This window comes from Methanohalophilus sp. WG1-DM, assembly GCF_004104135.1.
In the GTDB taxonomy this organism is placed as follows: domain Archaea; phylum Halobacteriota; class Methanosarcinia; order Methanosarcinales; family Methanosarcinaceae; genus Methanohalophilus; species Methanohalophilus euhalobius.
Window position 1 is genome coordinate 1 of the sequence record NZ_RRBA01000013.1, and the last position, 45994, is coordinate 45994.

Sequence of the window (45994 nt, forward strand, 5' to 3'; positions counted from 1 at the left end):
CATTTTGAACATCATTACAACATCATTTTCAGGTCGACCACCTTTGTCTGTCCTGTTGATATACATAGATTCCAGTATGGGACGAAATGGTTTCCAGTCGATCAACTTGTCTATTATCATATAGTTTGTCACCACCAGCTATCAAACGGTCATATTCTGTGTTTCAGGGTGAAATTACTGAAAGTACTCATATAACTAAATTTATCTTGATAGAATATAAATATTGTTGTTTAGTTTGGGTGAGGGGAGGAGTTAATCAGAAATCTCTATAGGAATATTAATCAAAATTATACACTCATGGATATCGAATGATAGAAGACTTCCAAGGAAGTGATACAGGCAGTGTTTCCTTAAACTGTAGACTTATTATTTATGAGTTCATTAATGGCCATATCGGCATAATTAATATTTAATAATAACAGATAATTATAAATTCTATTTTTGAGAATGCAATAAATGTTATGCCTGACCACAAGAAAAATTAATGTGAATTGCTTTTGGAAGATTCAACCCCGAGAATACCTGCAATCTCCAATCCTTCACTACCAAGCTCAGAAAGACGGTTGAAAATTTCGCTGCGATCCACGTACTTTTCAGTGCGTGTTCCATCTTCTTGCTCAATCTTGATGGTAATTTCACCTTTCACATATCCCCTTTCACGACACTGGGTTATAATGTCTGAATACTGTTCTGCAACAGCCTTTAAGCAGTCAAATATCTCATTACTGTAAATGGCATTCTCATCACCGGCCATCAAATTGACAAGTTTGCGGGAAGCAATACTGGACCGGGCAAATCCCACAAGATTATTGACAAGTGAATCAATCTCTTCGAGGGTTATTGATTTAAAAAGCGCAGGGTCTGCAGTAATATCAGTATCATCAAAAATCACGGAATACTCATCGCCGTCTGAAATAATTCTCAGCGAATGGTCTGCCTTTTTATTGCTGAAAGAGGCGTCCACGTGCTCCTTGCCATCATACTCAAACGATTTCAGTAAATACTCGGACAGGTCTTCCATTTTGATCTTTTTTTCCTTGGATATTAATCCGGTTCTTGTCCACGTAGGGATAAAAAGGGTATCAATCAGATCTTTTACCGCAACAGAAGACCTGTTATAACCCAATTCAAAGAAAGATTGCATTGACCCAAAAGTTGAGACCTTCTTGCCGGTTAAATGGCCATTTTCAGCTTCCATGGAATAACTTTCATGAGAACCATAAATTCCGCCTTCAAAAAGAGGATTCAACATAGAAAGGACCTGACTGCCGATAGAATTCATGAATTTGTTATAGTCATTTCTTTCCTTTTCGATAGAGAGGTTTACCTGTTCCAAGCCTTCATGTACAGCTCTGTCACAGGCTTCCAGGACTGATTTTTTATATTCATCCAGATAGTGGCCGGCAAAATCAGAATCCAGGGATTTGACACATTCCACAGTTTTATCATTGGAACTATTCAGTTCCTCCAGTGCTTTTTCCAGAGAACCGATATTTTTGTAATAATTTTCATTTTTTTCAATCGCTTCCTTTTCTACAGGAAGAACTTTGGAACAGGCATCCACAAAGTTCTTTAAATCCTCAATGAAATCCCGCTGTACAGGCAGATCAGTAGAATCCTGAAATGTATATTTCATGTTTCCCCCGGTTTAATGCTAAATATCTGCCTGCAAACATTATATATGTTATCGTGGGGATTTACAGGAGAACTTCCCTGACAGGTGCAAGTAACAGGCTCATGTATTTTACAGCACCGTTTTTAAGGTCCATTGGGTGCAGGGTCCCGTCTTCAAAGATTTTTTCAAGTTCCTCGTAACCATTGCATGTAAGATTGCCTCCAAATTTCTCAGGCCTTTCAAACACGACCTCTTCATAACGGGGTAATATATGGTAGCGGAAGAGCTGTAACACAGGATTATCAACTATCTCACCAGCAGGACAGAAAGCTTTTTTCATCTTTTTCTTGATGGTTGCCTCATCATCATCCACAGAAATATAATTGCCTCTGGAAGATGCCATTTTATCACCGTCAAGTCCCAGCAGGATTGGAGTATGGAGACATATCGGTGCCTTGTAACCCATTCCAGGCAGTCCCTCACGGGCAAGCATGTGTATCTTACGCTGGTCGATACCACCTACAGCTACATCAACATCAAGCATAGCAATATCAATAGACTGCATTATCGGATAGACCATCTGGGAAACCCGCGGATCATCCATTGTTCTTCCTACCTCATCCATACTGCGGCGGGCCCTGTTCAGAGAAGTAGTACAGGTGAGTCTGAGTACATTGAGCATATATTCCTCACCCAGCTGGAAATCCGAACCATAAACAAAATTGGTTTTATCAGGGTCAAGCCCCAGTGCAAGAAAGCATCTCCTGTTATAATCAGCAATTTGTTTTACTTCTTCCATAGTACCTTTCTGATTCAGGAAAGCGTGCACATCTGCAAGGAGTACCGTTATATTGAAGCCGGCCTTCTGAAGGTCGATCAATTTGTTTACGGTAAGCACGTGACCCATATGTATCTTACCGCTTGGTTCGTAACCGGTGTAGGCAGAAGGCTCTGCTTTTGCTTCCATCAGTTCATCCAGTTCCTTCTCTGTAACAATTTCCTGAGCATTCCTTTTAACAAGATCTATTCTGTCCATGGAGTCACCGCATAAGATAATTTAACTGATAATAAGGTCAATAATTGTGCAATCTCTATTCAATCCAGAGATATATGTCTTTTGAGGAAATTATCTCCCTCTTCTGTACTGAAAAGAGGCAAATCCCAATCCTGGTAGATACGTGAACGTGTGGAACGTGTCTTTTCCTCCAGAAGAGGATTATACCCTTCTATTGGATATTTCACCCTGTATACAGCCACACCTCGCCTTTGCCATGCAGGTTTCTTTGCCAGATTTGTGCCTCTTTCAAACATCATCTCATGTATGTCCTGTGATTTTTTGCCATGCATGATCGAAGCTGCACTTTTTCTGTCAATACCTTCATCTATAAGAGTGTAATAACCATAAGAACTAACAAAATTGCGCCAGGCTTCCTGTTGTCGCCACTGCATATATTCGGTAAACTGGCCACTGCATACAGGAATCACGCGGCAGTCAAAGGCCACAGGTTCCTCAATTCCTGAAAAAAGGGTAAAAGAGCTGCTCAAAAAAGAAGGTACAACCGAATCAAGTTTCTCCACTCTTCTGTCAAAGGGCAGATCCGTGAATACAATGCTTGCCTCATCAGAAAAAGTGTACGCAAAAACCGGGTTCATGTTGCTTTTTTTGAAAAACAGCTCTATTGAATCGGCCATACAGGTGGCAAAGAAAAGGTCATAGGGTTTTTCAAACCCTTCTTTTTTCAGGGTATGCTGGAAGTTCCTGCCATCTACTCGAAGAATTACCGGAGACACACAACGCAAATCAGCATAGATCTCTCGCTCTTTCATGAGATGATCAGTCTTCTTCTTTCTCTTTATTCCTGAATTTGCTGACAACATCCCTGATAAGAACGATGTCCCCGCTTGTGATTACCCAGCGATAGGGAATTATGACACCCTTTGTAGGAACATCGAAAAAATCACGACTGATGTCAGAAAGAGCAAGACCACTTATTACCCCCTCCTCCACATTCATTACAAGGTCATCAACTTTACCCACATAAGTACCGAGGTTGGTATATACGTTTAACCCAAAGAGTGATGTAATATCTGCGCGCATGTTATCCCCTGTTATAGTTGTATATTGTATAAGAATTTACGTTGGTCATATATATAAATACATTTTCTTAAATGATATATATTCTGGCAAATTTAATTACATGAGCTGAATCCATCATATAAAATATTGGTGACATTAATGCTTACAAGTACTTATATTCATATCCCGGGCATCGGGAAAGAAACCGAGAGGAAGATATGGTCCGGTGGAATTACGACATGGAATGAATTCCTGCAGAATAAAAGCGCAATAAACCTCCCGGGTTCCAAAAAAGATAAAATTGCAATGGAAATTGAAAACTCCATCGAAAAACTTGAGATACGCGATATTCCTTATTTTGCAAAATCGATACCTACATCCGAACACTGGAGAGGATTCCGTAATTTTTCGGACTCTGTAGCCTACGTGGATATTGAAACCACAGGGCTTTCACCTGCATCCTCTGAAATAACTGTCATTGGAGTTTATAACGGTAAAGATGTGAAAAGTTTCGTGCGGGGCATAAATCTGGAAGAAATAGTGCAGGAGATGGAACAATACGATTTCCTGGTAACTTTTAATGGTGCGCGTTTTGACCTTCCTTTCATACAGCGAGAGTTCCCACAGATCACAATGGAACAAATGCATACCGATCTTATGTATCCTTTAAGGAGAATAGGGTTTAAAGGCGGACTCAAAAATATAGAACACATGCTGGGAATTAACCGCTCCGAAGAAACTGAAGGAATGGATGGTTTTGAAGCCGTGCACCTGTGGAAAGAATATGAAAAAGGGAATGAAAAAGCCCTTGACCTGCTTCTTGAGTACAACAGGCAAGATATAGTGAATCTGGAAACTATCCTGGAGATTACATATGACAGGTTTATTGAACATTGCTTTAAGGGGTGTACACCACAGAAATGAGTGAAAATATTGTGCCGGGACATCCGGACATATCGGATTTTCCCCACCTGCCCGGCGTATACCTGATGAAGGATGCAAATGATACCATAATCTACATCGGTAAAGCTAGGGACCTGAAGAAAAGGGTCAGCCAGTACTTTCAGACTGACAAAAACAAGAGCCAAAAAACAAAGGTTCTTGTCAGCAAGATCAGGGATATAGAATACATAGTTACATCCACAGAAGTTGAAGCCCTTATTCTGGAAGCCAACCTTATCAAAAAGAACAGGCCCAGGTACAATATCAGCCTTAAGGACGACAAACGTTATCCCTATGTGAAGGTAACCATCAATTCCAGATACCCGCGCATATACCTGGTCAGACGCAGGTTAATGGACGATGCTGTGTATTTTGGCCCATACACCAGTGTAAAGCCAGTGCGCACCACTCTTGACCTGATATCCCAGATCTTCAAAATCCGCAGGTGTCACGGCAATCCCACACAAAAGAAAAGGCCCTGCCTGAATTATCATATAAATCGCTGCATGGGACCCTGTACAGGAGATGTGGATGCAGAAGAATACAGGGATAATGTGAAGGCGGCAGTAAAGTACCTCCGGGGGGACACCGGTGACCTGCTGGGCAAACTCAAAAAGCAAATGCAGGAATACGCAGAAAAGCAGCGATATGAGGCAGCTTCGGTTATCCGGGACCAGATTGAGGGCTTAAAAGAACTTGCAAAACAGCAAAGGACAACTGCAGGAATCGATGACAGGGATGTAATCGGGTTACATGTGGATGAAAAGGATGTCTACGTGCAGCTCTTCTACGTGAGAAACGGCAGCATGGTGGGACGGGCGGATTTTGAACTGAACCGGGGGAAAAGTACGTCCTCTGAAATTATTGCCGAATTCATCAAACAATACTACCAGGATTCCCCTGTACCTCCCGAAATTGTTGTGCCAGAAATGCCACCGGAGGAAAAAGTAATCCTGAAATGGCTGTCTGAAAAGGCTGGCAGGAAAGTCACCCTGAACATTCCCCGGATAGGGGAAAAGAAAAAACTCCTTGATATGGCGATGAAAAATGCCACAATGGCCCGAGAAAGGGCAAACACGGAGAAGGCAAAAAAAGAGGGAACACTGAAAGGGCTCGAGGCTCTGCAGGAAAAACTGGGAATTGGCACCCTGCCGCGACACATAGAAGGTTTTGACATATCCAACATATCGGGAAGCGATCCGGTAGCTTCGATGGTGGTATTCAAAAACGGTACACCGTCAAAAGCGGATTACAGGCATTATAATATCAAAAGTGTTGAAGGAATTGATGATTTTGCCATGATGGCCGAAGCAGTTGGCAGGCGATATTCCCATAAAAAGGACAAACAAGCCATGCCAGACCTCATACTTATCGACGGGGGAGAGGGACAGGTCAATGCCGCAAACCGGGAATTGCAAAAACTACAGATGAATATACCTATAATCGGCCTTGCCAAGAAATTCGAGCACATAATCTTTCCTGAAAACCATCCACGTAAACTGCTGATTCTGCCAAAAAAATCGCCTGCACTAAAAATACTCATGCAGGTAAGGGACGAAGCACACAGGTTTGCAGTGGCTTCCCACAGGAAAAGAAGATCAGCGAGACTTTCCCATTCCGAGCTGGATGGGATTGAAGGTATCGGGGAGAAGAAAAAGAAAGAACTTCTGCAGCATTTCGGCTCTGTGGAAAAGATCAGACAGGCTGAGGAAAAAGAGGTCGCAGAAATTGAGGGAATCGGAAAGGAACTTGCAAGACGTATTGCCGAAAAGCTCAGGGAACAAAAATGAGCACGACAGTTATATAAAAAATACTGTCCTAATTAACTGCAAGGGTGATTAGATAATGAGTTACACCAAGATGCTTATTTCCGTTGACGGTTCCGGCTATTCGGAACAGGTGCTTGAAGCGGGGATGGAAATTGCAAAGAGTTTGGATAGTAGTATTTACGTAGTTTATGTGGTACATCCCGGTTCATCCCTTCTGTCAAATCCTGATTCCTGGAGTCCTTCTAGCCGGGTGCTGGAGGAGATGGGCAAAGACACATTCCGGAAGGCAATGGCTATTGCAAAAGAGAAGGGTTTGTCCTGCGAGACAAAAATGCTGGAAGGATATCCGTCAGATGAGATCATGGATTTTGCTGAACGAAAGAGTGTTGATATGATCGTCATTGGTTGCAAGGGCCAGCAGAGCACCAAAGAATTCCTGCTTGGCGGTGTTGCGGAGAAGGTGATACGCAATTCCAAAAAACCTGTATATGTAGTCCGTTGAAAATATTCTTAAATACTATGCCAGCGCGGTTAGTCCCAGGTGATGCAGATAACTTTGATAAGTAAAGAGCTCTCACAGACCAGATCAGACCTCTCTGCTGTAGAGGCATATCCTTTTGGAGAACTGGTTGATATAATCAAAGATGTGGGTTTTGAATGCAGCAGGTGTACACGCTGTTGCACCCGCGATTACAATGACCATGTTTTCCTGCTTGAGAATGATGTTGAGAGAATCGAGATGGTTGATTCTTCAAAAATTACACCTGCACCTTATTTTGATTACTGTGATAACAAGGGCAATTTCTATGTACAGGGGTATGCCCTGACCTACAAGGATGACGGGACCTGTGCTTTCCTGGGAGAAGATGACCTGTGTGCCATATACACACAGAGGCCCGCCATATGCAGCATATATCCGTATATGCTCAATCGCGAACCCAACAGCAGGGGCAAACTCCTGTGGAGATATGTAGCAGGCCTGAACGAACACGGTTACTACCACTGTGAAATGACTGAGAAGGACGCCATGCAGATAGCAAAAGATGTGTTAGAATATGAAACCGGATTCCTGCAGCACCGAATAGATTTCCTTACTACCCTGCTCTCCTATTTCAGGGAAAATAAACTCAAACCTTCCCAGAGACAATACGAAAGACAGATGAAAAAATACAATTCAGGAAAAGAAATTGTCGTTAACGTGTACCATTGCGGACAATTTCATACTCACCATCTTGCATATAAAAATTGAGCCCATTTTCCTGTCAATTTCCCATCCAGTGCCAGTTTACCCAGAAGTTTATTTACATCCGGTTCAATCGGTGCAGGAACTATATTTCCATAGGGAGTCGAAGGTAGTGGAGTCAGGTAATGAGCCCGCACCTTGCCACCTTTACTGATTATCCAGTTGATCATATCTAGGGTAATTCGCTGGTCCTCTTCGTTTTCACCGGGAAAACCGAATATGAAATCCACCATCGGCACTATATCTTTGTCCACACAGTGCTCAACGGCATTAAAGATATCTTCACTGCTATGTCCCCTGCGAATTTGCCTGAGTATCCTATCACTGCCTGATTGGCCACCCAGGCTTATGCTTTTGTTTGTGCAGTATTTATCTACCAGTTCCAGGGCATCCTCGGACACGAATTCAGGACGCACTTCCGAAGGAAATGTACCAAAGTAAATGTTCTTTCCCTCAAGTTCTGCAAGGGAGGCAAGTAATTTTTCCACCTTATCCGGCCTTGGATGAATTCCGTCACTCCCGTAGGCAAAAGCATTTGAAGAGGTGAATCTCAGGTCATTGTAGCAGCGTGCATAACGAACAATGGAGTCAATACTTCGATGACGCATTTTGTGACCTAAAAGTCTGGGAGTCTGGCAATATTTGCAATTCCAGGGACATCCCCGGCTGATTTCAATTGGCGATCGGGGCCCATCACAGTCAAAACAGGGATAATCATCAAGGTTTACCGGTTGCCGGGCAGCCGTATACACAATATTACCCTCTTTTTTGTAGGCGATGCCGGCTACTTTTGAAATATCTCCACCCATCTGCAGGGTATCCACAAGTTCTGGCAGGGTTTCTTCTCCCTCCCCTATCACCACATAATCAAAAAACCCAAGAGTTTCTTCCACTGATCCTGATGGATGCGGCCCTCCTGCTATATAGACAGAATCGGTGTTTGAAGAGGATACTTCCCTAAATATGTTTCTTTTTTGTGCGGTGGAAAAGCTGTACACCATTATGCCGTCAACCGGATGCCTGACAAAATCGGCATTTTCAAGCAAGGGATAAAGCGTCGCCAGACTGTATGAGTTCTTTCGATGCCATCGGAGATTTATATCCATTCAATTCACTTCCTTAAACAGTAACTACAGTAAAAGGAACCGGTGTGAAACACAACAGGCCCAACACGAAGGTAACTATTCCCAGTAACATCCTTTTCCCGTCAAGTTCATGGCTGTCTTCCATTGGTCGGGGATGGCCTGCGGTAGCAAAAAGAAACAGTAAAACCGCCCAGAAAAACCAGATTCCGGCATTCTGTCCCATTACAGTGCCTATATATATGGCTACCAATCCGAGTATAACCGGCATTGCTGAAGAAATGTATTTCGCTTTTTCACCAAGCATTGCACGCATGGCATGCCCTCCGTCCAGCTGGCCCGAAGGTAGCAGGTTGAGCAGGGTGACAAACATGCCCACCCAGCCGGCAAAAGCCACAGGGTGAATGGTTTGACCACTGGAACCCATTAGCCATTGCAGGAAGGCAAATAGGGGAGGCATCTGCAGGTCTATCATAAGGGTCCCGGGTGCCTGAGAGAACTCCAGCGGGGGTTGCATCAAACCTATGATCGTTACAATTACTGAGGCCACAAGCCCTACAAGGGGGCCTGAAACTGCCACATCAAACAGGGATTTCCTGTCCGGTATCATTCCTTTGTGTTTGATAACCGCCCCCATTGTTCCGATTATGGAGGGAAAGGGAATAAAATAGGGCAGGGAAGTTTGCATGCCATGCCTGCGAGCTGCGAGATAGTGCCCCATCTCATGTGAACCCAACACACCCATTATAGCGATAGTAAAAGGCAAACCTTCAAAAGCAGAGATCGGATCTGCAATTACATCTGCCCCAAACATGCTTGCACCGGCAAACATGGTTGTAAAAAAAGTGGCTATTGCCAGCACAGCGTTTATCCAGACTCTGTCTTTTCCTTGTTTGAAGGGAACCGCTGCAATTACCTCTTCCCCTAACTTAGATTCGATAGCAAGGTTGTAACCCCTGGAGGCAAACTGCACTGTGAGGGATTCCTGTATGATCTTGCGGCTAACCCGTGACATTCCATAGAAATAGACCGACCCGGCATGGTAGTTCACCTCATATACCCTGAAAAAAGGACTTACCTGAAGATACATCCAGTCAATAAGCTGTTTGACCTGAGGGTCTACTGAAGGTTTCCGTTTTAAACCCATCTTACTCCTTTGTTTCCAGCCAGCCTTCATTTCCGTCTACATTCACGTGCATACCATCCTTCAGCATCTCAAATGGATTACTTTCCAGACCATCAACCAGAGGAATTTCGGATATGATCGCTCCCACAGCTACTATCGGTTCACATTCCAGGTTTACCATTGCAACCGGAGCAACACCATTTTTGAAAAGCTGGTAAATTACATAGGAACCCACTGTTGAGCCTTTCCCATGTGGAAATACCAATACCTTGCCAGCTATATTTTTACCGAAAAGACAATGCTCCGGATCAACAATCTTACCTGTTTGCGGGTCTACGTTGCCCAGAAATGAGATTGGGTCTTCTGAAAGCAATACTTCACCATCAGCACTTCCTTTTGAGATACCCCTGCCTTTAATCCGAATGGGCTCCACCCCCTTTTTCCATGCATTTCTCAATATTGGCAATTGTTGCGGCCACCTTGCACATTCCAGGCAGGTAGGCATAGGCTTTTCCGGAATTTACTGCCATGTGAGAGAACTTATCGGTTGCAGGGGAGACCACCATGCATGTGTCACAGAGGACCTTTGCACCACTTCTCTCGATACTTTCTACTATCTTGGGATTGGATACAGCAACTTCCCTGGAAGTAAATATCCAGACATTGTTGTCCACAACCTTACCTTCAAGCTTTGCAGCAACATCTTCCAGTTCTTCCGGTGAACAGTGAGGACAACCCACAGCAGCGCTGTCACATTCTGTAATCCCATCACCTGATACTGTTTCATATACTTCATCTATCTGGCTTTTTTCAATCGTCAATTGTTCCGCGGGTGGCTCGAAATCTTTCCTGCAGGTTTCAGGAGTTACACCGTCCACATGATAGAGGGCTACTGCGCCGGATGCAGCCATTGCAGCACCCAGTGCTTTGAGCTGATCCCTGTGGGGTGTAGATCGCATCTTGAATAGAGGCACACGTTTACCTGCTGCTTTGCCTGCGATATATCCCAGGACTGCATAATCCGAAGCATCCAGTTCACAATCCACGGATATCATGAGTTCAGGTATCCTGTTCTCATCCAGATGATAGCCATAGTTTGCGGTTTTACCCACAAGAGCTGCACAGAGAGCAGAAGGGCCACCTTCACGATTGGTACGGGCCCCGATAACGGAATTAGCGTAGGATACAGCTGAGGATTCACTCCAGGCAAGATGATCACCGTAGGTTGCCGAGAAACTTTGCAGGTAATACGGCGTGCATGTACACTGGACCCCTATACCCAGATTCCTGTATGCTTCGATGATCTCCTGCTGCTTTTCGGCGAATTCGGCAGATATTCCCATCTCCTGCCATCTTTCAAGATCCATGCCGGCAGGGTTGAGGATGGAAGGCACCTGCACCTTGCCTTCAAGATCGGATATCCATTCCAGACCGGCATCACCCATCGTTTTATAGGAGACACCTGCAATCTGGGCACTTTTAATGGGAATCAGGCGGTCTGCCTCGTAGATATCACCCAGTGCGACCAGGATTTCCATAGCCTTTTGCAGGGTAGGGCCGCTTTCCCCTGCCATCATTCTTTCTTCTTCAGGTGTGAGATACATATAATAAACCTTCAAATATGATCAGTAAATGTTTTTTGGCATCGTTGCTCTTTCGAATTTCTCTTTTTCTGCCAGCACTTTTGTGGCATCAATACCCATTTTAGTAGTTGTACCGTCCAGAGCACCCCGCGGATCAAGAGAGCTTCCCCGGACCCCGGGAATTATCATAACATCTGAATCCGCCTTCACACGTGTTGCCATTGCGAATTCGATGTCGTTACTGTCAAATATATCTATATCCTCATCCACAACAATCACATGTTTGAGACTGGTATGGGCGGCAAACGCTGCCATTATGGCGTTTTTTGCATCCCCCTCTGTCTGCTTTTCAATCTGGACAATGGCATGAAGGTAGCAGCACCCTCCTTCGGTCAGAATTACATTCTTTACTTTTGTAACTTCTCCGACAGCCCCGTAAATACGGGGTTCATAAGGCACACCCATCATCAACAGGTGTTCGGGACCTGCAGGTAATATTCCGTGATATATGGGGTCTTTACGATGCCATATTTTGGTAACCGTTATGACAGGCTCCTGGCGCACAAGATCATAGGTACCCGTGATATCCACAAATGGACCTTCATCTGTCCTTTCTTCGGGATAGATGTAACCTTCCATGACGATTTCGGAATGTGGGGCCTTTACACCATTGTCACATTCAAAAAGTTCCACAGGATTGCCCATCAGGGAAGCCGCATAATTAAATTCCTTGCCTTCCCCGACCCGTGTGGAGGATGCAAAAGCAACCGCAGGATGAGGGCCCAATACTATGGAAACAGGCAATGGATCACCATTGTTCTCCGCCTCCTTTTGCAGAAGATATGTATGTCTTGGAGGCACGAGGCGTGCAGCCAGTTTGTTTCTTCCCACAACCATCAGGCGATGGATCGAGGCATTTGTCACACCATCATATTCAGAAACAACTATTCCTGCCGTAATATAGGGACCGCCGTCTTTCTCAAAATGAGTCATTATAGGAAGAGAATAAAGGTCCACTTCCTCCACACAAACTTCTTGTGTGGGAGAGGAATCCACAATCCTTATTTCACCATCAGGCTGTATCCTGGAAAGACTCTGGATAATGTCTTTTCTATTGACATTGAGCATTGCTCCCAGCTCATCCCTGCTTCCCAATACGTTCATGATCGCCCGGTAACCATTAATATTTTCGAAAAGGACCGGCCCGGCGGTCTTTTTTGCAATCATTGGTGCCTCGTACTCGGCATTCACTTTTTCTTTGATTACGGTAAGCCTGCCGGAAGTACGGATCCTGTCAATAAAATCTCTGAGGGTCATTGGTTATACTATAAAAAGGGATGATAAATACATATTGCCATTAAAAAGTTGTGAGCTCCCCTCAGATAATTGTGGGAAACAGGATAATGGAAAGGAGGTTGACAGGAGCCCACAGATATTCGGCAATTGAGAGAATGATACGACATTATAAATACCATATATTTTGCATCACGTGTGTAATCCAGATAGCTAACAATATCAGTACTCAAATCCCTCTGCTTCATTGATATTTTTGAGGACTTGTGCAATCAATAGCTGCACTTCCTCTGAATGGGATTCGGATAATTTCCCGCCTTCAATCTTGAGCAGTTCTCCTATATCATCTATCATGCTATGTATCATGGTTAGGATTTCTTCCTGGTCTATCAGACCTGCATAATATGCATAAAAAAAAGTTGTCCCACTGCGCCTGATTTTTTTCTTGAAGGCTGAATGAGCATTGGATACTTCCTGCCTGGAATACGGACTTTCTGCAAACGGCACAATATCCGGCAGGTTTTCACCTATCCAGGTCATTTCCGAATGGTTGGATACATTTTTGAAATCTGCACAGAGACGAGCAATCATCCATTCACGCGCGGTCAGATGAGTTGTAGATTTAAGGTACCTGTTGACTTCAGAGTATGTCTTGTTTTCCATTTTCTTGAATTTTTCATACCTATTCATGCTGATACCTTCTGTGTATTGCAACCACTATAATACTCATTGCTGTAATGTTTTAATAGTTTTTCCATAAGAAAATGGAACAAGGTAAAAATATCCCCCTCTGCACACAGGTATCCATGCATGAAATCAAAAAATTAGAGAAAACGTCTACAGGGAAGGCCTGTATCCCGTGAATTCAGGGAAATATTTCATCCAGTTTATTCCTTCCCGCAATGACATCATCCAGAGAAAAGACTTCAAGATTGAATATTCCATCAAATCCCGACAATTCTTCAAGTACGGTATAATCAATACAACCCGCACCCGGGCCAAGGTGTGCATCTCCGAAATAATCACCCGTGCACTTTCCGTGATTATCATGAACGTGTACATGGACAACATGTTCTGCAAAGAGTCGTGCAAAATGCCTGAGCAGACCATAATCTCCCCTACAGGTCAGGTTGGCATGACCAACATCAAAAGTGATACCAAGAGAGGGGGAATCAACTTCAAGCACTGCCCTTACAACTTCCTCTGCACCACAGCAGAGATTATCAGGAGCTGTATTTTCCTTATTTTCAAGTCCCAGTACCACACCTCTGTCGGAAGCAAAGGCTGCCAGTTCTTTCAGGTTTGCAATCATTTTGTTGAAAGATTTTTCATAATCTGGCCCCTGGATACCGGGATGGATGACAACAGCATGGGAACCAATCTCTGCAGCAAGATCAATGGACTCTTCCATGAGTCTGAAATCCTGTTTATCCATGGCTGCCGTATCAACCACAAGATCAGAAGGATAGGTTGGTACATCGGCAAAATAAGGAGCATGGATCGATGTCTCCAGATCACAGGTGGACAAATCATCAAGTATTGAAGAGAGCCGCTCCCTGTCCAGTGTATTCCCATTATATACACCAAGCTTGGGAATATAGAGTTCAACAGAATCAACATACTCATCGAGTTCGGGCAGCGGGGCTGCAAAGGAAGATGCACCAATCATATAGAATACTGTTCTGCAAGTGATAAATAGTCTTTTTGGTAAGGCAAAGAGGTACTGTTCAGTTAAAGCATCATTCCCATTGATACGGCGTATATGAATTTAGATTTTGATGATTTCTGATGTAATTATGGTAAGTGATAAACATATTGATCCAATTGTTGATATGCTGAACAAATCCCTCTTTATGTGGGAAATATAATCGATTTCAGGAGACAAATCCGAAAGGTTTATGAATTATATTAAATAATCCAAACCCACCTTAGATGAGTCTATGTTATAATTCATAACATACAGAACAAACCCCAAAAAGTTGTTCTACAACAATACATGGATTTATTATAATTAATTAAAAGGAGGATAAAATATATGGAACCACTCATAGGAATGGGTGTGTTGGCACTAATGGGTGCAGCGGCAACTATCGCCGGTGCATCGGAAGATCTGGAATCCGATGTCGGTTCACAGAGTAACCCGAACTCCCAGGTACAGCTGGCACCCCAGATGATGTATCCACACAGGATTTTCAACAAAGCCATTTCAGGTGAACCCCCCTCCAATGCCTTACTGGCAGCGGTCGGAGGTGCATCCGCATCGGTGCTTATGAGCGCCTACAGTATGTCAGTGGTCTTTGCCATCGCAGTTGGAGCTCTCATTGCAGCCGGTATACACGGCACTTACGCAACAACTGCATATTTGGGAAGGAGCGCAAGTCAGAAAAGATTCAGACAACCCATATATCTTGACATGGTCCGTTCACACGTACCTGTTATGATGGGATTTGCCTACATTACCACATTTTGTATCCTTGTTGTGTCATATCTCATGACATCTGTCCTGGCACATCCTTTCCCGCTTACCCTGCTTGCATTCATATGGGGTATCACAGTGGGAGCAATCGGATCTTCTACAGGGGATGTACACTATGGTGCAGAGCGTGAATTCCAGAATGTGGAATTCGGATCCGGGCTTAATGCCGCAAACTCCGGTAATATCGTGAGAAAAGCAGAGTGCGGACTGAGAAACGGTATCGATAATTCCTGGTTCTGCGCCAAATTCGGTGGACCTGTAACAGGACTGGCTTTTGGTATGACCGTATTCCTCAGTGGCTGGATTACTACAATATTTGACCCTTCAATGGGTGCCAATATTGGCTGGCTGGCAATTATCGCCGGACTGGCAATCATACTTATTTTGATCTTAGGAAACCGCAGACTGGAAGTTTTCGCACGTAACCAGTACGGTCCGTACAAAGAAGATGAAGAGGTGACTGCATGATAGATATTGCAGGAGTACTGGCAGCCAATTTCCTATACGTGATCCTCATCACACTTGGAGGAGTGCTCGTATCCGGAAGTGTCCACTTCGTACCTGTGGGTGGTGCCCCCGCGGCAATGGCCCAGGCTACCGGAATTGGAACAGGTACAGTACAGCTGGCTGCAGGTGCGGGTCTTACAGGACTTGTAACAGCAGGCGCAATGCTTAACCTGACAGACAGTATCGCCCTGATCCTTGCAGCCGGTATGGTCGGTGCAATGATTATGATCGGCGTAACTATGATAATCGGGAACCTTGTATACATTTACGGTGTCGGTGTCCCCCCGGCTTCAGCAAAGGTAGACTATGACCCAATCACAAAGGACAGGCAGGATATCTATGTATCACAGGGTACCGAAGGACACGGTCTTCCAACTGTATCATTTGTAAGTGGTATTATTGGAGGAGGTCTGGGTGGTATCGGCGGTGCGCTTGTCTATTATTCCCTGATGAGTATTGCAAACGGTATGGCCTCTGCAGACTTTATAGGCCTTGCAGCTATCTTTGCAGTGGGAATTTTCTTCGTCAACGCTGTGATTCCATCTTACAACATAGGCGGTACAATCGAAGGATTCCATGACCCTAAGTTTAAGAAGTGGCCAAAAGCAGTAGTAACATCTTTAATTGTCACATTTATGTGTGCAATTGTAAGTGTAATTACAATAGGAGGTCTGTAAAATGTCTGCAGGAGGAAGTGGCGGAGGTGCCTCAGAGGCAATTCCCCAGAATAAACTTATCGCTTTCGGAGCAGCAGGCGGACTTATTGCAATTTATTTGAGCTATTTCATGGTACAGTTTGCAGGACCTGCCTTCTCATTCATAGGCGCCCTCGGTGCAATTTGTGCCATCGTATGGGGCTCAGCTGCAGTACGCAGAGTTGCCAGTTATGGACTTGGTACAGGTGTACCTTCCATCGGTATGCTCGCTCTGGGTATGGGAGTGGTGGCAACAATGTTTGGCCTAGCAATCGGAGGTATTGCCGGACCCATAGTTGCATTTGTAACCGCAATGGTTATCGGCCTGGTAATCGGTGCCCTTGCCAACAGAATAATCGGAATGGGCATTCCAATCATGGAACAATCCATGACAGAAATCGCAGGTGCCGGTACGCTGGCCATTGTAGGCCTCAGTACCGCCATGACAGGCACTTTCATGTTTGATGTGGTTCTGACAGAGGTAATCGCTACAGGTTACATCGCATTGATTTTCATCGCTGGAGGTATGGCAATTCTTCATCCGTTCAATGCAAACCTCGGGCCCGATGAAAAACAGGACAGGACCCTTTCCACTGCATTCGAGAAAGGTGCTATTGCAATGATAATGGCCGGTATCGTCTCTGCAGTTTCAGCCGGTGCATCCGCTGCCCCCACAATCGTCATCGGACTGGCCATATGGTATGTTTCGTTCAGCCAGTACAGGAACTATGTTGTCAGGGATGCATATGATGTGGTTGGAACAGGTCTCCTGCCAAAGGAAGAGGAGGAATCGGAATGAGCATGGTACATGTTGCACCTGAAGTACATTTAGTACTGGATCCAATGTCATCCCTGCTTGCAGCAGAACGGGATGATGTGATTCAATATTCCATGGATCCAATAGTTGAAAGAATAGATGATCTTGACAAGATTGCAGATGACCTTGTGAATTCCCTCGCCCCGGACAGGCCACTTCTAAGTTCCTTCCCGGGAAGAGAAAATACCTCATACAGTGCCGGTATCTACAGCAACCTGTTCTATGGCGTCATTGTAGGACTGGTATTCTCAGGAATTCTGGCAATTGTAATCTACATGCTTAGCATGACCGGAGGATTGTAAAATGGCAGAAAAGAGAGAACCAGCACCCGGATGGCCAATCCTCAAGGGAGAATACGAGGTAGGAGATCCGGAAAACTGTGTTGCAGTAATTACCCTGGGTTCACACCTGGAGGGAGGACCCATGCTGGATGCAGGAGCTTCTATTGTTGGCCCCTGTAAAACAGAGAATCTGGGTCTGGAAAAAGTTGTATCCCATATTATTGCAAACCCCAATATCAGGTATCTGGTCGTAACCGGGTCTGAAGTAAAGGGACACATAACCGGTGATGCATTCATAATGCTGCACAAAAACGGTGTCAGTGATAACAGGATCGTGAATGCCAGTGGTGCTATTCCATATGTGGAGAACCTGACCGAAGAAGCTATACAGAGGTATCAGGAACAGGTCGAATGTATCGATCTTATTGGTACTGAAGACATGGGAACTATCACCGGTAAGATAAAGGAACTTGCAGCCAAAGATCCTGGTGCTTTTGATGCAGATCCCCTTGTGGTAGAAGTCGGCGGTGAAGAAGAAGAGGAAGAAGAAGTCGGTGGCCTAAAACCAATGGCATCAGAGTTCTCTGTAATTCGTGGCAGGATACTTGATATCGAAAGGGAAATGGCCAGGATCGGAGAGTTCAATAAATTCCATGCCGGTGTTCACGCAGGCAAGATTGAAGGAATAATGATCGGACTTACCATTACATTGTCCCTGCTTGGCCTGATATTATTCGGGAGGTGAATGATATGGCGGAAGAAGAATATGGAAAAGGCGTGCCAATGGTCATTGAACCAAAAATGGGCGCTATTGATCGAGTGGTCGAAGATATCCGTTACAGGGCCCAGCTGATTTCCAGGAACCAAAAACTTGATTCCGGTGTATCAGCCGCAGGAATAGTCGGTTTCACAATCGGATTTCTTTTTGCACTGATAATGGTAATCATACTACCACTATTGGTATGGCAGGTGATTTAAGATGGCTGACGAACAAGCGAATAACAATATTCCAGCCGTAGTGGTGGACTCGGAGGATTTTGATGAAATACTCAAGAAACTCAATGATATAGACGAGAAAATCGAGTTTGCCAACAGTGAAATCACACAGAAGATAGGCAAGAAAGTAGGAAGGGATATAGGAATACTCTATGGAGCAGTTGCAGGCATATTGATGTTCTTGCTCTATATCTCGATATCACCGATACTTTTCTAAAATAGAGGTAATAACATGTTCAAATTTGATAAGAAGCAGGAAGTATTCGAGGTCGGAAATGTCAAGTTCGGCGGACAACCCGGCCAATACCCAACCATCCTGGTCGGGTCAATGTTCTACAATAGGCACAACATTGTCACTGACGAAGATACAGGAGAATTCGACAGACCAGCAGCAGAAAAACTCTGGGACAACATGCTCGAGATGGCAGAAACTACAGGAAACCCCTGTGCCAACCAGATAGTGGGTGAAACCCCGGAAGCCATCAAAAAGTACATAGACTGGTTTGTTGAGTACGATGAAAAGACTCCGTTCCTGATAGATTCTTCAGCAGGGGACGTCCGTGCTGCAGCAGCTGATTATGTTACAGAGATAGGTGTTGCTGACAGGGCAATCTACAACTCCATCAACGCAAGTATCCACGAAGAAGAGATAGAAGCGGTCAAGAGAAGTGACATTGAAGCATCCATTGTACTTGCATTCAATGCAGTTGACCCCACCCTTAAGGGTAAGATCGAAGTACTCGAAAAGGGTGCATCCGGTCAGACACAGGGTATGCTTGATATCGCCAAAGACTGTGGAATCACAAAACCTCTTGTCGATGTTGCAGCAACTCCCCTTGGTGCCGGTGCCGGTTCATCCATCCGTGCAGTAATTGCTGTAAAGGGCCACTTTGGCCTGCCTGTAGGTGGAGGTTACCACAACATGGCATCCGCATGGGACTGGATGAAGACATACAAGAAACAGTTCGAGACCAAGGAGCAGCGTAAGGCAATCTACATGCCTACAGACATCGGTACAAACCTCGTGCCACAGATCCTCGGGTCCAACTTCCAGCTCTTCGGTCCAATCGAGAACACAAACACCGTGTTCCCGGCAACCGCAATGACCGATATCATCCTTGCAGAAAATGCCAAGGAACTGGGTCTTGAGATCGAAGACGAAAACCACCCAATCAACAAACTGGTCTGATATTTCAGATCGGTTTTACTTTTTCTTTTCTTTTTTAGCACATAAATCTTCTATTACACAAGCCACACAATCCGGATACAGAGGTTTGCACACCGTTTTGCCAAACTGGACAAACAATTCGTTAACTTCTCTCCAGTAAGACAGAGGAATCTGTTTTTGTAACTCAATTTCAGTCTGTTCTGGGGTTGTGGTTTCCACAAGACCGAGCCTGTTTGAGATCCTGTGTACATGAGTATCCACTGCGATTGCTTTTTCCAAAAAAGCATAGGACAGAACACAGTTTGCAGTCTTTCTTCCAACCCCTGGTAATTTGAGTAACTCATCCATGGTAGCAGGGACCTGTGAATCATATTCATCTATAAGTATCTGAGAAATCTCTTTTATCCTGCCGGCTTTCACCCTGTAAAAACCCACATCCCTGATAAGGGTTTCAATACTTTCTATATCTGCTTCCACCATCTGGACTGGAGTGGAATAGTGCTCAAAAAGTCTCCTGGAAGCAATTTCTGTAACTTCATCCCTGGTGCGCTGGGAAAGAACAGTTGATATCAATATGTAGAAAGGATCCCTTTCAGTGGAAAAGTATTCATGGGGATAGAGGGGTTTCAATCTGTCGAATATTTCTTCTGTGTCCATGGATAACCCAATGTTATGCAAAATAATAAGGTTTACCTGATGGAGAATCAGAACCAACAGATACAGGAACACGAACAAGATCACGATTTCCAACTACAAGGAAACAACCGAGGATGTTGTGATAGTGGAACGCCTCTATGGAGACTGGGAAATCACTGAATCATCCCATCCCTACACAAAGCAGGATGCAAACACCATCGAGTTCAAGGTGGAAGTACCTGCCAAGGGAGATGTGGAAGTTACCTATACATCCCTCTACAATTACTGAGCCCAGGGCGCTCAGTCTTTTTTATTTACCAAGTAAATTACAGAAATCCGAACAATCCATTTCATTGAGATCTATACCGACAGCCTCTGCAGAATAGCCCAGTGAGAGGGCCAGTAACTGGGAGTAGTGAATTACGGGGATGCCAAATTCCCTGCCTTTGCCTGCAAGGGATACCTGGCCCGCATCAAACTGCATGTGACAGAAAGGACATGCTTCCACGATGCAATCTACACCTGCCTCTTCAATCTTGCCCAGTTTGTGTTCGGTGATTGCAAGGGCCGTTTCACCCAGGGCTGACCTGACACCGCCACCGGCACCGCAACATTCCATCTTATCGGGATAATCCACACTTGTGCAGCCCAGTGCTTCCACCAGTTCATCAAAAACAGAAGGGCGCTCAACACTGTCAGTAGCCCTGCTTGATGAAGGTTTGAGCATATGACAACCGTAATGAACGGCCACTTTCAGATCCAGGGGCCTGACAATTTTTTCTTTTATTTTTTGCACACCGATTTCAGAATACAGGAATTCGATGATATGGCGTACATCAATGGTACCGTCAAAATGGCGACCTATTTGTGACAGATGGCTGTTGGTCTGCTCTTTCAGGAGAGAGTTGTTTTTCAGTTTGAGATTGGCATCCGCCAGGGACCCATAACAACCGTTACAGATTGTCAGGACATCCCTCTCATCCGTCTCCGACAATGTGATGTTCCTGGAAGCCAGGGCCAGCCAGGTGGGCTCATCGAACGAGCGGAATACACCGGGTGCCGGACAACAGGATGCGCCTTCCAGCTCTTTCCAGTCGATACCCAGATATTCAAGGCAAATCCCTGTGGCTTTTTCGATTCCAGGATAGCGGTTGGGCACAAGACAGCCCAGGAACAGGGATATTTTCATTGCTCCTCACCTCCTGTAATTTCCCCGAAATCACAACTTGCAAGCAGGCGCTTTACGTCTTTCAGGGCATCGGGATGGCTATGGACCGTGGAAGGCAGGGAGTTCAGGCCCAATTGCATGCGTTTTTCTCTGTGAGTGTCATCAATAGGTACAGCATGGCCATGTTCCTGAAGCAGATTGGCCACATGCTTGTGTCGCTCCAGAATCAGTCCTTCATGAGCAGCAATACTTCGCACAGCGAGTATGGCATCCACAATTGCAATACCCCTGGGACACCTCTCCTGACAGTTGTAGCACGTCGTACACATCCAGAGGGTCTCATCGGAAATGGCTGTATGGTCTTTCCCGATTTTGCGCACAAGCCGCCTGACATTCAGACTGGCCTGCCTGCCGGAGGGGCAACTACCACTGCATACGCCACACTGCATACATTTCAGGACATTGAAATCCTCTATAACCTCCTCAATTGAGGGCGTACCTGCCATGATTATATTCACCTACCTGCAAGTAGATTTTCATTTGTTATAAAGATGAGGCATTTCGTTGTGGAAGTTTGTGGGACCGGATTATTTCTGAGGTGCAGCATGGCAGGATTTTTTTCTTTGAGTGCCTGGATGTATCGGGGTGATGTGCTATCTATCATCTCAGGGTTGAGTACCTGTCCGACTTTTCCAATCCGGTCATATTTTTTGACCCTTGAACCCTTTTCCGGAATGGTCATGCCCATTTCCCCGTATTTGTAATATTTCCCGGAATTTCCCCGTACTATTAGATGGTAGGTTTCATTCCAGTACTCTATCATTGAGGAAGAGGTCATTATTTCAATTTCTACAACTTCCCCTTCCTCTATGGCAAAAACCGGGGTTCCTTTTTCTGCATAAAGGTCAATGCCACAGTGGTGGCGGTCTTTTCTGTCTTCCCAGAAACAACCCGATTCACCATCAGCAGGTATATGTACCGGTACTTGAAGGGCGCAGTTTTTTTCATTCCCTGTTTCCATAACCTCCTCCTCCTGGAGTTTTAATTATGAATACATCTCCTTCTTCCACTTCCATTTCATCAGCTGCTGAAAGTTCAATAGTTTGCCCACTTTTCTTTTTTAAGATGTTTTCGCCGGTGCTTGCAGTTTCTCCGCCTGCCATTCCCTTTGGCGGGTATTTCCTGTGGCTTGAAAGAATTGCTGCCTTCATTTTTTTGAGAAAACGTATCCTTCTGATCACGCCATTGCCTCCCTGAAATTTTCCCGCTCCTCCACTACCCCTTCGAATACTGAATTCTTCTATTCTGACAGGAAAACGTAATTCCATTATTTCGGGGTCTGTAATCAGAGAATTAGTCATGTGTGTCTGAACCGCATCTTCTCCATCAAAACCATTGCCTGCTCCTGCCCCTCCGCAGATGGTCTCATAATACTGGAATCTGTCATTGCCGAACGTGAAATTATTCATTGTTCCCTGGGACGGTGCAAGTATACCGAGGGCTCCGTAAAGGCAATCCACGATGTATTGGGAAGTTTCGACATTGCCGGCCACAACAGCTGCAGGATATGAAGGATTAAGCATCGAATTATCGGGAATGATTATCGTAATAGGCCTGAGACAGCCCGAATTAAGCGGAATATCATCCTGCACAAGTGTCCGGAATACATAAAGTACCGCAGCTTTGCAGACTGCAGACGGTGCATTGAAATTGCTTTTTGTTTGAGGTGAAGTGTTTGTAAAATCGATGGTTGCTTTTGTGTTATCCCTGTCAATTCTTAACCTTACTGCAATTTTACTGTCATCATCCAGTGTGTACTCGAAATCTCCATCTTCTAAAATATCAATCACTTTTTCCACTGCCCTTTCGGCATTATCCTGTACATGTTGCATGTATGCAGTAATGGTTTTCAGGGAATAGGTATCAACAAGTTTGCGGAGTTCTTCTATTCCTTTCTGGTTGGCAGCAATCTGTGCTTTGAGATCTGCGATGTTCTGGTCGGGGTTTCGAGGGGGATATGTTGCCTGATTGAAAAGTTCCACAAATTCTTCTTCCCGAAATTTTCCTTGCTCTGTAAGTTTGAATTCTTCAATAAGAACTCCTTCTTCCTCGATCCTCTTGCTTAATGGTGGCATGGAACCTGGAGTAATCCCGCCGATATCCGCATGGTGGCCTCTGGATGCTACATAAAATTGTGGTTTTCCGTTGCTAATAAGCGGGGAAACTGCGGTTATATCGGGCAGATGGGTCCCTCCATGATAGGGGGAATTGAGAATGTAGGTATCACCTTCGCTGAAATCATTCTCATGATTGCGGATTACCTCTTTTACTGCGTCTTCCATGGAGCCCAGGTGTACCGGGATGTGGGGCGCATTTGCAACAAGGTTACCGCTGCCATCAAAGATTGCACAGGAAAAATCCAGTCTCTCCTTAATATTTACCGAATGGGCTGCATTGCGCAACCTGTATCCCATCTGCTCGGCTACTGACATGAAACGGTTATTGAATATCTCAAGCATGACAGGATTGACTTCAGTACCAATATCCGGTCTGGACTTTGTCATCTTTTTTTCCAGTAGCAAATGATTGTGTTCTGTTACGCAAGCCTGCCATTTACGTTCCAGTACAATGGTAGTTGTATCTTCCATGATCAGGGCAGGACCGGTGATCCGATTGCCGGGTTTGAGAACATCCCTTGTGAACAAAGGTATCCGGTGCCATCTCCCTTCCATGTAAACTTCCTTTGAAGATGCAGGTTTCGGGTTTTTATCTGTTAATAAATGGGTGGTTTCTGCAGGTATCTGGTTCTTCCCAATAATTTCCACATAAACAGAATCTACTACCAGTTTTCTATTTTCGCTTACAAAACCAAAACGTTCTATGTGCAGGTTGTGAAACATTTTTGTCATTTCGTCTATAGGGCCATATGGCACATCAAAAGTTGTTTCAGTACCTTCATATTTCAGGCGGACCCTTTCCACGGTTTCGATGTCAATATTCCTGTCACCTGTGGCAAGCATGCGTTCCATTCCTTTTTCAGAAAGGTTCTTTGTAACACCTGTCAGTTCCTTTTCAATCCCTTCTTCAAGATACTTTTCCAGAGCCTTCTCCTCGATTACCCGTCTGTCTGCAAGTCCCATTCCGTAGGCTGACAGTACTCCTGCAAAGGGATGAATCAGTATTTTTTCAATTCCCAGAGAATCAGCTACAAGACCCGCATGTTGGGCTCCTGCACCTCCGAAACAACAGAGAATGTAATCTTCAAGATTATACCCTCTTTTCACCGAAATATGTTTGATGGCATTAGCCATATTTTCCACTGCCACCTTCAGGAAACCTTCGGCAACTTCTTCCGGATTCATGCTTTTGCCGGTTTGCAACTTTATTTCTTCTGCAAGTTCACAAAATTTTTCCACAACAATTTCCCTGTCAAGGGATAAATCCGCATTTTCACCGAAAATGCGGGGAAAATTCTGTGGGCTGATCTTGCCCAGCATTACGTTACAGTCAGTAACGGTAAGTGGCCCTCCTTTCCTGTAACAGGCGGGTCCGGGGTCGGCTCCCGCAGAATCAGGTCCTGCCTGGAACCTGCCATCTTCAAAATGCAGGATTGATCCACCGCCTGCAGCAACAGTATGTATGTTCAGCATTGGAGTGTGCAGATGTGTTCCTGAGATAGTTGATTCAAGGGTTCGTTCCATTTCTCCCCTGTAATGGGCTACATCGGTGGATGTACCTCCCATATCAAAACTGATTACCCGATCAAACCCTGCCATCCTGCAGACTTCTGCTGATCCTACGATACCGCCGGCAGGTCCAGAAAGAATACTGTCTTTGCCCCTGAAACTGTTTCCGTCGACAAGTCCGCCGCTGGATTGCATGAAAAAAAGATCAGTCGAGTTTTTCTGATCATTGAGTTTGTTGCGTACCAGGTTTACATAATGTTCCAGCACCGGGGACAGGTATGCATCCACAACTGTTGTTTCTGCCCGGGCAACCAGCTTGCTTAACGGGCTTGTGCGATGGGATAGGGATATATTGGTATATCCTGCATTATGTGCAATCTTTTCGATTTGCTCTTCGTGAGCAGGATAGCGAAATGAATGCATAAGGGCAACTGCGACAGAGCGGTAACCTTTATGGTAATATTCCATAAGTTTTTCTTTGATGTCCTCACAGTTCAGAGGAGTTACTATTGTTCCGTCAGAGCTGTATCTTTGCCTGACTTCAATAACTTCCTCATAGAGGACTTCGGGTTTTTTTATATCAAGTGCAAATATAGAGGGGCGGTTCTGGTATCCTATTTTCAGGATATCCCTGAACCTTTCCGTTATTACAAGTACTGTAGGCTCTCCCCTGCGCTCAAGCAGTGCATTTGTTCCTACAGTGGTTCCCATACGGATAGATGCAATTTTTTCTGCAGGAAGGGTTTCATCTTTTCCGAGATTCAGGATTTGTCGAATTCCTTCTATAGCAGCATCTTCGTATTGTTCGGGATTGTCGGACAGGAGTTTGTGTGTCAGGAGTTTCCCGTCCGGTTTCAGGGCCACGATATCGGTGAATGTGCCACCTCTGTCGATCCAGAAGTCCCAGGAGTTTGAATTATTTTGCATGTTTTCACAGCGATTATCCTGCAAAATTATTTATATCTGGCTTATAATATTATATCAATGCCATTTTAGGAATTTGATTTACAATTATTTCATTACATAAATTCCATTCAGGCTCTTGATTTTATTATGGTCCCCCTGACAATAGCGGGAAACCTGTTTATATGGTTGTTAATCGCTGCATTTCTATATATATTTAAAGGTAAATCCTATGCAGTCTATTACTTGTCACTTTTGTTCATAATATGGCTGCTTGTTTATTGGATTAAATCATTATTCATGGTCCCCAGGCCAGAAACCGGACGTATCCTTGTGGATGCAGCCGGTTATTCTTTTCCCAGCAGTCACACAGCACTGGCTTTTGGAACTGCCAGTTTTTTGCATCCAGTTTCAGGCAAATCAAGTTATTTATTCTGGATATTTGCCATAATGATGGGTATCAGCCGGATAGTGGTGGGTGTACATTATCCTTCGGATGTTATAGCAGGTGCAATAGCAGGTATTATTCTGGGTTATGCAGGTTTGCTTTTGTATCCTGCATTTGTAAGAAAAGTAAAAAGGTTTAGAATTGATTAAGCCGGGTTTGCCTGCACTGGCATTTTTCCCCGGGAATTTCCAGTGGATATACTTCTGTCAGACATCCCATACATAGATCTTCTTTGTCAAGACCTATGGCTCTGACCAGTCCGTCGATACTTAGATAGCCCAGGGAATCTGCGTTTATGGTATTACAAATATTTTCTACTTTGTTGTTGGCCGCAATTAATTCCTCACGGGTAGCCATATCAATACCCATATAACAGGGGGCAATTATAGCTGGGCTCCCAATTCTGGCGTGTACTTCTCTGGCACCGGAGTCTTTTATCATATTGATGATTCTTCGGGAAGTAGTTCCCCTTACAACACTGTCATCGATGAGTATTACCCTTTTGTCCTCTATGTTTTCTGCAATAGTGTTCATCTTGAGCCTGACGGCTGTTTCCCTCATTTCCTGGCCCGGAAGAATGAAGGTCCTGCCAATATAACGATTTTTCATCAAGCCTTCCTGATACTGGATGCCTGATTCCCTGGTATACCCGACAGCAGAAGTTATGCCCGAGTCAGGCACAGGGGAAATAATGTCTGCTTCTACAGGATGTTCTTTTGCAAGTTCCCTGCCAATACGTTCCCTTACTTTGTAGACGAGCTGCCCATCAATTACAGAATCAGGTCTTGCAAAATAAATATATTCAAAAACACAATGTGCCGCATGTGTGGTATTGTATACCTGATGGCTTTCCACTTGACCATCTTTTAATACAATGACTTCGCCGGGTTTTACATCCCGGATAAGTTTGCCGTTTAATGTATCAATGGCCACACTTTCGGATGCAACTACCAGCCCAAGGTCAGTTTTTCCTATGCAGAGAGGTTTGATTCCAAGGGGGTCCCTGGCGGCTACCAGGAGGTTATCGATCATTATGGCCAGGGAATATGACCCCTTAAGCCTTTTCATTACATTCTTGATAGATTCTACAGGTCCATGCTTTAGCAGTTCCTTGACAAGAAGGTGGGCAACAACTTCGGTGTCAGAATCGGTAATGAAAATCCTGCCTTCTGATTCCAGTTCGTCCCGCAGGTCGCTGCCGTTTATCAGGTTGCCATTATGAGCAATAGCTACAGTACCACTTTTGTAATTCACAATTAGGGGCTGGCAATTTTCTATGCGTGACTGGCCCGTTGTGGAATAGCGGACATGACCGATTCCCACATGGCCTACAAGTTTAACAATGTCTTCCATTGTATAAACTTCCGGGACAAGACCCATCCCTTTCAGCGAATGGGTTGAACCACCATTGTAAACAGTAATGCCGGTGGATTCCTGGCCCCTGTGCTGTAGTGCATAGAGAGAATAGTAAATCTGAAGTGCGGCGGTTTTTGATTGGGATTTTGTATCATCCAGTAAAATCCCTACAACACCGCATTCTTCCTTCATTTGCACCTCAGCAAAAGAATAAGAGTAATCAGTATTTGCACTTGCGCTGCCACTTGTAACTTCTCATACGTGAAGTCTTACCAAATCCGCATGATGTGCACTGTTTGGTATGGATGTTAAGAGATACGCTACCACAACGTCTGCATTTAGCATGTGTACGTTTCTGTCTTTTTCCTCTTGAGGGAGTACCTTTTGACATTATTTATCACCTTGTAATATGGATAGTAGTAATCAGTATTTTGAAGGGTACCATTGATTGCCCTGATTATTCTTATAGGTTACGGAGATACATATACAACATTATCGCCACGGACAACAACGCTGCCAATCTTGCGGACTATTTCTCCTTCCTTGATTTCTTCAGCTTCATCCAGTACCAGATTCATGTGAACGTCATATCCCTGAAGTGTTCCACGAAATTCTCTTGCACCTTTCAATCTTACGATTACGGCTGTGTTTAATGCGTTGTTCAGTATATCCAGAGGTCTGTTTCCCATATTGAATTGCCCCGTAGGTATAAATATTTAAATCTAAGTTACCCATACGAATTTAATTGGGTGTTTGCATGCAATAATGTAAATCTCTCATGGTGCAAATACTATATATAAAGGTATCGCAGATATTCTGCATCAGTCAAAGAAATTATCATCAGGTGGAATTATATGAGCAATACAAAGGTAGCCCTTACGATAGCAGGTTCGGATTCCGGCGGCGGTGCCGGTATAGAAGCAGACATTCGTACCTTTTCGGCACTGGGAATGCATCCCACATGCGCCGTTACATGCATCACCTCCCAGAACACAATGGGACTGCAGGATTCAACGGAGGTGCCTCTATCCCACATATCCTCTCAGATTTATGCGGTATGTACGGATATGGATGTAAAGTGGGCAAAAACAGGAATGCTTTCTTCTCCTGAAATTATCGATGCGGTTGCATCTGAGGTAAAGAAGCATCGTCTTAAACTGGTTGTGGATCCTGTAATGGCTGCCGAGGCCGGAGGCACCTTGCTTGCTGAATCTGCGCTTAATACCCTGAAAGAAACATTGTTGCCTCTGGCTTTTGTTGTAACTCCCAACATATATGAGGCAAAAGCCCTGTCAGGAGTTACGATAAACACCTGGGAAGACGGGCAGAAAGCAGCTCGCAGGATAGCAAAACACGGTGTGGATAATGTAATAATCACAGGAGGCCATTTTGATGCTTCGGATCTTGTCTACGAATCCCACAATGACACATTTACAACAATATCAAGTCGATTTGTTGAAGGGGGAACTCATGGTTCCGGGTGTACCTATTCGGCGGCTTTGCTTGTTTATCTCTCAAATGAATTGAGAGTGCCCGAGGCTGCAAGGTGTGCCAAAAGATTTGTAGAAAATGCCATTTCCAGAAGTACCGATGTTGGAATGGGTGTATCCCCGGTAGATCCGCTTGCTTTTCTGCGTAATTCAGCTGCAAAATACCATACTTTTGTGAATACTACCGAGGCCCTGGATCTCTTGCTTTCGGAAAAGGCTTTTTCAAAACTCATCCCCGAGGTAGGGTGCAATATTGCCATGGCAACTCCCGAGGCGGAAACAATATCCGACGTAGCCGGCGTACACGGTCGTATAACCCGTTCAAAAGGCAGGCCTGTGGCATCAGGGTGTGTTGGGTTTGGTGCCAGTAAACATGTTGGAAGAGTGGTACTTGCTGCTATACATTCCAATCCTGAAATCAGGGCATGCCTGAATGTTAAGTACAGTAAGGAGATACTTGCTGCCTGCAGCCAGATGGGCTTTGGCATTGCTTCCTTTGAACGCAAGGACGAGCCTTCCGATGTGAGTACAATGGATTGGGGCACGGCTTATGCAATAGAAAAATATGGTAAGGTTCCTGAAATCATATATGATGAAGGCGATGTCGGAAAAGAACCCATGATAAGACTGCTTGGCAAGAATGCTACAGATGTGGTGGAGATGGCCCTGCGAATAGTCGAACGAATTAACTGATCGGTTTTGGGTATAGGTATAAGTAAGTACAGATTTATACCTAATATTTGTTATTTCCAGTATTAATGGAGGAATATTGTATCGCAGTAGGGGCCGATGATTTTTATTTGACGATAATCATAGTTATATTGACATTGCTGGTGATCCTGCTGCTCCAGTATCTTTTCAAAAAATCTTTGGTTTTCAAAGGTGACCCTTTCATAAGGAATCTTTTCTTTACCCTTATAACATTCCTGGGTATGATGCTGGTTATATTTTCCCTGCCGATATCCAGTGATTCAAAACAGATCATTGTAAGTGCGATAGGTATTATTGTTGGTGCTACGGTAGCTCTTTCTTCTACCACTTTTGTTTCAAATGGAATGTCCGGTATAATGGTTCGGCTCATCAAGCCATTCAATGTGGGTGATTATATAAGAAGCGGTGAAATCTTTGGCAGAGTGACGGACAAAACCATACTCTACACACGAATTCAGTCAGAAGATCGTGACCTGATCACCGTGCCAAACCTGAAAATAATGTCCAACCCCCTGACTACCATACGCTCGTCGGGAACTATAATCTCTACTAACGTTTCACTGGGTTATGATATATGCCGGCAGGATATTGAAACAGCCCTTCTCAAGGCGGCTGATGAGGCAGGCCTGGAAGATCCTTTCGTACATGTTCTTGAGCTGGGGGATTTCTCCGTCACCTACAAGGTGGGAGGTCTGCTGAAAGAGACTAAAGCCTTGCTAACTGATCGTTCTAATTTTAAGAAGGAAGTGCTGGACTCCCTTCATAGAATGGATATTGAAATTGTATCTCCTACATTCATGAACCAGAGAGTCATGAATAATGGCAAACGATTCATTCCTCCTCTACCGGAAAAAAAGGAGAATGAGGAGGAATTCCGTCCAGATAGGGACTATATTCCTGAAGTATCCACCGAAGAAATTATTTTTGATAAGGCTATAGAAGCTGAAATGCTGGAAAAGGCCAGAAAAACGCTGGAATATTTTGATAATAAAAAGGCAAAAGTGGAAAAACAAATTTCCTGCCTTCCCGAAGAATCTGCCGAAATCCAGCAGAATAATTGGTCTTCTATAAAGGATCGCTTGGGCAACATAGAGCAGATTGTTGAGGCACTGGAAAAAGCCCCGGAACCGGGAGAAATGGAATCATCGCCCGAAGGCCTGCTTCACTCCAAGGTGCTTGAACACCTCAGTTCCATCATGGACAGCATTCTTGAGGATTATAACCAAATGGTGAAAATAATGGAATCCGAGTCCTGTGAGATTGAGGACAAAAAATCTTACGGTTTATCAGAAAGTAAAGAATCTGTCAGTGAAAATGATGTTAATTAAATAACTTATTTAGGATCACTTTTAAATACCAGATTGCTATAGTGACCGGATATGGACGTTGTATCATTCTTTATCTACTCCTTTGTTAGCATCTTCATTATAGTGAGTCCGATCGGAGTAGTCGTAACGTTCATCTCTCTAACAAGCAGCATGACGCAGGAAGAAAAAAACAGTATAGCAACCCGTGCCACCCTTCTTTCCTGTGCGATATGCATTTTCTTTGCCGTTACCGGTCACGGCATCCTCAATGTTTTCGGGATTAGTGTAGATTCCCTGAGGGTGGCTGGTGGAATATTGCTGTTCAAGGTAGCCTTTGATATGCTGCTCTCAAAAGTATCCGGGGAAAGTGTAACTGAAGAGGAAATTCATGAATCCCTCAGCCGTGATGATGTCTGGATATTTCCCATTGCCCTTCCATTGATGACGGGGCCTGCAACAATCACAACCGTAGTCGTGCTTTCAGGTACCTCCCCTTTAATTTCCTATAAACTAGTGGTATTGCTGGCAATTCTGCTGACATTTGGCATATGCTTTGTGACTCTATATTATTCCCGCCGTCTCTATAAATTAATAGGATACACCGGAGCACATGTTATCACCAGACTGCTCGGGCTTTTCCTTGCAGCTCTTGCGGTGGATTTTGTAACTCATGGTGTGTGGAATATATACAGTAACCTTGCAGGAATTACCTGACCGACATTACATCACAGCTGGCATTATGGATCACTCTTTCTGCTACACGTCCCAGCCGGAATGTCCCGTCAGAACCCATGCCCAATGTGCCCATTACAATCAGGTCTACGTTCTTATCGGAGGCAAAATCAAGGACCTCATTTGCAGGTTTGCCTTCGATATGTACTTTTTCGACATCTACGCCCTTATTTTTCCCGAGTTCTTCTACGTAGGAAAGAATATTTTCTGCTTTTTCCTCGAGATGTTTCTTGCGCTCTATTCTCCAGTTCTCGTCGGCAATCTTTGCAAATTCGCGCCACTGGGCCGGAGATATGTGTTCTGGAAGTGAGACCTGCATTGCTGTTTTCCAATCCCTGTGTATTGCTTCCCTGGTCATGCCTACAGGATTCATTTCCATTACATAAAGTGCATATACCTTTGAACCAAACGCATTTGCTAGTTCTATCCCCGATTGCACGGCTTTTCGGGCATTTTCAGAACCGTCGGTAGTTATCAATATAGTGTTATAGACCATTGGTATTCCCCCATAGAAACAAGGGGAGTACTCCAATAAATAGCTAATTCAGCGCAATATTACGGCCATTACATCGCTGACTTCAATAACATCCACTGTCCTGCCTGCAGACGTCACTTCTTTTATTATTTCCACACTTTCAGGTTCCAGACTTATTTTTTCTCCATCAACTTCAATATCAATGGATCCGGATTCCTTCATCTGTGCAACCCGGGATGCATCCATGCTTTTCAGGGTAGTGATGATACTGCCAGCCTGTTTGCGGAATTTTGGTCCGATAATGCCCATGTTGGGTTTCACATCCACAGGCACATGTTCAAATTCGGGTTTTCCTTCTATAACTTCCACCGCGGAATTTGTAGCTCCCTCAAGATCGGTAACATCATCCATTACAGAATATATCTCGATCTTCTTGAGAGGAGCATTCAGAGCCATCCCTGAATCGGATTTATACCTGCGGATACTGCTTGCGAGGTCTTTTATTATTTCACCCTGCTTCTCAGAAGTTTCATCGATCATTTCCCTGTGTGCAGAGGGCCATTTTGTTTGGTGGACGCTGCCTGTAGAAATATGGGAATAAACTTCCTCTGCAAAGAAAGGCGCAAAGGGTGCAAGCATGCGGGTCAGAGTTTCCAGAGTTGTGTGGAGGGTGTAACGAGCTGCTCTCTTTGAAGTTTCATCCTCTCCATATAGTCTGGCTTTAACAAGTTCGATATAGTTGTCTGCAAGGGTTTCCCAGGCAAATCCGCGTATGGATTTGCAGGCTTCGTCGAACTGATAGTTATCCATATTTTTGGTTACTGAAATTATCAGCCTGTTGAGTTTGCTGAGCAGCCAACGATCCACTGTGCCCAGGCTGGATGTGGCAACTTCAGGGATGTCGGGTAACACTTCTTCCAGATGGGACATTGAAAAGCGGAAGATACTCCACATTTTGTTAAAGTATCTGGACCCTGATACCACGTCTTTCCATCTAAACATTACATCAGAACCAGTAGAACCTCCGATTGCAGCCCACTGGCGGAACGCATCCGCACTGTACTGGTCAACGACCTCTTCCGGAGAAATGATGTTGCCCCGGGATTTGCTCATCTTGTGTCCGTCTTCTCCGAGTACCATTCCATTTATCATGATAGAATCCCATGGCTTGGAATCCTGAAGGGCTTTGGAGCGCAGTATGCTGTAAAATGCCCACGTGCGGATAATATCGTGACCCTGGGGTCGCAGCTGTGCAGGTGATCTCATTTCATGATCTGTAAGCCAGCCTGTAACATGCAGGGCTGTCAGGGATGAGTCCATCCAGGTATCCAGTACATCTTCTTCACCTTCAAAATCAGTCGAACCACATTCACAGGATATTGGAGGTTTTGTCTGTGTGGGATCAAGAGGCAACCAGTCCTCTTCTGCAATCAGGGATTTTCCACATTTTTTGCAGTACCACACAGGTATGGGGGTGGCAAAAATACGCTGTCTGGATATACACCAATCCCATTCCATGGTGTTTGTCCAGTTCTCCAGACGTATCTTCATGTAGTCGGGAATCCAGTTGATCTCATTTGCAGTCTCAAGGATTTTATCATTTTCAATTTTGACAAACCATTGCCTTTCAGAAAGGATTTCTATCGGTGTGTTGCAACGCCAGCACATTCCCACATTCTGATCAAGGCTGTCCTGATCGTACAGGTAACCCTGCTCTTTGAGATCCCTAATGATTGCATCCTTGCATTCTGAAGATTTCATTCCTTCATATTTGCCGGCAATACCTGTCATAAAGCCATTCCGGTCAATAGCCTTACGCAGAGGTAGGTTGTGCTCGATCCACCAGCGTACATCCTGTTTGTCACCGAAGGTGCATATCATTACCACACCTGTACCGAATTCCGGATCGACCTCTTTGTCAGCGATTACAGGCACTTCATGGTCAAATAAAGGTACTTTTACATTTTCACCAATGTTTTCTTTATACCTTTCATCATCGGGATTGATTGCCACAGCCACACAGGCAGCCAACAATTCAGGTCTTGTGGTGGCGATTTTGACTTTATCAAAGTTCAAATAGTTCAGTTTTGTGTCCCTTGCTTCATATTCGACTTCCGCAAAGGCAATAGCTGTTTCGCAGCGCGGACACCAGTTCACCGGATGGTCGGCCTGATAAATACGTCCCTGCTTTTGCATCTGGACAAAGGAGCGCTGTGTTTTCACGAAGTATTCGGGTTTCATCGTGATGAATTCATTACTCCAATCCACCGAGAAACCCAGCATGCGCATTGTCTGGCGCATTTTCTCTATATTTCCGATTGTAAGTTCTTCACAGAGCTTCCTGAATTCAGCTCTTGGGACCTGGTTTTTAGTAATGCCATGTATCTCTTCCACCTTCACCTCGGTGGGAAGGCCGTGACAGTCCCATCCCTGTGGGAACATAACATTGAATCCCTGCATGCGTTTGTATCTTGCAACAAAATCGATGTAACACCAGTTAAGGGAATTTCCAATATGGAAATTGCCTGTAGGATAGGGAGGCGGGGTATCTATTATATACTGGGGTTTATTCTCATCTTCCCAATCAAAATGGTACATTGACATGTCCCAGGCATTCTGCCATCTTTTTTCCACTTCTTGGGGGTTATATTCTTTAGGGATCGTCATCAGGACACTCCGATAATTATGATAAATAAGTTTGATATTCAGTACCGGATGGCATAATATGTGTATGTCCGGCAAATCTCGAACAACATCTTGTCTGATCTTATATTGAACTACTCCACGCTTATGCATGGAGATTCCCACGAGTTGTTATATCATTCATTGGATGTATTTGGAATACATCAAATGTCAATAACCCTGTTTGTCGTAGATTATGAGCAAAATGCTCATAGCCTGTCCAAATGGCATTCTGTGATAGGAAACGTATCATGATATTGATAGCACTATTTCTATCTCTATCAATAACGTTACCACAATCACATGTCATATCACGTCTATATAATGGCATATCATGTTGTTTTCCACAAACATAACATGTTTTTGACGTATAACTTTCATCAATTTTAACTACTTTTTTACCTATAAACTCTGCTTTATAGGTGAGAAATTCGATGAAACGTGATAAATAACCATTATTTTGTGTAGAGCGGTTCAATGATCTTGATTTTGATTTACCCATATTTTTAACGTTAAGTTTGCCTACAATAATTGTATTGGCTTTTGTGTTTTCTAACATTTTTTTGGTGGTTTTGTGTTGCCAATCTTTTATTTGATTGTTTTTCTTACTTACCATAGTACTAATAGTTTTGTTTAATCGATGCCATTTTTTACTGTATTTTTTGCAATGGTCACGTCTTGATTGAACTGCACTGATTTTAGAATCCCAATATAAATCATATCGTGGATTGTTTATTTCAAAAAATTTCCCTTTATCATTTATCGCAGTAATCGTTTTGGTAATCCCTAAATCAATGGCTTGAAATTTATGGTTTTGAACATAAGGTACATTGATTTCAGGTTCATAGGAAAGGGCAACAAAAAAATCTCCATTACCCTTTTTATCTTCATTGAATATTTCGATTTGTTTAATCTTCAAATTTGATATATCATGTTCAATATCAATTATCAAATCATCATTATTTATTTTATGTGAGAATTTAATTATATTTCCAACTACTTTGAAACCACTCTGATTATATGTTATTGTAAAAAAGTATTTACGACTTCTAAATTTAGGTGGTCTTGCTTTTTTGTCACCGTTTTTGTGAAGTCCAAAAAACGATTTATAATTGGCATCTAATTTACGCAAAACCATCTGACATGTTTTAGAATAAAGAACATTTATATCAGGATTTGCTTCTTTAATTTGTGGCAAATCGTTCTGCTGTTTTGTATATGAAATGGATTTTTTATCATTTTTCCATGAGTCTTTTCTTTCAGATAATGCAATATTATAAAGAGATGTACATGCATTGGATAACTCCCAAAGCATTTCTTTTTGTAATTCAGTTGGATGAATTTTGTATTTTTTTGTTAATTGCATTATTTCCCCTGATTATCAACATATCTTTTCAAAACATCCAGCGTAACCTGTCCTGTCGTAGCCAAGAAATATGATCTTGACCAGAATGCATCTTTCCCAACTTCTCTTTTACTTCTGGAAAATTCCATCTAATCTCTCTTGATGAAATTGTTTTGATTGAATTGATATATTTAGGTATATCCAATGTTTGTTTTGCTTTGAATATCATATGAAAATGGTCTTTATCACATTCGATATTTAGGACTTCCACTTCAAAGTTTGCACTTATATTGTATATAGTTTTTTCAAACAATCAACTACGAGAGGATTCACCAAAGCATCTCTTCTATATTTTACACATTGTACAAAATGATATTGCAGTGAATATACAGAATGGCTACCTGTATCCAGTTTGTTGTTCATAGTTACATATATAAGCTTATAACTACAAATAACTTATACAATTATATTATTATAGCACGGCTTTCATCCCCTACCTAACGGAAGGGGCCTTCACGCCTGTTGGGTTAAAGGTTTGCTTATGTGTAATAGTGGCTTCTATAGAATAGCATGGCCACAAAGTATGATTTGGTGAACTCAATTTAAGTTATACAATGACTGAAACAAAGGTACCTGCTATGATTATTGCCACGATGGATGCGGATAAAAATAGACCGGAGTAAAATATAAGATCTCTGTCATGTTCCTGCACTCCGTACATCAGGCCAAAAATGGTAATAAATATCCCGCCAACAGCTATAGCTATCAGATCACGGTATACCGTATACAGAAAAAGAATTGCAATGATATAGAGTACTGCTATAAGATATGGGTTGCGATATAATGATTTTTCTTTTTTCATCCTGTCACCTGGGTACTTTTTTATCAGGTATGGCCTGCAACTTGTTGCGGTTACCAGAGCTTTTAAAATTAATGTTTTTGATGGTTGTAGTTATAATATTCAAATTACAAAAGCTACAAAAGGAAAGTTGAGTAAATCATTCCTTTTCTTCAGGGGGTTTCCAGCCAAAACGTTTCATAACCATCTTAATACGGGCATTAACTTCTCTTTTGTCAAAGGGTTTTGAAATATAATCATCGATACCCAGTTCCATTCCCTTTAGTTTGTCATCTACTTTTGTTTTGGCTGTAATCATGATAATTGCAATGTCTCTTGTGTCCCTTTTCTTTTTCAGGGTCTCAACGACCTCATAACCGTCCATATCAGGCATCATTATATCCAGTAATATAAGGTCGGGGAGTTCTTCTCTTGCAATTTCAATGGCATCTTTCCCGTTATATGCAACTAAAAAATCGTAGGGTTCATCTTTAAGGGACAATTTCAAAAGATCAGGAATATCGGGTTCATCATCTACAATAAGTATTTTGAGTCTTTCTTTTTTGACCTTTTTCTGGATATAGTATAGATTGATTTTTCCCTTGTCTACTACGTATTTCACATCAAGACTATTCAGTCCCATTTCAACATGCATCTCTCCTGTATCCGAGGCATCTATTACAACATCGAAAAAGGATACCAAAGTTCCTTCTTTTTCACCAGCAGAACCTTTATTGAGCATTGATACAGCGCTTCCTTCATGCTGGTGGACATTTGACATGACGTATTTCAGGAAATTTTCAACAACCTGGAGATTATCCTTTGAAAGGATGTTCATGTCATCAATGACCATTGTTGACCCGGGCATTTCAGAAAATAGTTTAGATGTATGTGACCCGATTTTCATATAATCGGTCTGAGAAGAATAGTAAAGGGTGTTTTCTTTTTCCTCTTTTGAAGGATCTTCAATATCTATAAACCACATTCTATCCAGATAGTTGTCAATTCCCATCCCGTAATCTCTAAAATTAGCTATCACTTTGTCTCTTGAGTTTTTCAGGCAGAGCCATATTATATTCTTTTGATCATCATTTTCGAGTATGGAATGAATATAAAAATAGATTAACCTTTCACTGGATACACTTGCAGGAGCCAGAAAAACAGTAGTTTTGTCGGCAAGTCCTTCACGAAAAGTATCCATAATCTCTGCGGTATCTTCGCCGGACATTTCCCTCTACTCCTCCTGATATCTCTATTTGGTGTTTTAGAATATTAATGTTTGGGACTTCTGTTCACATTATAATAAGTCCCAAACCTGTTTGATGATTAATCCCTGAGTTGCTCTTCTACCATCCGGCGACCCAATGCAAGTCCTTCGTCAATCTTTGCACTATCCTGACCTCCGCCACGTGCCATTGAAGGTTTACCTCCTCCGCCTCCGCCGGTTAGACTTGCTATTTTACGTACGATGTTTCCTACGTTAACCCCTTTTGAAACTGCACTGTCACCCGCAGCAGCTGCGATCTTGACACCTTCATGATCACTTAAGAGTAATGCAACAATATCGTCACTTGAAGCAAGTTCTCCTGCCATTCGGGTAAGTTCATCGGCATCTGCACCGTCGACTCTTGAACTTATAAAGCGAATATCCTTTAGATGTTCAGCATTTTCAATTAAGTGATTTACGCGGGATTCTGCCAGTTCTTTCTTGAGCCGGGTATTTTCTTTCTTAAATTCTTTCCATTCAGTGAAGAAACGTTCAATGGTTGACGGTAGCTGCTCGGTAGATACCCTCAATGTTTCTGCAGAACTTCTGAGAAGTTTATCCCTTGCCTGGAAAGCTACAACAGCAGCTTCGCCTGCTGCATATTCAATACGTTCCACTCCATCCTGTATCCGTTCTGTCTTCAGGATTTTGATGGGGCCAACCTGACCGGTAAAGGTGCAGTGAGTCCCAGCACAGGCTTCAATATCGCTTCCTACATGCAATACGCGAATGCGGTCCCCTGGTGGTACTCCGCCCTGATAAAGGCTAAATCCGTATCTTTTTTCGGCGGTACTGCGATCCATCCACTCGCTAATTACTCGTTTGTTCTCCATTACCATCTGGTTTGCAATCATCTCAATCTCATTGAGTTCCTCAGGAGCAATCCTTTTGTAATGAGAAAGATCAAGCCTGGCGCGGTCGACGAATTTCTGTGCACCTGCCTGCCATATATGGTCTCCCAGCACCTGCCGCGCTGCATCATTTATTATATGGGTTGCAGTATGATTTCTTGCATGTGCCATACGACGTTTTTCATCCACTTTTCCCGTAACCATATCTCCTTTTCGAATATGGAGTTCATCTTCGATTTCTTCTATGGTATGGGTGACCACCCCGTTAAATATCTGGACATCGATTACTTTGAGTAAGGCATCATCTACCATGAATGTGCCATGGTCTGGCGGCTGTCCCCCTCCTTCAGGATAGAGAAGTGTGCTGTCGAGCACTATATTATTGTCAAAAACATCAAGAACAACAGCTTCGAATTCCATTCTGTTTGGCTCATCGTAGAAAAGCCGTTTTGTAGGGGGGAGTTTCTTGAGATGATCTGCATAGGGGATTTCTTTTTCCTCTTCCTGTACGGATTTGCTGTGCCGCTCAGCGACAAGGGAGTAAAAATTATCGGGTAGTTCGATTTCCACTCCTACTTCAGAGGCAGCTTCTTTGGATATCTCAGCCGGTATGCCATGACTGTCATACATGTCTATAACAGTGTCAAGAGGCATTTTTTCTCCCTTTTTCTTGTAGTGCTTTGCAGATTTTTGTATGAGTTTCTTCCCACGCTGCAGGGTTTCCTGGAATTTCTTTTCTTCGTTATCCAGTATGTCGTTTATTATATCAAATCTGTCGGCGAATTCAGGGTATTCGGGGAGATGGTTGATGTGCATCTGTATAATGTCAGATAACGGGATTGTGATGCCAAGGTCCTGCATCATCTTCATTGTACGTCTGATCACAAGTCTTGCAAGATATCCTGCTTTGACATTTGAAGGTATTATTCCGTCACCCAGCATAAATGTTATACAACGGGCATGGTCTGCAATGGCATATGCCGTTTCCACGGGCTCCATTATGGTGCCCAGTTTATCAGCAGTAATTCCTATGTTTGAAGCTACCTGTTTGCGCAATTCCAGCAGGTTTGCTTTTTCGCTTACATCCATCAGGCCTGCAAGCCGGGCGTTCTGGGATAAAATATTTGCATAATCTTCATCTTCCAGCCGATGTTCCACACCTGCCAGTTCCATAAGTTCCCCGACAACTTCCGGGAATATAGCATCATATACAGTAGGGGTTCCCTGGGATGCCCATACCAGCCTTTCCAACCCGTACCCTGTGTCCACGATGTAATTGTCCATTTTCCTGTAAGTATCACCTTTAATCACGATATCTCCGTCTTTGGATTGCTGGAGATTCATAAACACAAGGGTTGCCACTTCCAGGCCACCTATAAGAACTTCAACACAGGCACCGGCGTTTCCGCCACCTGCCCAGGGTTCTTCTTTGTAGGTTACAGCAAATGGGTCTACTCCAAGTTCGTTGAGCAGGCCGTCACAGAGCTGTACTGTCCGGTCTTTCCAGTAGATCTCATTATCCTTTTTGTTGAATGCGTGATGTGCCATCATCTCAAAGGTAGTCAGATGACGACCACTTCTTCCGACCGCATCCAGGTCAGAAAGGCGGATGCATGGTTGTGATATTGTGAGAGGGTTTGCAGGAGGGGCAACCTGTCCGGAAGTTACAAAGGGCTGGAAATCTGCTATGGAGGCGATAGTAAGATAGATATCATTTCTCCAGCGTGCTATCACAGGGTATCTTTCAATACGTGTGTGTCCATTTTTCTCAAAGTAACTAAGATAAAACTCCCTCATCTGTGCAAGATTAAACTTTTTCTTGAAGACGGGGTTGCCGATGAATGAATATGGGTCACAGGGTGCATCTCCGCATGTATCCCTGTCTCTGTCACGGGTCCAGAAATAACTGCCACATTTTTGGCACTGTTTTCTGATAAAACCGTTTTCGTAGAAGAAATTTATATCGTATTCCTCTTCAAGCATAATAATCCCAAATTGAATAGTTAATCGTAACAATAGAGCCTCAGATTCTTATGCCTAATGCCCCCATGTTTAAAAATATTTCTCATATATACACCTTCTCAACTAATTATTATTTGATATTTATATTTATTTCATCATATTTTTTGAACACAAGCATACATTAATAAGCTTATCTATGAGCAATTTGTGTACATTCAGGTTATATCAATGTCCATAAGTAGATTCTTCTATTTAGGAGATGATATTAATGCAGACTATTAATTACATGTCAATGGTTTTCAGGAGCGCAGTAGAAGATTACGAAAAAACCGGTGTTCATCCTTCAGTATTCCTTGATCCAAGTGGGCAACTCCAAATATATCTCTGTGATCCTGTTGCAGCGGAAGAAGAATTTGAAACTACCTATGGAATGGGTGACTATGAAGTTAACGGAGCCCAGTTTGTGAGCGACATTTCCGAAAATGAGAATATTCATGAAGTTAATTATGCAAAGTTAGTAACTCCCTTTTCTATGGATGATTGAATTCTTCTTATTTTTCTTACCTCCTTTTTATGCGAATCAGTAAATACATAATCAAAACTTTTTTATAACTTGTCTCTGTGCCAGTCTATTATATAGATAGGAGGCAACATGCAGATAAAGGCAAGTCCCGGGTTTCAGGTAAATCCTCATGTTTTTTATGTATCGGCAGTTCTGGTATTATTTTTCGTGTCGATTGGGGTCTTTTTTACAAAAAGATTATCTGAAATTTTTGAAACATTCCAAAATACGATTGTAGTAAACTTTGGCTGGTTCTACATTCTCTCAGTTGCATTTTTCCTCCTATTTGTTATCTGGCTATATTTCAGTCCCTATGGATCCATCCGGTTGGGCAAGGATTCGGATCGGCCGGAATATAAAGATACCACCTGGTTTGCAATGCTTTTCAGTGCAGGTATGGGCATAGGGCTGCTTTTCTATAGTGTCGCAGAACCAATTCTTCATTTCGCTTCTCCCCGGGATGCTGCACCCGGGACGATTGAGGCGGCAGTTGAAGCGGTGAACCTCTCTTTTTTCCACTGGGGGCTTCATGCCTGGGCAATATATACTGTGGTGGGGCTTTCGCTTGCATATTTTTCCTACAGGCATGATATGCCGCTGACAATTCGCTCTACAATGTATCCGTTGTTTGGTGACAGGATATATGGAATACGTGGAAACATTGTAGAAGTGCTGGCCATCTTTGGCACATTGTTTGGTGTTGCCACTTCACTGGGTCTGGGTGTAATGCAGATTAATGCAGGAATGGATTATCTTGGTCTGATGTCGGTGTCTATAAATAACCAGATTTTGCTGATTGTATTCATAACTCTTGCAGCCACTACTTCTGTGATATCAGGTCTGAACAGGGGAATACGTATATTGAGTCAGGTTAATATCCTGCTGGGTCTTGCCCTTGTCATATTCGTCTTTATCGTAGGTCCCTCTGTTTTCCTTTTGAGTTCATTTGTACAAAGTATAGGTTACTATTTGCAAAACATTGTTTACCTTACTTTCCAGACCGATGCCTTCACTGGTCTGGAATGGCAGAAAATGTGGACCATGTTCTACTGGGGTTGGTGGATCTCCTGGTCACCCTTTGTTGGCATGTTCATTGCACGTGTATCCCGGGGGCGCACAATCAGGGAATTTATCAGGGGAGTACTGCTTGTTCCTGCAATTGTAACTTTCATCTGGATTATCGTCTTTGGTAACACGGCAATTCATATGGAGGTGTTTGGTAACGGTGGTATTGTAAATGCTGTCCAGACAAGTATTCCGACGGCCCTTTATGTCCTGCTGGATAAATTGCCGGGTTCATTGCTAAGTTCTGCTCTTGCAACGATTGTCGTAATGACTTTCTTTGTTACATCGTCTGATTCGGGTTCCCTTGTTATTTCCATCCTTTCCTCAGGGGGAGATCCCAAACCAGCAATTCCCCTGAGGCTATTCTGGTCCCTGCTTCAGGGTGCTGTTGCAGCTGTTCTTCTGTTGACCGGGGGGCTTGTGGGGTTGCAAACAGCTGCCCTTACCACAGCTCTGCCATTCTGTGTCGTTTTAATTCTGATGTGTTACAGTGTATCGAAGGGATTAAAAACCGAGTCTGATAGCTACAGGGTCATAGATTCGGAGAAAAAACCGCCGGAAAATACATCAGATAATAGAGCTAAACAACTGGTAGGAGAACTTTTCAAAGGCGGGTCCAAATGAACATGTGGGAACAAAAATTGCGGGATATTTTTCAGGCGGAAAAGAAAAATTCCGGGGAAAGGACTACGGAGGAAATGCATGTCAGGTTTGCAGAACTCAATATGAGGGATTTTTTCAAACATGTGGTATTTCCTGCCTATGACGACCTGAAAAAGGAAATTGAAAAATATGGCAGAACGGTTGAGGTCAATGTGGATGATACCGGGATGAACTCCGCCTCTCTGACAGTTTATGTCCCCTCCGTCAAAAAACCAGATGAACAGGTTGAAGAATTCTATTTTGAAATAAGGGGCAGGGCCTATCAAAAGGCCGGTTTTGCTTTTCCGGCACATGCAGATGAAGAGCAGCCACGTATCCGTAAGGTGGAAATATTACTTCGCAACGGTACTGTCCATGAATATGATATAGAGAATCTGACCCGGCAAGATATCATAGAATGTTTTGTCGACGAATACTCAAAATGGATCAATTACTGATTTTTTCAATTCATTACCTTTAAAACCCTTAAGGTCAATCTGGCTTTCCATGTCGAAAAAAATTCTGCTTACCAATGATGACGGTGTGTATTCTGCGGGAATACGTGCTGCTTACAAAAGTGTGGATTCACTGGGCGATGTGACGATTGCTGCACCGGCTTTCCAGAAAAGCGGTGTAGGGCGGTCAATTTCTATTTTTGAGCCCCTGCGGATGAACCGTACAAAGATAGATGGCGTGGATGCTTATGCAATAGGCGGTACTCCCACTGATTCAGTGATACTGGGGATATTTTCGGTTATGAAGGAAAAACCCGACCTTATTGTGTCGGGATTCAATATCGGGGAAAATATCAGTACGGATACCGCGACTACCTCAGGAACCGTGGGTGCGGCACTGGAAGGTGCAAGTTATGGCATCCCTGCAATTGCAGTTTCCATCCAGGTCATAGAACAGGGTCTCAAATTCGATGACCTGCGGGATTATGAACATGATTTCGAGGTCGGTATCAGGGTAGTGAACCGGATTGCGAAAAAGGTCCTGGAACACGGGCTGCCTGAAAACGTGGATATATTGAATGTAAACCTGCCGCATGATGTGAAAGAAGATACCGAGATCGAGATCACCCGCCTTGCAAGAAAGTTTTTCAATATGGAAGTCGAAGAGCGCCATGATCCCAGGGGCAGGCCATATTACTGGCTTGCAGGCGACCCGATACCAGAGGGTGAAGAAGGTACCGATGTACATGCCGTTACCCAGAAGGGGCACATATCGATAACACCTCTGAGTCTGGATTCGACTTCCAGGGTGGACAACTCGGAAATAGAAAAATTATTTTGATTATTTTTTGATGTGGATGTCGATCTCTTTCCAGGTTGGGTCGACACCATGCAGACTTTCTGCAGCCGCAGCCGCAGTTTTTCCCAGGAATTTCTGTACAAAATCGTTTATTTCTATATTTTTACCATCAACATTAAGTTCGACTTTCATTTTTGACACTTCCCTTTTTGTGCATATAGAATGGATTCCAATATTTATTATTCTTTGTATCCCAAGTTTGACAGTATTCACTCCTTGCTGAAGAAACCGTCTCCTCTTCCAACCTAAAAATTTCACTTTTTTGTCAGGAAAACCCATTTGACAGTATTAAATAATTCAAGTCAATTTCTACGATTTCATCCCTTTTTGCCTTAAAATCAGTGTATTTATTGCATCAAAATTAGCGTAAATGTATCTTTTTGCCTTATTTCTCATGTAATCCACGGTAACTGTCAAATTCAATAAGCTATTTTTAATGAATTTTGTAGACTTAGATTTGAGTTCATCGTACTCATATCGCATCAGTGATATGAACAATTGCGCAATGAATCCAATAATCACAGCTCCAAACGCTAGCATCCGTCCACACTCGCAATGGTTTGATCTCAATCTCATTCTTCAGCGAGTTGATGATTTTCTCAATAGAATCCTTCTTCCTATATGTAGAAAGAGCCTGTTTTAGTGTCAAATTCCTGCTTGATTTCAGACAGAAAAATCCTTCTCTACCTGTAATCACCTTCTCCTCCAGTAGTTTGATACACTCTTTTTCATCCATATCCGCCAGTTTTGTCTGCAAAGAATAAGTTACATCAACAAGTGCATTGTTGATCCTGAATCTCTTGGGCAGTTTCTTATTCTTATCAATGGATTTCTGTATATCTTTTGCCTGTTTTATCTGCCTCATAACCTTTCTTGCTCTGGAA

47 protein-coding genes and 3 pseudogenes are annotated in these 45994 nt (G+C 43.4%); 21 read left to right on the forward strand and 29 right to left on the reverse strand.

The genetic code is table 11. From position 1 onward, the window contains the following. From CI957_RS10920 to CI957_RS08415, 5 genes and pseudogenes are all read right to left on the reverse strand, one after another. Nucleotides 1-145: pseudogene (locus CI957_RS10920) on the reverse strand (IS5/IS1182 family transposase); the annotation flags it as partial. A 336-nt stretch (nt 146-481) separates the two neighbouring features. Further along, nucleotides 482-1636: a hypothetical protein gene (locus CI957_RS08400; protein WP_096712641.1), complete on the reverse strand. Its 1155-nt coding sequence runs from the start codon at nt 1634-1636 to the stop codon at nt 482-484. 61 nt (nt 1637-1697) lie between these two features. Then, complete coding sequence (locus CI957_RS08405; protein WP_096712640.1) at nt 1698-2651, reverse strand: tyrosine--tRNA ligase; 954 nt, start codon at nt 2649-2651, stop codon at nt 1698-1700. A 59-nt stretch (nt 2652-2710) separates the two neighbouring features. Further along, nucleotides 2711-3442 carry a tRNA(His) guanylyltransferase Thg1 family protein gene (locus tag CI957_RS08410; RefSeq protein WP_096712639.1) on the reverse strand — a complete coding sequence of 244 codons (732 nt, stop codon included), beginning with the start codon at nt 3440-3442 and terminating at the stop codon, nt 2711-2713. A gap of 7 nt (nt 3443-3449) precedes the next feature. After that, complete coding sequence (locus CI957_RS08415; protein WP_096712638.1) at nt 3450-3713, reverse strand: PRC-barrel domain-containing protein; 264 nt, start codon at nt 3711-3713, stop codon at nt 3450-3452. A gap of 138 nt (nt 3714-3851) precedes the next feature. Here CI957_RS08415 and CI957_RS08420 point away from each other — a divergent pair, with 138 nt between their 5' ends. Genes CI957_RS08420 through CI957_RS08435 form a run of 4 tightly spaced genes read left to right on the forward strand, consistent with a single transcriptional unit; the run spans nt 3852 to nt 7652 of the window. Beyond that, on the forward strand, nt 3852-4616 hold the full coding sequence (locus CI957_RS08420; RefSeq protein ID WP_096712637.1) for a ribonuclease H-like domain-containing protein: 765 nt from the start codon (nt 3852-3854) through the stop codon (nt 4614-4616). Continuing rightward, nucleotides 4613-6424: an excinuclease ABC subunit UvrC gene (gene uvrC / locus CI957_RS08425; RefSeq protein WP_096712636.1), complete on the forward strand. Its 1812-nt coding sequence runs from the start codon at nt 4613-4615 to the stop codon at nt 6422-6424. The genes CI957_RS08420 and uvrC overlap by 4 nt, the downstream gene beginning before the upstream one ends. Nucleotides 6425-6479: 55 nt before the next feature. Continuing rightward, nucleotides 6480-6905 (forward strand): universal stress protein, encoded by a 426-nt coding sequence (locus CI957_RS08430; RefSeq protein WP_096712635.1) that lies wholly within the window; start codon nt 6480-6482, stop codon nt 6903-6905. Nucleotides 6906-6947: 42 nt separating this feature from the next. After that, on the forward strand, nt 6948-7652 hold the full coding sequence (locus CI957_RS08435) for a YkgJ family cysteine cluster protein (RefSeq protein ID WP_096712634.1): 705 nt from the start codon (nt 6948-6950) through the stop codon (nt 7650-7652). On the opposite strand, the gene CI957_RS08440 is transcribed toward CI957_RS08435, so the two are convergent. The 7 genes from CI957_RS08440 to CI957_RS08470 form a co-directional block, all read right to left on the reverse strand. Continuing rightward, the gene (locus CI957_RS08440; protein ID WP_096712633.1) at nt 7628-8752 is read right to left on the reverse strand and encodes a TIGR04013 family B12-binding domain/radical SAM domain-containing protein; all 1125 of its coding nucleotides are present in this window, start codon (nt 8750-8752) and stop codon (nt 7628-7630) included. The genes CI957_RS08435 and CI957_RS08440 overlap by 25 nt on opposite strands. A gap of 13 nt (nt 8753-8765) precedes the next feature. Further along, nucleotides 8766-9875, reverse strand: a complete 1110-nt coding sequence (locus CI957_RS08445) for a site-2 protease family protein (protein ID WP_096712632.1) — start codon at nt 9873-9875, stop codon at nt 8766-8768. 1 nt (nt 9876) lies between these two features. Beyond that, nucleotides 9877-10287, reverse strand: coding sequence for a DUF126 domain-containing protein (locus tag CI957_RS08450; RefSeq protein WP_096712631.1), 411 nt, complete (start codon nt 10285-10287; stop codon nt 9877-9879). Then, the gene (locus tag CI957_RS08455) at nt 10268-11458 is read right to left on the reverse strand and encodes an aconitase X catalytic domain-containing protein (RefSeq protein WP_096712630.1); all 1191 of its coding nucleotides are present in this window, start codon (nt 11456-11458) and stop codon (nt 10268-10270) included. The genes CI957_RS08450 and CI957_RS08455 overlap by 20 nt, the downstream gene beginning before the upstream one ends. A 21-nt stretch (nt 11459-11479) precedes the next feature. Then, nucleotides 11480-12754, reverse strand: coding sequence for a UbiD family decarboxylase (locus CI957_RS08460; RefSeq protein WP_096712629.1), 1275 nt, complete (start codon nt 12752-12754; stop codon nt 11480-11482). A 198-nt stretch (nt 12755-12952) separates the two neighbouring features. Then, complete coding sequence (locus tag CI957_RS08465) at nt 12953-13420, reverse strand: DUF5806 family protein (protein ID WP_105460738.1); 468 nt, start codon at nt 13418-13420, stop codon at nt 12953-12955. A 175-nt stretch (nt 13421-13595) separates the two neighbouring features. Then, the gene (locus CI957_RS08470) at nt 13596-14399 is read right to left on the reverse strand and encodes a sugar phosphate isomerase/epimerase family protein (RefSeq protein ID WP_128754642.1); all 804 of its coding nucleotides are present in this window, start codon (nt 14397-14399) and stop codon (nt 13596-13598) included. Between the two features lie 366 nt (nt 14400-14765). On the opposite strand from CI957_RS08470, the gene mtrE reads away from it, so the two are divergent. From mtrE to mtrH, 8 genes are read left to right on the forward strand one after another with little or no spacing between them, the layout of a single operon-like run. Further along, the gene (gene mtrE, locus CI957_RS08475; RefSeq protein WP_096712626.1) at nt 14766-15674 is read left to right on the forward strand and encodes a tetrahydromethanopterin S-methyltransferase subunit E; all 909 of its coding nucleotides are present in this window, start codon (nt 14766-14768) and stop codon (nt 15672-15674) included. Next, on the forward strand, nt 15671-16390 hold the full coding sequence (gene mtrD, locus CI957_RS08480; RefSeq protein ID WP_096712625.1) for a tetrahydromethanopterin S-methyltransferase subunit D: 720 nt from the start codon (nt 15671-15673) through the stop codon (nt 16388-16390). Before mtrE ends, mtrD begins: the two co-directional genes overlap by 4 nt. Nucleotide 16391: 1 nt before the next feature. Beyond that, nucleotides 16392-17207, forward strand: coding sequence for a tetrahydromethanopterin S-methyltransferase subunit MtrC (mtrC, locus tag CI957_RS08485; protein WP_096712624.1), 816 nt, complete (start codon nt 16392-16394; stop codon nt 17205-17207). Continuing rightward, nucleotides 17204-17527: a tetrahydromethanopterin S-methyltransferase subunit B gene (locus CI957_RS08490; protein ID WP_072561311.1), complete on the forward strand. Its 324-nt coding sequence runs from the start codon at nt 17204-17206 to the stop codon at nt 17525-17527. The genes mtrC and CI957_RS08490 overlap by 4 nt, the downstream gene beginning before the upstream one ends. Before the next feature lies 1 nt (nt 17528). After that, nucleotides 17529-18251, forward strand: a complete 723-nt coding sequence (mtrA, locus tag CI957_RS08495) for a tetrahydromethanopterin S-methyltransferase subunit A (RefSeq protein WP_128754643.1) — start codon at nt 17529-17531, stop codon at nt 18249-18251. 5 nt (nt 18252-18256) lie between these two features. Beyond that, nucleotides 18257-18484 carry a tetrahydromethanopterin S-methyltransferase subunit F gene (locus tag CI957_RS08500; protein ID WP_096712621.1) on the forward strand — a complete coding sequence of 76 codons (228 nt, stop codon included), beginning with the start codon at nt 18257-18259 and terminating at the stop codon, nt 18482-18484. A gap of 1 nt (nt 18485) precedes the next feature. Next, complete coding sequence (gene mtrG, locus CI957_RS08505; RefSeq protein WP_096712620.1) at nt 18486-18719, forward strand: tetrahydromethanopterin S-methyltransferase subunit MtrG; 234 nt, start codon at nt 18486-18488, stop codon at nt 18717-18719. Nucleotides 18720-18734: 15 nt separating this feature from the next. After that, complete coding sequence (mtrH, locus tag CI957_RS08510) at nt 18735-19691, forward strand: tetrahydromethanopterin S-methyltransferase subunit H (protein ID WP_096712619.1); 957 nt, start codon at nt 18735-18737, stop codon at nt 19689-19691. 15 nt (nt 19692-19706) lie between these two features. On the opposite strand, the gene nth is transcribed toward mtrH, so the two are convergent. Next, a complete protein-coding gene (gene nth, locus CI957_RS08515) occupies nt 19707-20327 on the reverse strand; it encodes an endonuclease III (RefSeq protein WP_105460731.1) in 621 nt (206 codons plus the stop codon). Nucleotides 20328-20445: 118 nt separating this feature from the next. On the opposite strand from nth, the gene CI957_RS08520 reads away from it, so the two are divergent. After that, nucleotides 20446-20595 (forward strand): hypothetical protein, encoded by a 150-nt coding sequence (locus CI957_RS08520; protein ID WP_206631059.1) that lies wholly within the window; start codon nt 20446-20448, stop codon nt 20593-20595. Nucleotides 20596-20616: 21 nt separating this feature from the next. On the opposite strand, the gene hdrB is transcribed toward CI957_RS08520, so the two are convergent. From hdrB to CI957_RS08540, 4 genes are read right to left on the reverse strand one after another with little or no spacing between them, the layout of a single operon-like run. Continuing rightward, complete coding sequence (gene hdrB, locus CI957_RS08525) at nt 20617-21495, reverse strand: CoB--CoM heterodisulfide reductase subunit B (protein ID WP_096712617.1); 879 nt, start codon at nt 21493-21495, stop codon at nt 20617-20619. Next, nucleotides 21492-21980 carry a CoB--CoM heterodisulfide reductase subunit C gene (hdrC, locus tag CI957_RS08530; protein WP_128754644.1) on the reverse strand — a complete coding sequence of 163 codons (489 nt, stop codon included), beginning with the start codon at nt 21978-21980 and terminating at the stop codon, nt 21492-21494. The genes hdrB and hdrC overlap by 4 nt, the downstream gene beginning before the upstream one ends. A gap of 8 nt (nt 21981-21988) precedes the next feature. Beyond that, the gene (locus CI957_RS08535; RefSeq protein ID WP_128754645.1) at nt 21989-22495 is read right to left on the reverse strand and encodes a M23 family metallopeptidase; all 507 of its coding nucleotides are present in this window, start codon (nt 22493-22495) and stop codon (nt 21989-21991) included. Then, nucleotides 22479-26087 (reverse strand): hydantoinase B/oxoprolinase family protein, encoded by a 3609-nt coding sequence (locus CI957_RS08540; protein WP_128754646.1) that lies wholly within the window; start codon nt 26085-26087, stop codon nt 22479-22481. The genes CI957_RS08535 and CI957_RS08540 overlap by 17 nt, the downstream gene beginning before the upstream one ends. Nucleotides 26088-26213: 126 nt before the next feature. Between CI957_RS08540 and CI957_RS08545 the strand changes: the two genes are divergently transcribed. Continuing rightward, nucleotides 26214-26660 (forward strand): phosphatase PAP2 family protein, encoded by a 447-nt coding sequence (locus tag CI957_RS08545; protein ID WP_096712612.1) that lies wholly within the window; start codon nt 26214-26216, stop codon nt 26658-26660. Here the strand turns inward: CI957_RS08545 and purF are convergent. The 3 genes from purF to CI957_RS08560 form a co-directional block, all read right to left on the reverse strand. Then, complete coding sequence (purF, locus tag CI957_RS08550; RefSeq protein WP_096712611.1) at nt 26647-28059, reverse strand: amidophosphoribosyltransferase; 1413 nt, start codon at nt 28057-28059, stop codon at nt 26647-26649. The genes CI957_RS08545 and purF overlap by 14 nt on opposite strands. Before the next feature lie 28 nt (nt 28060-28087). Then, nucleotides 28088-28258, reverse strand: a complete 171-nt coding sequence (locus tag CI957_RS08555; RefSeq protein ID WP_072358969.1) for a 50S ribosomal protein L37e — start codon at nt 28256-28258, stop codon at nt 28088-28090. A gap of 79 nt (nt 28259-28337) precedes the next feature. Continuing rightward, nucleotides 28338-28556 carry an LSm family protein gene (locus CI957_RS08560; protein ID WP_072358970.1) on the reverse strand — a complete coding sequence of 73 codons (219 nt, stop codon included), beginning with the start codon at nt 28554-28556 and terminating at the stop codon, nt 28338-28340. A 165-nt stretch (nt 28557-28721) separates the two neighbouring features. Between CI957_RS08560 and thiD the strand changes: the two genes are divergently transcribed. The 3 genes from thiD to CI957_RS08575 all read left to right on the forward strand — a co-directional run bounded on the left by thiD (nt 28722) and on the right by CI957_RS08575 (nt 32089). After that, nucleotides 28722-30050, forward strand: coding sequence for a bifunctional hydroxymethylpyrimidine kinase/phosphomethylpyrimidine kinase (gene thiD / locus CI957_RS08565; RefSeq protein ID WP_105460725.1), 1329 nt, complete (start codon nt 28722-28724; stop codon nt 30048-30050). A gap of 65 nt (nt 30051-30115) precedes the next feature. Next, a complete protein-coding gene (locus tag CI957_RS08570) occupies nt 30116-31396 on the forward strand; it encodes a mechanosensitive ion channel family protein (protein ID WP_096712609.1) in 1281 nt (426 codons plus the stop codon). Between the two features lie 51 nt (nt 31397-31447). Beyond that, nucleotides 31448-32089, forward strand: a complete 642-nt coding sequence (locus CI957_RS08575; RefSeq protein ID WP_096712608.1) for a MarC family protein — start codon at nt 31448-31450, stop codon at nt 32087-32089. On the opposite strand, the gene CI957_RS08580 is transcribed toward CI957_RS08575, so the two are convergent. The 7 genes and pseudogenes from CI957_RS08580 to alaS form a co-directional block, all read right to left on the reverse strand. Continuing rightward, a complete protein-coding gene (locus tag CI957_RS08580) occupies nt 32082-32603 on the reverse strand; it encodes a universal stress protein (protein ID WP_128754647.1) in 522 nt (173 codons plus the stop codon). The two genes, CI957_RS08575 and CI957_RS08580, sit on opposite strands and share 8 nt — an antisense overlap. A 48-nt stretch (nt 32604-32651) precedes the next feature. After that, the gene (locus CI957_RS08585) at nt 32652-35249 is read right to left on the reverse strand and encodes a valine--tRNA ligase (protein WP_128754648.1); all 2598 of its coding nucleotides are present in this window, start codon (nt 35247-35249) and stop codon (nt 32652-32654) included. A 121-nt stretch (nt 35250-35370) separates the two neighbouring features. Beyond that, nucleotides 35371-36630 (reverse strand): RNA-guided endonuclease TnpB family protein, encoded by a 1260-nt coding sequence (locus CI957_RS08590; protein WP_128754649.1) that lies wholly within the window; start codon nt 36628-36630, stop codon nt 35371-35373. Then, nucleotides 36630-36880, reverse strand: a pseudogene (gene tnpA / locus CI957_RS11245) (IS200/IS605 family transposase). Before tnpA ends, CI957_RS08590 begins: the two are co-directional and overlap by 1 nt. Nucleotides 36881-37216: 336 nt before the next feature. Continuing rightward, nucleotides 37217-37471, reverse strand: a complete 255-nt coding sequence (locus CI957_RS08600) for a hypothetical protein (protein WP_128754650.1) — start codon at nt 37469-37471, stop codon at nt 37217-37219. 136 nt (nt 37472-37607) lie between these two features. Further along, nucleotides 37608-38675, reverse strand: a complete 1068-nt coding sequence (locus CI957_RS08605; RefSeq protein ID WP_128754651.1) for a response regulator transcription factor — start codon at nt 38673-38675, stop codon at nt 37608-37610. 98 nt (nt 38676-38773) lie between these two features. Next, nucleotides 38774-41548 carry an alanine--tRNA ligase gene (alaS, locus tag CI957_RS08610; RefSeq protein WP_096712603.1) on the reverse strand — a complete coding sequence of 925 codons (2775 nt, stop codon included), beginning with the start codon at nt 41546-41548 and terminating at the stop codon, nt 38774-38776. A gap of 247 nt (nt 41549-41795) precedes the next feature. Here alaS and CI957_RS08615 point away from each other — a divergent pair, with 247 nt between their 5' ends. The 4 genes from CI957_RS08615 (at nt 41796) to surE (ending at nt 45092) form a co-directional block, all read left to right on the forward strand. Beyond that, on the forward strand, nt 41796-42071 hold the full coding sequence (locus CI957_RS08615; RefSeq protein WP_128754652.1) for a hypothetical protein: 276 nt from the start codon (nt 41796-41798) through the stop codon (nt 42069-42071). A gap of 108 nt (nt 42072-42179) precedes the next feature. Then, nucleotides 42180-43778 carry a BCCT family transporter gene (locus CI957_RS08620; protein WP_128754653.1) on the forward strand — a complete coding sequence of 533 codons (1599 nt, stop codon included), beginning with the start codon at nt 42180-42182 and terminating at the stop codon, nt 43776-43778. Further along, nucleotides 43775-44254: a hypothetical protein gene (locus CI957_RS08625; protein ID WP_096712600.1), complete on the forward strand. Its 480-nt coding sequence runs from the start codon at nt 43775-43777 to the stop codon at nt 44252-44254. Before CI957_RS08620 ends, CI957_RS08625 begins: the two co-directional genes overlap by 4 nt. Before the next feature lie 49 nt (nt 44255-44303). Further along, nucleotides 44304-45092 (forward strand): 5'/3'-nucleotidase SurE, encoded by a 789-nt coding sequence (gene surE / locus CI957_RS08630; protein WP_394328815.1) that lies wholly within the window; start codon nt 44304-44306, stop codon nt 45090-45092. Here surE and CI957_RS10685 read toward each other — a convergent pair whose 3' ends face one another. Next, on the reverse strand, nt 45093-45242 hold the full coding sequence (locus CI957_RS10685; protein WP_164909077.1) for a hypothetical protein: 150 nt from the start codon (nt 45240-45242) through the stop codon (nt 45093-45095). It lies immediately after the preceding gene. 177 nt (nt 45243-45419) lie between these two features. Beyond that, a pseudogene (locus tag CI957_RS08635) lies at nt 45420-45994 on the reverse strand (IS1634 family transposase); the annotation flags it as partial.

What these genes read in the sequence shown, in the direction of transcription:
- hdrB (WP_096712617.1), bottom strand. Translation starts at nt 21,495, where the DNA reads ATGAAAATATCCCTGTTCCTGGGCTGTCTTGTGCCCAACCGCTATCCT.
- CI957_RS08555 (WP_072358969.1), bottom strand. Translation starts at nt 28,258, where the DNA reads ATGTCAAAAGGTACTCCCTCAAGAGGAAAAAGACAGAAACGTACACAT.
- thiD (WP_105460725.1), top strand. Translation starts at nt 28,722, where the DNA reads ATGAGCAATACAAAGGTAGCCCTTACGATAGCAGGTTCGGATTCCGGC.
- CI957_RS08430 (WP_096712635.1), top strand. Translation starts at nt 6,480, where the DNA reads ATGAGTTACACCAAGATGCTTATTTCCGTTGACGGTTCCGGCTATTCG.
- CI957_RS10685 (WP_164909077.1), bottom strand. Translation starts at nt 45,242, where the DNA reads ATGAAAGTCGAACTTAATGTTGATGGTAAAAATATAGAAATAAACGAT.
- CI957_RS08435 (WP_096712634.1), top strand. Translation starts at nt 6,948, where the DNA reads ATGCAGATAACTTTGATAAGTAAAGAGCTCTCACAGACCAGATCAGAC.
- CI957_RS08440 (WP_096712633.1), bottom strand. Translation starts at nt 8,752, where the DNA reads ATGGATATAAATCTCCGATGGCATCGAAAGAACTCATACAGTCTGGCG.
- mtrG (WP_096712620.1), top strand. Translation starts at nt 18,486, where the DNA reads ATGGCTGACGAACAAGCGAATAACAATATTCCAGCCGTAGTGGTGGAC.
- CI957_RS08465 (WP_105460738.1), bottom strand. Translation starts at nt 13,420, where the DNA reads ATGAATAGGTATGAAAAATTCAAGAAAATGGAAAACAAGACATACTCT.
- CI957_RS08620 (WP_128754653.1), top strand. Translation starts at nt 42,180, where the DNA reads ATGCAGATAAAGGCAAGTCCCGGGTTTCAGGTAAATCCTCATGTTTTT.
- CI957_RS08545 (WP_096712612.1), top strand. Translation starts at nt 26,214, where the DNA reads ATGGTCCCCCTGACAATAGCGGGAAACCTGTTTATATGGTTGTTAATC.
- CI957_RS08575 (WP_096712608.1), top strand. Translation starts at nt 31,448, where the DNA reads ATGGACGTTGTATCATTCTTTATCTACTCCTTTGTTAGCATCTTCATT.
- CI957_RS08500 (WP_096712621.1), top strand. Translation starts at nt 18,257, where the DNA reads ATGGCGGAAGAAGAATATGGAAAAGGCGTGCCAATGGTCATTGAACCA.
- CI957_RS08585 (WP_128754648.1), bottom strand. Translation starts at nt 35,249, where the DNA reads ATGACGATCCCTAAAGAATATAACCCCCAAGAAGTGGAAAAAAGATGG.
- CI957_RS08560 (WP_072358970.1), bottom strand. Translation starts at nt 28,556, where the DNA reads ATGGGAAACAGACCTCTGGATATACTGAACAACGCATTAAACACAGCC.
- CI957_RS08405 (WP_096712640.1), bottom strand. Translation starts at nt 2,651, where the DNA reads ATGGACAGAATAGATCTTGTTAAAAGGAATGCTCAGGAAATTGTTACA.
- CI957_RS08600 (WP_128754650.1), bottom strand. Translation starts at nt 37,471, where the DNA reads ATGAAAAAAGAAAAATCATTATATCGCAACCCATATCTTATAGCAGTA.
- CI957_RS08540 (WP_128754646.1), bottom strand. Translation starts at nt 26,087, where the DNA reads ATGCAAAATAATTCAAACTCCTGGGACTTCTGGATCGACAGAGGTGGC.
- hdrC (WP_128754644.1), bottom strand. Translation starts at nt 21,980, where the DNA reads ATGGCAGGTACGCCCTCAATTGAGGAGGTTATAGAGGATTTCAATGTC.
- CI957_RS08445 (WP_096712632.1), bottom strand. Translation starts at nt 9,875, where the DNA reads ATGGGTTTAAAACGGAAACCTTCAGTAGACCCTCAGGTCAAACAGCTT.
- CI957_RS08615 (WP_128754652.1), top strand. Translation starts at nt 41,796, where the DNA reads ATGCAGACTATTAATTACATGTCAATGGTTTTCAGGAGCGCAGTAGAA.
- mtrH (WP_096712619.1), top strand. Translation starts at nt 18,735, where the DNA reads ATGTTCAAATTTGATAAGAAGCAGGAAGTATTCGAGGTCGGAAATGTC.
- alaS (WP_096712603.1), bottom strand. Translation starts at nt 41,548, where the DNA reads ATGCTTGAAGAGGAATACGATATAAATTTCTTCTACGAAAACGGTTTT.
- mtrA (WP_128754643.1), top strand. Translation starts at nt 17,529, where the DNA reads ATGGCAGAAAAGAGAGAACCAGCACCCGGATGGCCAATCCTCAAGGGA.
- purF (WP_096712611.1), bottom strand. Translation starts at nt 28,059, where the DNA reads ATGAAGGAAGAATGCGGTGTTGTAGGGATTTTACTGGATGATACAAAA.
- CI957_RS08590 (WP_128754649.1), bottom strand. Translation starts at nt 36,630, where the DNA reads ATGCAATTAACAAAAAAATACAAAATTCATCCAACTGAATTACAAAAA.
- mtrE (WP_096712626.1), top strand. Translation starts at nt 14,766, where the DNA reads ATGGAACCACTCATAGGAATGGGTGTGTTGGCACTAATGGGTGCAGCG.
- CI957_RS08420 (WP_096712637.1), top strand. Translation starts at nt 3,852, where the DNA reads ATGCTTACAAGTACTTATATTCATATCCCGGGCATCGGGAAAGAAACC.
- mtrC (WP_096712624.1), top strand. Translation starts at nt 16,392, where the DNA reads ATGTCTGCAGGAGGAAGTGGCGGAGGTGCCTCAGAGGCAATTCCCCAG.
- CI957_RS08400 (WP_096712641.1), bottom strand. Translation starts at nt 1,636, where the DNA reads ATGAAATATACATTTCAGGATTCTACTGATCTGCCTGTACAGCGGGAT.
- CI957_RS08460 (WP_096712629.1), bottom strand. Translation starts at nt 12,754, where the DNA reads ATGACCCTCAGAGATTTTATTGACAGGATCCGTACTTCCGGCAGGCTT.
- CI957_RS08490 (WP_072561311.1), top strand. Translation starts at nt 17,204, where the DNA reads ATGAGCATGGTACATGTTGCACCTGAAGTACATTTAGTACTGGATCCA.
- surE (WP_394328815.1), top strand. Translation starts at nt 44,304, where the DNA reads ATGTCGAAAAAAATTCTGCTTACCAATGATGACGGTGTGTATTCTGCG.
- CI957_RS08605 (WP_128754651.1), bottom strand. Translation starts at nt 38,675, where the DNA reads ATGTCCGGCGAAGATACCGCAGAGATTATGGATACTTTTCGTGAAGGA.
- CI957_RS08535 (WP_128754645.1), bottom strand. Translation starts at nt 22,495, where the DNA reads ATGGAAACAGGGAATGAAAAAAACTGCGCCCTTCAAGTACCGGTACAT.
- CI957_RS08470 (WP_128754642.1), bottom strand. Translation starts at nt 14,399, where the DNA reads ATGATTGGTGCATCTTCCTTTGCAGCCCCGCTGCCCGAACTCGATGAG.
- CI957_RS08580 (WP_128754647.1), bottom strand. Translation starts at nt 32,603, where the DNA reads ATGGTCTATAACACTATATTGATAACTACCGACGGTTCTGAAAATGCC.
- nth (WP_105460731.1), bottom strand. Translation starts at nt 20,327, where the DNA reads ATGGACACAGAAGAAATATTCGACAGATTGAAACCCCTCTATCCCCAT.
- CI957_RS08455 (WP_096712630.1), bottom strand. Translation starts at nt 11,458, where the DNA reads ATGTATCTCACACCTGAAGAAGAAAGAATGATGGCAGGGGAAAGCGGC.
- CI957_RS08625 (WP_096712600.1), top strand. Translation starts at nt 43,775, where the DNA reads ATGAACATGTGGGAACAAAAATTGCGGGATATTTTTCAGGCGGAAAAG.
- mtrD (WP_096712625.1), top strand. Translation starts at nt 15,671, where the DNA reads ATGATAGATATTGCAGGAGTACTGGCAGCCAATTTCCTATACGTGATC.
- CI957_RS08415 (WP_096712638.1), bottom strand. Translation starts at nt 3,713, where the DNA reads ATGCGCGCAGATATTACATCACTCTTTGGGTTAAACGTATATACCAAC.
- uvrC (WP_096712636.1), top strand. Translation starts at nt 4,613, where the DNA reads ATGAGTGAAAATATTGTGCCGGGACATCCGGACATATCGGATTTTCCC.
- CI957_RS08410 (WP_096712639.1), bottom strand. Translation starts at nt 3,442, where the DNA reads ATGAAAGAGCGAGAGATCTATGCTGATTTGCGTTGTGTGTCTCCGGTA.
- CI957_RS08570 (WP_096712609.1), top strand. Translation starts at nt 30,116, where the DNA reads ATGGAGGAATATTGTATCGCAGTAGGGGCCGATGATTTTTATTTGACG.